This window comes from Acinetobacter sp. AR_0276 (genome assembly GCF_003000705.1).
GTDB classification, from domain to species: domain Bacteria; phylum Pseudomonadota; class Gammaproteobacteria; order Pseudomonadales; family Moraxellaceae; genus Acinetobacter; species Acinetobacter nosocomialis.
On the sequence record NZ_PSQO01000004.1, the window covers coordinates 3571585 to 3629255 of the forward strand.

The window sequence follows — 57671 nt, forward strand, 5'->3', positions numbered from 1 at the left end:
GGCTTCTATTGGCTCTTTCACGAAAGCCACCTTTATTAATGAGTTGGGTGTGTGACATGGATTGGCCTAGAAAATGAACTATTCATGTATTTTAACAAATTCAGCAAAATATCAAAATAAGAAAAATAGTATAGAAAAAATAATATTTAATTTATCTCATTGTATAAACTAAAGTTTTTAAAAATGAACGCATTGTTCATTCAGATTGAATTCTCTTTTCATTTCACATAGGATAAATATAAAGGATGTATAAATTAAAAATTGTAGCAAACCTATTAAAACAACAACGGTTGAAGTGAGGGAAGGAGGGTTACCTATGCTATATCAATATCATTGTGCGTGTTGTGACAAAGTTGTGGCATCAACTGACAAATCATGTCCATATTGTGGTTCACATCATATTCGTAGTCCTTATGGGTTATGGATGTTTTGTGTGATGGCTTGTTTGGCAGTAGTTGTTGTATTCAAAGTTGTCCATATTTATATACAAAATCATCAGGATACACCTACCCAATCGACTTTATTAGATGTACTAAATGAAGGTGATAAAACTACGAAACAGTAGTAGTGCTTAATTTGCTACATACTTTTAAATAATGTGTGTTGGAAAGTTTATTGCTTAATTTTAACAAAATATAAAAAATAATAAAAAAGCCCGCATTAAGCGGGCTTTTAATATATAGGGCCTAAAGGCCCGCAGCATCTTTAAGTACTTCAACTTTGTCAGTTTTTTCCCATGTGAATGCAGAATCTGAACCTTCACGACCAAAATGACCGTAAGCAGCTGTCTGTTTATACATTGGTTGAATTAAGTTAAGCATACGAGTAATACCAAATGGACGTAAATCAAAATGCTCACGTACTAATTGGATAATTAACTCATCAGAAACTTTTGCAGTACCAAAAGTATTGATTGAAATAGAAGTTGGTTCTGCAACACCAATTGCATAACTCACCTGAATTTCACATTTGTCAGCAAGACCAGCCGCAACAATATTTTTAGCAACATAACGACCAGCGTAAGCAGCTGAACGGTCTACTTTAGATGGATCTTTACCAGAGAATGCACCACCGCCGTGACGAGCCATACCACCATAAGTATCAACAATGATTTTACGACCTGTTAAACCACAGTCACCTACAGGGCCACCGATAACAAACATACCAGTCGGGTTAATATGGAATTTAGTGGCTGCATGGAACATTTCAGCAGGGATGATCGGTTTGATAATTTCTTCAATTACAGCTTCTTTAAGCTGAGTTTGAGTAATTTCAGGATCATGTTGAGTAGAAAGTACTACTGCGTCTAAACGTACAGGCTTGCCATTTTCATACGCAAAAGTAACCTGACTTTTTGCATCTGGACGTAACCATGGTAATGCACCTGAACGACGGAGCTCAGCTTGACGCTCCATTAAACGGTGAGCATAAGAAATAGGAGCTGGCATAAGCACGTCAGTTTCGCGACTTGCATAACCAAACATTAAACCTTGGTCACCAGCACCTTGATCTTCAGGTTTTTGGCGATCTACACCTTGTGCAATCTCAGGTGATTGTTTACCAATCATGTTGATTACGGCACAAGTTGATCCATCAAAGCCTAGATCTGAATGGTGATAGCCGATACCGTTAACAGTTTGGCGAACTACAGCTTCTACATCAATATTCGCAGTTGTTGTGATTTCACCTGCAAGTACAACAGCGCCTGTTTTTACCAGTGTTTCACAAGCAACACGTGCGTATGGGTCTTCTTTTAAGATTGCATCCAAAATAGCGTCGCTAATTTGGTCGGCCATTTTATCGGGATGACCTTCGCTTACAGATTCCGAGGTAAAAACAGCGTACTCGCGCATGAAAGTCCTATCTTGGTTATTTCAAAAAGACATAATATGTTACATCGACTTGAGCTTGAGGACCAGTTCATACTGACTAAAAAGCATGAATTTCTTTCATTTCTACTATGTTTTAATTGATAAGAGTATCAGGGAAATTGATATAGCTAGATGAAAATTAATTATTTTTATATAAAAAATTTAAAAAAATGTCTAAATTTTAAACATTTGATTTTATTAAATATTAACCAAAAAATTTCGACTATGAAGCGAAAGACTATAATTAAACAGAATAGACCTCTTGCGAAAGTAAAAACCACCTCAATCTAAATTTCATGAGATATCAGAAATTAAATCGTTTTTCAGATTCTGAATTCCAGCGCTTGGTTGGTGTACCTCGACCAGTTTTTAGTGAAATGATCGAAGTTTTAAAAGAAGTAGAATCACTTAAAAAGAAATCTGGGCGTCCTCATACTTTAGCTATAGAGGATCAATTATTATTAACACTCAATTACTTACGGAATTACAGCACTCAATTGGAGTTGGCTGCAAATTACCATATCGCTGAAAGTAATGTGAATCGAACCATTAAAAAGGTTGAAGATGCATTGATGAAATCAAGACGGTTTACTCTGCCAAAACGAAGCATTACCACAGCAGACGAACAGTTTAACTGGGTCATTATTGATGCGACAGAATGTTCAATAGAACGTCCGAAAAAAAAATCAGAGTAAGTTCTACAGTGGTAAAAAGAAGAAACATACGCTAAAAGCACAAGTGATCTATCATCCGAACAGCAAACAAATCATAGGGCTAGATATATCGAATGGCAGTCAGCATGACATTAAATTGGCAAGAAGAACGGTTAAAAAATTCAAACATTGTAAATATGTTATGACCGATTTAGGGTACTACGGATTAGAGCAAGATGGCTTTAAATTATTGATGCCAATAAAGAAAAAGAAGAATTTACCCTTATTTGATGTTGAGAAAAAGTACAATAAAATGATTGGAAAAATACGAGTTGTGATCGAACATATTAATAGTCAATTGAAAACATTTAGAATATTAAGTGAACGCTATCGAAATAGACGGAAAAGATTCGGTTTACGCATTAACTTAATCGCTGCACTGGTAAATCGGATGAACTTGCAATAACGACTTTCGCAAGAGGTCTAATAAATATAACTTTATATGCTGATCAAAGGGGGGTATCTCGACAAATGTTGAGGATAGAACTACCCATAAATAGTATTGTTTTACACAGCTTAAGAAGCTAAATGTTTTTTGAGTAACCAAGAAAAGGTTAAAAATAAAGAAATATACCGTGTTGGGGTTTACCCCTAGGCGTTTTTTTAAGACAATATAGCGGCATTGAATGGTTATTCATCATCTTCTTTTCATCAATCTATTAAAATTGGATTCTGATCTATGACGACCCCTTTAAACGAACGTCGTATTGCAAACGCAATTCGTGTATTGGCAATGGATGCTGTGCAACAGGCAAACTCAGGGCATCCAGGTGCTCCAATGGGGATGGCAGATATTGCTGATGTCGTCTGGCGCGAGTTTTTAAATCACAACCCAACTAATCCACAATGGGCAAACCGTGACCGTTTTGTTTTGTCAAATGGTCATGGTTCAATGTTGCAATATGCTTTGCTTCATTTAACAGGTTATGATCTTTCAATTGAAGATTTAAAACAATTCCGTCAATTGCATTCAAAAACTCCTGGTCACCCTGAATATGGTTATGCACCAGGCATCGAAACAACGACTGGTCCTTTAGGTCAAGGTATTGCAAATGCTGTTGGCTTTGCATTGGCTGAAAAAACTTTAGCTGCTCAATTCAATAAAGATGATTTAAAAGTAGTTGATCACTTCACTTATTGTTTCTTGGGTGACGGCTGTTTGATGGAAGGTATTTCTCACGAAGTATGTTCATTGGCAGGTACTTTACAGCTTGGTAAATTGATTGCTTATTATGATGACAACGGCATTTCGATTGATGGTGAAGTAGAAGGCTGGTTTAGTGATGATACTGAAGAGCGTTTCAAAGCTTATGGCTGGCAAGTTCTTCGTGTAGATGGCCATGATGCTGATGCTATTCGTCAAGCAACAGTTGAAGCTAAAGCTGAAACTCAAAAACCAACGATTATTATTTGTAAAACAATTATTGGTTTAGGTTCTCCAAACAAACAAGGTAAAGAAGATTGTCACGGTGCGCCGTTAGGTAAAGATGAAATTACCTTAACTCGTGAAGCTTTAGGTTGGACTGAAGAAGCATTTGTTATTCCTGCTGATGTATATGCTGCATGGGATGCTAAAGCAAAAGGTAATGAAGCTGAAGCAGCTTGGAATGAAGTATTTGCTCAATACCAAGCAAAATATCCTACAGAAGCAGCTGAGTTACTTCGTCGTATTAACGGTGATTTACCAGCAGAGTTTTCAGCTCAAGCAGATGCGTTTATTCGTGAGACAAATGCTAAAGCTGAAACTGTAGCAACTCGTAAAGCAAGTCAAAATACATTACAAGCATTTGGTCCTTTATTACCTGAATTATTAGGTGGTTCTGCGGACTTGGCTGGTTCTAACTTAACACTTTGGAAAGGTTGCCAAGGTGTTCAAGAAAACCCAGCTGGTAACTACGTGTACTATGGTGTACGTGAGTTTGGTATGACTGCAATTGCAAATGGTGTTGCATTACATGGCGGTTTCATTCCTTACGTGGCAACATTCTTAATGTTTATGGAATATGCACGTAACGCAGTGCGTATGTCTGCATTGATGAAACAACGTGTAATTCATGTTTATACACATGACTCAATTGGTTTAGGTGAAGATGGTCCAACACACCAACCAATTGAACAAATTGCTTCTTTACGTGGTACACCAAACTTAAATACTTGGCGTCCTGCTGATACTGTTGAAACAGCAATTGCATGGAAATCTGCTTTAGAGCGTAAAGATGGCCCTACAGCACTTATTTTCTCTCGTCAAAACTTGCCATTCCAAACGCGTACTGAAGAACAAATTCAGAATGCAGCAAAAGGTGGTTATGTTCTTGCTCAAGAGAAAGGCGAGTTGAAAGCAATTATTATTGCTACTGGTTCTGAAGTTTCTTTAGCAATGGAAGCTTATGCTCAGCTTGAAGGTGTGCGTGTAGTTTCTATGCCATGTGCAGAAGAGTTTATGAAACAAGACGCTGCATATCGTGCAGCTGTATTACCAGCTCATATCCGTGCACGTGTTGCGGTTGAAGCAGCTCATGTTGACTACTGGTGGAAGTTTGTTGGTCTTGATGGCAAAGTAATTGGTATGTCAACTTATGGTGAGTCAGCACCAGCGAAAGATTTGTTCCAATTCTTTGGTATTACAACTGAAGCTGTAGTAGCTGCAGTAAAAGAATTGACTGCTTAATGAATTAACTAAGCAGAAGAAAAAAGCGTCCCGATTGGGGCGCTTTTTTTATAAATTTTAAATATTAAGTTCAGTTTGAATCGAAATATTCGAAGTCAATAACTTATGAATTGGGCAGCTTTCAGCAACTTTTAAAAGACGTTTATGTTGATCTTCAGTAAATTCACCCTTTAGCGTAATTTTACGTTCAATATTATTTTGACCGGCTTCCGGATCACTATTTGGATTTAAAGCTAAATCGACTTGTACATGCTCAAGCTTAATCCCTTTGTGATTTGCATACATTTCTAGTGTAATTGTAGTGCACGCGCCTAAAGCTGATAGTAAAAGCTGAACTGGATTTGGAGCTGTATCTCGTCCACCTTTATCAGTTGGTTCGTCTGCAAACCATTGATGACCTGACGGATCGGTCAGTGTCACTCGGTACGGAGTAGAAGTGCTTTGTGCTTGAACAGTGTTAGCCATGTTTTACCTTGTTATTTATCAATAAAATCGAAGTAAAAACCAATAAATCTGAAGGTTTCGGATAGAAAAATATCTATACTTTATAATATGGGTTTTGAATAACAACTGTAACGCTTTTATTGTTGCATGGATGAAACATATCGTTTTATAAAGAATAGTGAATTAAATTACTTGATGTATACACTAACGACTATATCAATAAAGGATACGAAAAATGCATCTTAAAACATTAAGCTTCGGTTTAGCAGTAGCATTGGCAAGTACAGTTACATTAGCTGCACCAGTGGATTATAAAATTGACCCAACACATACAGCGACTGTTTTCTCATGGAATCACTTTGGTTTTTCAACTCCAAGCGCTAACTTCTCGGACATCCAAGGTGTAATTAAAGTTGATAATGCTAAACCAGCAAATTCTTCTGTAAATGTGACAATTCCTTTAAGCAGTGTAAATACAAACGTGCCTGCTTTAGATAAAGAATTCCAACAAGAAGCTTGGTTTAATGCAGCAAAATATCCAAATATCACTTTCAAAAGTACGAAAGTAGAAACTAAAGATAAAAAACACTTCAAAATTACTGGTGACCTAACTGTTAAAGGTGTCACTAAGCCAGTTGTACTTGATGCTGTTTTAAACAAACAGGGTGAACATCCAATGGCAAAAGTTCCAGCGATTGGTTTCAATGCGACAACTTCATTCAATCGTTCTGATTTCGGTCTAGGCAACTATGTGCCTAATGTAGGTGATAAGATCACTGTAAACATTACGACTGAAGCAACGGCAGCTAGTGCAGCTAAAAAATAAGTTGTAAGTTTTCTAAAAAAGTCCTCAATCATGAGGACTTTTTTAATTATTAGATTGGTTCTTTTTTATCGGGTTCTATAAAAACTAAGGGTTGAGAAGGATCTACATTTCTTTTTTCGGCTTTTTCTCTTAAAAATTGATAAGTTGGAACTTTCATTTTTGCCTGATCACGTAATTTCTTTTTAATATAAAGAACAAGAGCAAAGCAGGTCGTTGCTACGGTCAGCATCATGCCATTCATATAACTCATGATCGAACTTACGTAACCAATGGTGGTTAAGCGATGCATCATACGCTCAACTTGAGTACTAGTTTCAATACCAGTGATTGCCCAACTGCATAAATGTTCACAATTATTAATAATTAAATGATAGTGGTTTTCGTGCATGCGTGAGCGCATACGTCGAACAACCACTTTTCCTTTGTAGCGTGGCGCATCATAAGAACGCACATGAATTTTTTTGCCATGAGAAAAGGCATCTAATGAAGTAATTTCAATGGGTCGTTTTTTGATGAAATGTGCTAGGCCTGAATAATGAATAACTCGACCTCTCCCAGCGTAAATACCATGATGGCTATAGCCGAGATGTTTTACAATAAGATGAGCCCCTAAAGGGTAGCGTTTATTTGTTTGTTGCATTTTCACGCTGATCCAATAAAGTTTTGATCACTTTTATTAAAAGCTGTTCACTATTATAACGAATATAGTTGTGCTCTAGTGTATTGTTTAGGTGGAATAAGCGCCTTTCGGGTATATATCACATCAAAGCATTTTATTTAATAAAGTATTGCTATGAACAGAAAATGACATATGAGGTTTGCCATTAATGAAAATACTCATGCTGTGTATTATTAATTTTATGGTCTTTGGGCAATCTGCTTTAGCAGAAGAGTATAGCCAAATGCAAAATGCTACCGATGATCAATTTGAAGTCATTGAAATTTCAAATTTAAATCAATTGCGCTTATTTTTGCAAAATCCAGAAACGAATCAATATTATAAAAGTTTCGATAATATTCAGCGCCAACTCAAATCATGCGAACAGCTTACTTTTGCAATGAATGCAGGTATGTTTCATTCTGGCTTCTCTCCAGTTGGGCTATATATTGAAAATGGGCGAGAGAGTCAACCTTTAAATGAAGATAATGGATGGGGTAACTTCTTTTTGCAGCCTAATGGAGTTCTAGCATGGAATGACAAACAAGCTATTATACTGACAACTGAACAATATAAAGCAAAAGCTTTTCAACCCGAATATGCAACTCAATCAGGCCCTATGTTGCTGATTAATGGCAAAATAAATCCCTTATTTCTAGCAAATAGCGATTCAAAGAAAATACGTAATGGGGTAGGTATAAAAAATAATAAACTTTATTTTGTGATCTCTAAAAATAGAGTGAATTTTTATAATTTTGCTGAATTTTTCCAAAAAGGTCTTAACGTAGAGCAGGCATTATACCTAGATGGTTCTATCTCTAGTTTGTATTTGCCTAAGAATAACCGTAATGATAGAAAATTTTATATGGGACCTATTATTGGTTTAGTCAGCCATACAAATTGTGAAATCAAATAAAATACAAAAAAGCCAGTACATGACTGGCTTTATAATTAATGAATAGATGGTTTTTGAATGAGTTCATTTAACTCTTTACGGCTATACCCACGGGAAATAAGAACTTTTTTTATTCCCATAATGACATCTTCATCTGTTGCTTGTGCAAGCGCACTTAGAAGTTGTTCATTAGTTTTACATGAGCAGTCATTTTCAACACAAGCAGTTTGATTCTTATGCTCGTTATGCTGTTGATCTGCTAAGAACAGCTTTTGCCAAAAACTCATAGAGCCTTCATATATAACCTAACATAGATCGAAATATAGCCAAATTAAATTAAAATACAAGTCTCTATAAGTGATAAATCCACCAGTTGAACTAGAGAATTTTCGATAGTAATGGTTGAGTTAAACGAAATTATGACGAATAGATGACTTGATATTTTTTTTAAATTTAAATACTTAATTAAAAGGTGTTGAAAAATAAGGAGATATTTAATCTCCTTATAAAATAGAGTTACATTGAAAAATTTTGTTTAAATCTTCTCGAGTAATACACCTGACTCAACATGATGTGTATAAGGAAACTGATCGAACAAAGCAAACTTAGTCACTCGATGAGTTTTTGTGAGTGTTTTTAAATTTTCATATAAAGTGTCGGGATTACATGAAATGTAGATAATACGCTCAAAACCTTGCAAAAGTTTTAAAGTTTCATCATCAATTCCCGCACGCGGAGGATCTACAAATACGGTATCAAAGTCATAACTTCGAATATCAATATTTGCTTCTTGTAGACGGCGGAATTCACGCTCACCTTGATAAGCTTGAGTAAACTCTTCAGCTGATAGGCGTGCTACCTGAATATTATCAATCTGGTTTTGTTCAATATTCCATTGAGCAGCATAAACTGATGATTTTGCAAGTTCGGTAGCAAGTACGCGTTCGAATTTTAGTGATAATGGAAGGGTAAAGTTACCATTACCACAATAAAGTTCTAGTAAGTGTTTTTTCGAACCCTCAGCTGCATCACATGCCCATTGCAGCATTTTTTTGCAAACTTGTGCGTTCGGCTGGGTAAAGCTACTTTCAATTTGTTTGTACTTGAATGTACGGTTTGAAAGTTCAAATTCTTCTACAACAAAGTCATCGCCAATAACAACTTTCTGCCCTCGGCTACGACCCATAATTTTAATATTTAATTTTTCAGCAAGTGCTTTAGCTGATTGTTCCCACTCCTGATTAAGTTTACGGTGATAAATCAGGGTAACTAGCATTTCTCCACTAAGTGTTGCGAGAAAATCAACTTCAAACAAACGCTGTGAAAGTAAAGGCTCAGCTTTGAGTTCTGCTAAAAGGCTAGGCATTAAATCGTTAATACTTTTGTCTGCAATAGGAAACTCATCTATGCGGACAACTGTTTTTTGCTTGTCTTCATCGTTACGTTCAAACATGGCATAGAACATATCACTTTCTGTATGCCAGATCCGAAATTCAGCACGCATACGGAAATGTTGTTCAGGTGATTCAAACACTTCTAATGTAGGCGGTGTAAATTCAGAAAATTGAGTAGTAATGCGATCAATTTTAGCTTGAAGTTGTTGACGATAAGAAGAGGTCATAGACAAAGAAAATTTAGACAGAATCAAATAGTGAATGGTATCAAAAAAATCGAGCTTGCAGGAGTCAATTTTAGTCAGATATTCATAAAGAAATAGGGTACTTAAATTAAAGATGATTTAAGACGCGGTTAATAAAATCTGATTTTATTGCTCTATATTGATCGGGATCTAAATGGCTACACTGTAATTTTAATTGATTATATTCATGCACCAACCGCGGTGAATCTATAAGCTTATTTCTAAATGTTAAGAAAAACGTAAATACTGAATCGGCTACTACAATTTGAAATGCAACTTCATCATCGTTCATTGATTCAAGCATGCAAAGCTCATGTGTCCTAAGGGTATTTTGTTTTTCTATAAAATTAAGTGTTTTTAATTGTTCTATTGCGAATTCAAATTGATCAGACATCACTTCAATATAAATATCTAGATCACCTTTTGAAATCGTATTTGGGATTGCAGACGAACCAATATGCTCAATTTTGGCAAATGGTAAAAGGGAGGAGATATTCTTTTTGTATGAGTTGAAAAGATCAATACAATTTTGTTGATATTGTTCTGGTTCTAAAAAGATCATTATGAAATTCGCTAATCGATAACATTTATATATTTAAAAAGAGATTACTCGATTAAACAAAAAAGCCCAAATACTGAAATTTGGGCTTTTCGATAAATTATCTGTTAATCCGACATAGTCATTAAGCTTGCATTGCCACCAGCCGCAGCTGTATTCACACTAATTGCACGCTCAATTACTAAACGTTCAAGTGGAATTGACTCGTTTGATTCAACATGTGTAATGCCTACAATTGCACCAGAGCGGCTTGCAATTTCTTGCTGTAATGAGAGAACCTCTTCACGGCTACCATGGTGCAAAACAGCATCAAAATCATCTGTAGTGATGTTTTTGATAGTCGTAATTGCATCAAGTACATCTTTTGGCAACGTTTGTTTATGTTTTGCCAACAATGGACTATTTGGCATTACAGCAGCTTGACTACCCACTGCAAAAATTGCGAGCAATTGATGTAATTGATTTTGTTCAGTGTCGGCAATTGAAAGTACACGGTGACGCGGCAAAATAATATATTGGTTACTTTCCCCAGTAGGGCCTTGTAACTCATAAAACTTGCCTACACCAAATGGTTCAATTTCACGACTTGCTTGTGGTAAATGTTGTTTCGCCCAGTTTTGTAAGCTTTGATAAACTTCACGGTTAAAGCCTTCAAAAATGGTTTGCTCATTTTTTACCGCAAATGGAGTTGCTAATACTTTGTTTGAACAATCCTGCATTAAGCGATACATGTAAAGAGGGCCACCCGCTTTAGGACCTGTACCAGATAAACCTTCACCACCGAATGGTTGAACGCCAACAACGGCCCCAACAATATTACGGTTGATATAAAGGTTACCAACTTCAGCATGTTGAATTACGGTTTGGATGGTTTCATCAATACGAGTATGTAGACCCATTGTTAAGCCATAACCTTTAGCATTAATGCGTGAGATGAGTTGTTCAAGCTCACCATACTTATAGGTAATGATATGTAAAACCGGACCAAAAACTTCACGCTGTAAGTCATCGAGGTTAGGTAACTCAATTGCTGTTGGTACAACAAAAGTTCCTTTATCTAATTCAGTTTGGCTTGTCGCTCCAAACATCAATTGATGTACTGGATAGCCCTTAGACTTCATTTTTTGGATGTGCTGGTCAATCGTCTGTTTTGCTTCGTCATCAATAACTGGACCAATGTCAGTTTTTAAAATAGCAGGGTTGCCTACAATTAACTGTTGCATTGCACCTTTAAGCATTTTAATAACGGTTGCAGCACTATCTTCTTGTACACATAAAATACGCAAAGCAGAGCAACGTTGACCTGCGCTATCAAATGCAGAACTTACAACATCAAGTACAACTTGTTCAGTTAATGCAGATGAGTCCACAATCATTGCATTTTGGCCACCAGTTTCTGCAATGAGAGGAATAGATTGACCATTAGCAGCTAAACGTTTTGCAACTGTCTTCTGCAAAATTTTTGCAACTTCAGTTGAACCGGTAAACATGATGCCATCAATACGTCGATCTTGGCTAAGCTGAGCACCTACTGTTTCACCACGACCTGGTAATAACTGTACAGCACTATGTGGAATACCCGCTTCCCATAAAATTTGCACTGCTTGAGCTGCGATTAAAGGTGTTTGCTCGGCAGGTTTTGCAATAACGCAGTTACCACTAACTAGTGCTGCAGCAATTTGACCAGAGAAAATCGCAAGAGGGAAGTTCCAAGGGCTAATACAAAGTACAGTACCAAGTGGCTGAATGGTTGTATTATTAGGAAGATTTTCAACCTGAGTTGCATAGTAACGTAAGAAATCTACAGCCTCACGAACTTCTGCAATGGCATTCGCATAAGTTTTACCACTTTCGCGGCAAAGTAATACCATTAACTCTTGGATACGGCTTTCCATAAGGTCAGCTGCACGTTTTAAATATTGAGCGCGTTGATCTTTAGGTGTATTTGCCCACTCAATTTGTATTTGTTCAGCTGCATTAAGTGCAATTTCTACATCATTAAGATCAGCTTCTTGTACATAACCAACAATTTCATCATTTTGTGCTGGGTTTGTAATTGCAATAGAATGACCTTGTTTCGATAAATCGCTATTTCCTAATAATGGATGACTCTGCCAAATACGGTTACGTAACTGTTGAGCTGTGTTATCTAAAGCTGCAAGCGGAGCGTCGTTTGCTAAATCATATCCTTTAGAATTTTTACGAAGTGTTCCATACATATCTAAAGGAAGAGGAATTGATGGGTGTTTTAAACCAACTGAACCTTCAAGCTTAGCTGCATTACGAATATCATAAATTGGAGACTGGATAAGATCTTCAACTTTAAGTGTTTTATCGGCAATACGGTTAACAAATGAAGTATTCGCACCATTTTCGAGTAAACGACGAACCAGATAAGCTAACAAAGTTTCATGGTTACCAACCGGAGCATAAATACGGCATGGCACGCCTAATTTATTTTGCTCACGTGGACCAACAACTTGTTCATAAAGTGGTTCACCCATGCCATGTAAGCATTGGAATTCATATTGACCAGCATAATACTTGCTTGGATCAGCTAAATGATAAATTGTTGCTAGTGTTTGAGCATTGTGAGTCGCAAATTGTGGATAGATGAACTCAGGCGCTGCAAGTAATTTTTTAGCACAAGCAATATAAGACAGATCTGTATGCACTTTACGTGTGAAGACAGGGTAGTCATCCATACCTTCGATTTGTGCTTTCTTGATTTCGCTATCCCAATATGCACCTTTTACAAGGCGAATCATGAGACGCTTTTGGCTGCGTTTAGCAAGATCAATAATATAATCAACTACGAAGAAACAGCGTTTTTGGTAAGCTTGAATAACGAATCCAATACCTTTCCAGTTCTCAAGTTCTGGCTCAAAACAAAGACGCTCAAGTAACTCAAGAGAAATTTCTAAACGTTCAGATTCTTCTGCATCGATATTTAAACCAATGTTGTACTGTTTAGCTAAACGAGCGAGCTCAAATACTTTGCCGTAGAGTTCTTTGTGAACACGTTCAATTTGCGCACGTTGGTAACGTGGATGTAAAGCAGAAAGCTTAATTGAGATACCAGGGCCATCATAAACGCCTTTACCATTAGACGCTTTACCAATTGCATGAATGGCTTGTGTGTAATCGTTAAAGTAGCGTTCAGCATCATGTTCGGTTAAGGCAGCTTCACCTAACATGTCATAAGAATAGCGGAAACCTTTATCTTCAAGTACTTTTGCGTGGTCGACAGCTTCTTCGATGGTTTCACCAGTTACAAACTGTTCACCCATCATGCGCATTGCTACATCAACTGCTTTACGAATAATGCCACGACCACTACGGGCTAACAGGCCAGTAAGTACACTTGAAAGACTGGTTTGCTTTGGTGTCTCCATAAGCTTACCGGTTAACATGAGGCCCCATGCTGCAGCATTTACAAACATTAAGCTACTTTGGCCAACGTGTTCTTTCCAGTTACCTTGATTGATTTTATCGCGAATGAGCAAATCACGTGTTGCTGTGTCTGGTATACGAAGCAAAGCTTCAGCAAGACACATCAAAGCCACGCCTTCTTGTGAAGACAGAGAGAATTCTTGTAATAACCCTTGAACAATACCCGCTTTACCCGAAGAGGTCTTACGTTCACGTAAATTATGGGCAAGGTTAAATGCAAGGTCATAAATTTTATGATCTAAATCATCAGATACCGCAGCAGCTTGTAATAGCTCTTCTACAGCTTCAGGTTCGGCACGACGCCAAGCTGTATTAATGCGTTGTTCAAACTCACTTTTATCGTTGAATTCGGTGATATAGCCTTGGTGAGATTTATCCATTTGATGAAAAGTATCCATTGTGTTCATATCTATTTCCGCTAACCAGCTCTCGTAAACTCATCTTGAGTAGAGAGGTTTAGATAATTTATCATTACAGAAGAAACACCGAATAACTCACTATATTTTGCCCATTTTTTAGAGGAAAATTCAGATGAATGGCCCCTTATTAAGCCTTGATCGTACAGATTTAAAAATTTTGGATATTCTTCAAACAGATGGGCGTATTTCCAACAGTAGATTGGCTGAACTTGTAAACCTATCTCCAACTGCAGTTATGGCCCGGGTGCAGAAGCTGACGAAGGATGAATTTATCTTGGGTTATGAAGCTAAATTAAATCCAGTTAAGTTAAATGCAAATTTTTTGGTTTTTGTTGAAGTCTTACTCGATAAAACAACACCCAATGTTTTAGATGAGTTTATTGACGCAGTAGTGCATTATCCAGAGATCGTTGAATGCCATATGGTTAGTGGCGGATTTGATTTTTTAATTAAATTACGAAGTGGCAGTATGGAAGAGTTTAGACGTATTGCTGGGCAGGTACTATGGCAATTACCAGGTGTGAAAGAAACGCGTAGCTACCCTGTGATGCAAGTTGTAAAAGATAGTTCAAAAATTAAAATCAAAACTAAAAATAAATAAAAAGGGGCCGAAGCCCCTTTTTATTTTATTCATTTTTATACACTTTCTTTATAAAGTTTATCAGCTTGTTCGAAGCGGTCAGTTACATCAGTATTTGGAGTTTTGCTAATCAAGCTCACTACGATGATGCTGATAAATGCACAGATAAAGCCAGGAATAATTTCGTAAACACCGGTGCTTGCGAAAAGATTTTTCCAACCAATTACGACAACTGCACCTACGATCATACCTGCTAAAGCACCTTCTAAAGTCATACGTTTCCAGAACAATGACAAGATGATGAGTGGTCCAAATGCGGCACCAAAACCAGCCCACGCATAAGCAACAAGACCAAGAACTTTACTGTCAGGATTACCAGCGAGTACAATTGCCAGAACAGCAATTGCAAGTACCATGATACGGCCAACCCATACAAGCTCTTTTTGAGAAGCATTTTTACGGATGAAGCCTTTGTACAAATCTTCAGTTAGCGCACTTGAACATACCAACAGTTGACAGCTTAATGTACTCATAACCGCAGCTAAAATAGCAGCTAGAATGATACCGACAATCCATGGATTGAATAAAATTTTAGTCAATTCCATAAATACAGTTTCAGGGTTTTTACTTACAACACCTGCAAGTTCAGGATGTTGCTGGAAATACGCAATACCAAAGAAACCGGCACCGACTGCACCAACTAAACATAAAATCATCCAAGTCATGCCAATACGGCGAGCAGCAGGAATTGATTTTACAGAGTCAGCAGCCATGAAACGTACAAGAATATGTGGTTGGCCAAAATAGCCTAAACCCCAAGCCATTGAAGATAAAACGGCCACCACACTTAAATCTGAAACGATGTTAAATGCATGTGGTCGAGCAGTTTCAATAAGCGTTACAAACTGAGTTGTGTCGCCAATTGCAAGGTAAGTTACGATTGGGGTGAGCAAAAGGGCAAAAATCATTAAGCCAGCTTGGAAAGTATCAGTCCAGCTAATTGCCAAAAATCCACCAATACAAACATAACTGATTGTTGCAATAGCACTTAACCAGATTGCGGTGGTATACGACATACCAAATAAATTTTCAAATAAACGAGCGCCAGCTACCATACCTGAGGCACAGTAAATTGCGAAGAAAACCAAGATAATAACGGCAGAGAAAATACGAAGAATCTTTTTCTTGTCATCAAATCGACTTGTAAAATAGTCGGGCAGAGTGAGTGCATTATTTTGGATTTCAGTATGAACGCGTAATCGACCAGCAACCAGTAACCAGTTAAGCCAAGCACCGATAATTAGACCAATTGCAATCCACGCTTCAGATAAACCAGAAAGATAAATCGCTCCTGGTAAGCCCATGAGTAACCAACCACTCATGTCTGATGCGCCTGCGGATAATGCAGTAACGAAACTGCCTAAACTACGACCACCAAGAATATAATCAGAGAAGTCGCTTGTAGCACGGTAGGCAAATAAGCCGATAAGTACCATTGCTACGATGTACACCATAAACATGATGAGGGTGGGATCAAAATAACTCATAATGGATGTGTGTCCTTATATCCATAATCCGTGATTGTAACCTAATCCAGGTCGCTGTTTTCTTGTACGGCATTTCAAGAGGTTGAGATTCAACCACAAAAGAAATTTTTTGCTCTGTTATCTTTGTGATGTGTTTTGTGTATTTTTATGTAAACTAATGTAATTTGAATTACAATTAAAATTAAAGTAAATTTAATCAATAGCTTAGATAGTATGAATAATTCATTTATTGTTTAGAAAATTATAAAAATAGTAAATTTAGAAAATAGATCAGCATGTTTGGTTACAAAATTAGCAATGACAGTATATGACTCTAGAATAAATTTGACATGAGTTGAGTGTTTTCGAATCAATTTCATGTGAAGAGACAACTTTAGAGGTGAAATTTGTAATAAAAATGAAAGAAATATTAGTTCGTCAATTGATGAAATAGCTCTTTCATACCTTCTGTGGCTGTCATATTTAATAGTTTATATTGAGATGGAACACGAGAATGATCTGCTTTGGGATCTATATAGTAGGCGTCAGTGTAGTTAGGAATTTCATGAACTAAAGCAGCGACAGGGTAAACACTTAAGGTTGAACCAATAACAATGAAAATATCTGCTTCTTGCACTTGCTTTATGGCTTCTTCAAATGCTGGAACTGCTTCACCAAACCAAACCACATGAGGGCGAAGTGGATAGCCATTTGGACAAAAGTCATGCTCTAGATCTAATTTCCACCCATTAATTTCATAAAATTCATTTGTATATTGGGCATTTGGTCCAGAGCTTTTCGCTAATCGAATATTACCATGTAGATGCAACACATTCTGGCTACCAGCACGTTCATGTAAATCATCAATATTTTGTGTAATGACTTGTACATCGAAATGGTTTTGTAATTTAGCAATATATTGATGAGCTTCATTTGGCTGAGCTTCTAAAATATTTTTACGGCGTTCGTTATAAAACCGTTGGACTAACGCAGGGTCTTTATCCCAAGCTTCCGGAGTAGCAACTTGCTGTATATCATAATTTTCCCATAGGCCATTACTGTCACGAAAAGTACTAATTCCACTTTCTGCACTCATACCTGCACCAGAAAATACAACAAGTCTTGTCATGTTATTGATCCTACATATCCAGTTTTATAGCTATTTTATACATATATAAAAAAACCAGTTTAAAAGTAAACTGGTTTTTATCAAATATTGAAAGCAATGCTAAATTTTATAAGCCAGCTTCATATTCTTCATTTGTTAAAAGTTTTTCAACGTCTGCCATGTTGTCTGGCTTAATTTTATAAATCCAGCCTTTCCCGTATGGATCTTCATTTACAAAATCTGGATCATCTTCAAGGTTTGTATTTACTTCCACTACTGTACCAGAAACAGGAGCGTGGATGTCAGAAGCAGTTTTAACTGATTCAACTACTCCAGCTTGTTCGCCAGCTGTTACTTGGCTGCCCACTTCCGGAGTTTCAACATAGACCAAGTCTCCAAGCTCATCTTGTGCATGGTCGGTAATCCCAGTAATAACAAGATCACCTTCAATTTTTACCCACTCATGTGTACGTGCATACTTCAATTCTGAAGGGTGATTCATGACATCTCCTTAAGCTTGTGTCCAATATTTTAATAACATTATAAATAGGGGTCTTTGCGCCAGTTACTAGGACTACGACCACTCCAGCGTTTAAATGCTCGGCTGAAATTTGCGACATCAGAATAACCCAGTTCATCCGCAATTTGTTCAAGACTATAATCTGTACGTGAAAGTAAAGAAGTCGCATGACGATAGCGGACTTCATCTACTAATGTTGAAAATGAAGTTCCTTCCGCTGCCAACTGTCGCTTTAATGTGCGATCTGACATGTGTAAGTATTCTGCTACATTTTCTATGCTTAAGTAATGTTGTTCCGAATTACTTAAAATATCACGTACACGCATTGCTAAACGGCGGCGTTCACCTAAAGCAGAGAGTTCAGCCTCACATTGGTTAATAGCAATTTGACTGGCGATTGGATCTGAATTAATTAATTTAAGACCTAAATATTTTTTATCAAAACTAGAAATTAAATGAGGCTGATTAAACCGAATAGTACTGCTTAGTTTGCTCTTATATTTATCAAAGCCTGCTGGTTCTGGAAAATCTAGGTCGACATCGCCCGCTAAATCTTCAATACCTGTCATAGCTTTTGCCATTGTCATGATGCCAATAGTTAAGCCTAAAACAATTTCGGTGCGAAGTGGTTCTAACTCAATATCACATTGTAGTTGTAATGTGGCTTTTGGGCCGAAGGTAGAAAAATAGAGTTGTAAAAAAGGTAAGCGTAACTGGATAAAACGAGCAGCGAGAGCAATTGCCTCAGTAATATCTTTTGCTGTCATTATTGCGTAGCCAATAAATCCATGAATTGAAATACGCATTTGAGTGCCAATATGGTAACCCAATGTACTTTCTCCAGTGAGATTTAAGGCATGTTTAACCAGTTCATTTGCTACAGGTGTTGAAATACGATATTCAGGGTCAGCCAATTGTTCACTTGTAAGATGAAAAGGGGCAAATAATGTCTCATCGTTGTATCCCCAACGTGAAACAACATCTAATAGCAATAAGCCATAGACTCCTGGAATACCTTGATCTTGACGAGCTGAGGTAATTTTCATATGCGTTCCGTTGCTCTCATCAATTTTCTACGTGCATTTCTTACACATCTTGTCATGAAATATAATTTGAGTTTATAAAAACTGTTAGACAATCATATCAAGGATTCGTTAAATATTCTTTTTAAAGACAACGATTTTTGTCGTTGAAATAAGTAAAACATCTCCATGTTGATTTAAAGCTTGCGTAACGTAGCTTACAATACCACGATCCAATTTTGTTTTGGATGGTGTAATTGCTGAAATCTCAGCTTCAACATGTATACGGTCACCAGGTCGAGTCGGGCGAGGCCAACGTAAACTAGACTCTGAACCCACGAGCCCCCCATGAATAGGCATACATTCTGTCCATAAGCGCATAGTAATTGCCGAGGTATGCCATCCACTGGCAGCAATACCTTTAAAGATTGGATCTTCTTTAGCTAATTCTTCATCTGTATGGAAAGGCTGAGGGTCGTAGTGGCTTGCAAATTGTTTAATCTCATCTAGTGTAATTTCATATTCACGACTGATAAAACGATCACCAATTTTTAAATCTTCTAAATAAAGCATTAATCCTGACCCTGTACTACTTTTTGCTCAATAAGAAAGCCGCCAGTTTGGCGTTTCCATAATTGTGCATATATACCATTTTTAGCAATTAATTCTTCATGGGTACCTTGCTCTGCAATTCTACCTTCATCAAGAACAATTAAACGGTCCATTTGAGCAATGGTAGACAAACGGTGAGCAATTGCAATAACTGTTTTATCTACCATCAGGTCATTTAAACTAGACTGAATAGCTGCCTCAACTTCCGAGTCTAATGCGCTTGTTGCTTCATCTAATATTAAAATTGGTGCATCTTTTAAGAAAACACGTGCAATAGCGATACGTTGTCTCTGACCGCCTGAAAGTTTAACACCGCGTTCACCAACCTGTGCTTCATAGCCAGAACGGCCTTTTAAGTCGACAAGTTGAGGAATAAATTCAGCTGCTTTTGCCTTATGCACTGCACTTTGCATGTCCAGATCGGTTGCATCCGGACGGCCATATTTAATATTTTCAGCAACTGAACGATGGAGTAGAGAAGTATCTTGAGTAACTAAAGCAATATTCGCTCTCAAACTATCTTGTGTAACATCTTCAATATTCTGCCCATCAATTAAAATTGCACCTTCTTTAAGATGGTAGAAATGTAAAAGTAATTGGATGAGAGTGGATTTTCCTGCACCTGAACGGCCAACGATACCAATCTTTTCGCCCGCTGTAATGTGTAAATTAAAGTGATCGATGACATTTTTATTGTTATAGGCAAAGGTCACATCTTTAAATACGATTTCACCTTGCTTTACTGTAAGTGGTTTTGCATCTGGTTTGTCTTGAATATTGATTTTCTTACCAAGAGTTTGCATACCATCTTGAATGGTACCCACATTTTCAAATAAGGCTGACATATGCCACATCATAAACTCAGCCATGCTATTAAGCTTTAAAATCATGGCGGTCGTTGCTGCAATTACACCTAGTGCTGCTAGGCCTTGTGTCCATAGCCAGACTGCTGTTCCAATCACGCCTACAAATAAAACAGCAGAAAGTAAATTAATGCTGACTTCAAAAAGAGTACCTAATCGCATTTGTGCATAGACAGTTGTCATAAACTCTTTCATTGAAGCTTTTGCATACTGGCTCTCACGACCAGCATGGGCAAATAATTTAACCGTTTGAATATTTGTGTAGGCATCTGTTACACGTCCAGTCATTACTGCACGAGCATCAGCTTGTTGCTGTGATACTTTGCTTAAACGGGGAATAAAGAACCAAGCGCTTAATAAGAATAAACCCAACCAAACCATAAGTGGAATGAGTAAAGTTGGTGAAATTGCACCAAGAACGATACTAACGGTAATAAAATAAATGCTGACATAAGCCAACATATCGCCCAAAATAATCCAAAATTCACGGATAGCTAGTGCTGTTTGCATGACTTTTGCTGAAAGGCGACCCGCAAAATCATTATGGAAAAAATCTAGACTTTGCTTTAACAAAAGATTATGAAAACGCCACCGTAAGCGCATTGGAAAAGTACTATATAAAATTTGGTGTTTTATAATAGATTGAATATTAACAAATAAAATATTAGCAAATAAAACGCTAATAAGAATGAGTATATTGGAAGCGTGTTGGCTTAAAAAGCTTTCTGGTTGACTGTTACTCAGCCAGTCGACAAGTTGCCCAATTTTTGAAAAGAGTAGAGCTTCAAAGCTGGCTGCACCCGCTGTACATATAATGAGTAATAATAAGTACGGACGAACACCTTCAGTAGCTTGCCAAACAAATGGGAAAAAGCGAGTTGGTAAGGGCTCATCCAGACCTTTGGTTGGATAAGGATCTACAAGTTTTTCAAACCACTTCAGCATGAATGACTACCTTTATACATCAGCTACTTTATTAAAATTTCGCAATTTAATTTGCAATAAAGTCAGTTAGATCAAACTCGATATAGATGTTGATCTGTTGGGTGTGTGGATACACGTCAAAGTCTATGTTGTATATCTTTAGCTAAAACTGACAAGATTTAGTCAAGATATAAATTTGGAAACGGGAAAAGCCTAAAAGGCATGGTAAAGACAAAAAATGTTTTATTCATTATATCGATAATAATAGATGAAGTGGTGAATGAATTTGATGTGAATGTAATTTTTATAAGTTTTTTTAATAAATGATAAAATACTGATATTTAGCCTAAGCAGCATGAGCCTTTATCTAAATATTCATAAAGGCTCATAATAATTACCACATTAAGTCATCTGGAATAACATATGCTGCATACGGATCTTCTTCGTCAGTAGTTTGTTCATTTTTCTCTGCATTATTAATTAAAATAAAGCCTTGCATTTTTTGATCAATTTTTTCGGCCAAAGCTTTTGGAAGATAAGCGTATTGATCTTGATCTTTAGCAATTACTAAACTACCTGTAACAAGGGCATTGTAGACTTGTTGAGATAGATATACCTTTTTAATCTTATTCTCGTCAATAAATTGATAAGCCACATCTCCGGCAAAATCTACAATTTTGTGTTGTTTAATCATTTGAATAATAGAAGCTTTTAATGCTTTTTCTTCGAGTTGTTGCTGTTTTTCTAGATTTAAAGCTTGGTCTTTAGCTAGTTTTTCTTGTTGAGCTTTTTCAATATTTGCTTTGATTTCTGCTTCATTGCTTTGACCAGTACGCTGCTCATGCTGAGCTTGTTTGGTGAGTTTTTTTGCTTTTTTATTGTCAACTAAACCTGCTTTGAGTAACTGAGCTTGTAAGGCATTTTTAACCATGACTTAATCCGAATCTGAAGAGGAAGAACGATGAAAATAAACAGCCCAATATGAAATACTGAGTGTTAAGCTTAAAATTGCTGGTAGCAAAAATGATTGCAATTTTAAGTAGGGGTGAACTGAAGCAGCAATTATACCACCAATAAGAAAACCTGAAAAAATAAGTAGATGTAAAATAATACGACGGTTTTCTACTTTTAAACCTCGTGCTATGTAACCAAGTGCAAGGCCAAGATCTGTTAAGACACCCGATAAGTGAGTTGTCCTAATAATGGTCCCTTTATAATGGCTGACCATGGCATTTTGTAAACCCATGGCGACACAAGCCCATAATAATCCATATTTGGGAAAATATGGCAGTAATAACCAGCAAAGAAAAATAAAGAGGGCAACTAAGCTTAAAGGGAGGCCATATCGACGGCCTAATTTGAAATGGCTATTGCCTAAAATAAAACCACTGTAAAATGATCCACATACATAACATAGTATAACAAGTATCAAATATATGACGTGATCAAAGTGCCAGTTTACCAAACTCATGGCTAGCATACTGACATTACCAGTCATATGCGACACCGATTGATGTAAAAGGGTGATAAGCCCTAATACATTAATCATTCCGGCATTCATTGCCAGTAAAAAGGCACCAATTTGGAACCAGTTTGGTAAACGTTGAAATGGCATGTTCTCTAAGAGTTTTGTCTTGAGCGAATATCAACAGCGGCAGTAAATAAAACATCAGTTGATGAGTTAAGAGCTGTTTCGGTTGAATCTTGTAATACACTAATAATCATACCAACTGCAACAACTTGCATCGCAATTTCTGATGAAATACCAAATAAACTACAAGCGACTGGAATTAAAAGTAACGAACCACCAGCGACACCAGACGCACCACATGCTGAAACTGTAGCGACTACCGACAAAATAATCATAGTTGCCAAATCAACATGAATCCCTAATGTATGCACAGTTGCTAAAGTAAGCACAGTGATTGTAACAGCTGCTCCAGCCATATTAACTGTAGCACCTAAAGGAATAGAAACACTTGCAGTAGATGGATTAACACCTAAACGTTCAGCTAAATCAAGGTTAACTGGGATGTTAGCTGCTGAGCTGCGTGTGAAGAATGCAGTAATACCACTTTCTTTTAAGCATTTAAAAACAAGTGGGTATGGATTGCCACGAATTGTTAAACCTACCAAAATTGGGTTAACTACAAGAGCAACAAAAAGCATTGTTCCTAATAGAACAGCTAATAATTGCGCATAACTTTCAAGCGTTGCTAAACCAGCATCGGCAAAGGTTACTGCAACTAAACCGAAAATGCCTACAGGTGCAAATGCGATGACTTTGTGAATAATCGCACTCACAGCATGTGAAACATCATGCATCACTTGTTTAGTCGTATCTGAACTATGACGCATTGCTAAACCTAGACCAATTGCCCATGCCAGAATGCCAATAAAGTTCGCTTCACTAATTGCTTGAACAGGGTTTGCAATAAAACTTAAAAGCAAATTTTTTAATATATCAGCGAGGCTACCAGGCGCTTGTAGGTTGTTATGTGAAACAGTATTAAGATAAAGAGTACTTGGAAAAGACAAGCTCGCAACAACGGCACTAAACGCAGCTAATAGCATACCCACTACATATAATAGTAAGACTGGTCGTAAATTTGCACTATGACCAACCTGAAAGTTAGCAATAGATGAGAGAACCAGTACGAAAACTAAAATAGGAGCAACCGATTTCAATGCTTTAATGAACAGCTCACCAAACAAGCTTAAGTAAGGTGTAACGGTTGGAAATAATAGTGCAACACCTATTCCTAAAATAATGGCGATAATAATTTTGGTGACTAAGCTTAATCGAGAAAAGAATTCAAGCATATAAAGGCCTTATTAACCTATTCATGGCTAAAGGTTGAACAAGCGGAGTATTTTATACTTAAGTGATGTGAATCTTAAGCTTTTTTATATCAAGTAATTAGATTAATAAAAAAAGGTAATATTAAGTATTTGTTTTTAAAATAGTAAAATTAAATTATTAAATTAATTAAAAAGATATTCTGCTTATATAACAGTCAATAAAAAATTAACTGTGGGGTCTAAAAACCTATTGAAAAATAGTGGAGGGAGAGACAGAAAGAAATAAGAGAGTGTATTGTTGTTTTCAATAGCTTTAGATACTTGAAAAACTACGCGAATTTTCAATCCTCTTTGCTCGGTTTATTACTAGCTACCAAGTTGAAAAATCGCATATTTCAGGAATACATTAATAGACCTCTTGCGAAAGTAAAAACCACCTCAATCTAAATTTCATGAGATATCAGAAATTAAATCGTTTTTCAGATTCTGAATTCCAGCGCTTGGTTGGTGTACCTCGACCAGTTTTTAGTGAAATGATCGAAGTTTTAAAAGAAGTAGAATCACTTAAAAAGAAATCTGGGCGTCCTCATACTTTAGCTATAGAGGATCAATTATTATTAACACTCAATTACTTACGGAATTACAGCACTCAATTGGAGTTGGCTGCAAATTACCATATCGCTGAAAGTAATGTGAATCGAACCATTAAAAAGGTTGAAGATGCATTGATGAAATCAAGACGGTTTACTCTGCCAAAACGAAGCATTACCACAGCAGACGAACAGTTTAACTGGGTCATTATTGATGCGACAGAATGTTCAATAGAACGTCCGAAAAAAAAATCAGAGTAAGTTCTACAGTGGTAAAAAGAAGAAACATACGCTAAAAGCACAAGTGATCTATCATCCGAACAGCAAACAAATCATAGGGCTAGATATATCGAATGGCAGTCAGCATGACATTAAATTGGCAAGAAGAACGGTTAAAAAATTCAAACATTGTAAATATGTTATGACCGATTTAGGGTACTACGGATTAGAGCAAGATGGCTTTAAATTATTGATGCCAATAAAGAAAAAGAAGAATTTACCCTTATTTGATGTTGAGAAAAAGTACAATAAAATGATTGGAAAAATACGAGTTGTGATCGAACATATTAATAGTCAATTGAAAACATTTAGAATATTAAGTGAACGCTATCGAAATAGACGGAAAAGATTCGGTTTACGCATTAACTTAATCGCTGCACTGGTAAATCGGATGAACTTGCAATAACGACTTTCGCAAGAGGTCTAATATTATTATAATTTTATAAATTCAGCGCAGTTATTCTATACAGTATAACTGATAAAGCGTATTCAAAATTGAGTGCATCTTGTCATCCTTTATAGAATAGAAAATTTGTTTGCCATCACGACGTGTTGAAACGACATCACTTTTACGTAACATCATCAATTGTTGTGAAAGAGTGGGTTGGGTGATTTGGGTTTTCTCTTCGATTTGAGAGACATTTAACTCCTCATGAGCTAAGTGACATAAAATTAATAAACGGTCAGGGTTAGCTAAAGACTTTAATGTGCCTACGACTGAATCAGCCGCATTTTTCATTTCTTCAATTTGGAGTCCATCTTTCATACTTTATACCTATATCAATATGGCCGGCATAGTATAGATTGATCTTAAGAAAATGAATGTAGCAAAACTAATCAATCCAATTGTTTTTGTTGAAAAGGTTTATAAGTGTAATTGATAAATATATAACATTATTAAGGTATAACAATAATTTGTAGTTGTTTTGTGTCAAAAGTGTTGCATTGTGTGAGAAGCGTAATTGTTAAGTATAAATGAAACAAAGTCAAAGGAAAAAAATCTTATTTTAAGTTCTATCTATAGTTAATTCTGATTTATCTATGAAAGGGTAATAAAAAAAGATTGAGTTTTTACTTTTTAAAGATATAATTGATTCTGTACAGACAGGTCTGTATATTCTAGTTTGGGATGATAGTCCAAAAAAAACGTCTAACTCTAGGCTAGAATGACTTTCAGACGCAGCGTGATGAATAAGAAGAAGATTCAACAATATAAGAAGAATAATATCACGCTTTATTTTTTACTGTGCAACTTTTTCAAACTCAATAAGCTTCTCTACACGTTTCCAGTAGTCATTAATTTTTACTGAGCCGTGCTCAACCTGAGCTTGAATGGTCATACCTTCTAAAATATTGACTAACAGTAATGCTAAAGGACGAGATTCCTCAATTTCATGTTGAACAAGAAGATCCTGCATTAACTGAGTCAACCATATTTTGTATAAAGTCGCAGGTTGGTGAGTTGAAGGGTATTGCTTTAATACTTCTTCTAAGGCTTTTTGAAACATACAGCCATTAAAATCTTCGCTATTAAACCAATCTGCATACCATAAAAAGATTGCCTTAATACGGGCTAATGGATCATTTTCGTCTTGTTTAGATATAGCAGCAGTAAGAGAATTTTGTAAAAGTGAGTTTCTTAGTAATAAACACTCTTCAATTAGTTTCTCTTTGGAAGGGAAGTATTTGTAAAATGTCATTTTTGCTACACCAGACTCACTGATGATACGATCAACCCCTATAGAGTTATAACTATATGAGTTAAAAAGTCTTAATGCAGTGGTAATAATGTCATCTTTTTTTGACATATTTTAGTAGCCTCACACAAAAAATTTGCTCTTAGCCTAAATGGTCGAGTGTATAAATAAAAAGCAAGAACGCACAATTTTACATTGTATTGATTGTTATTGATAGAAAAAAATAGGTTTTTTAAAAACAATAGAAGGGCAAAGCATAATGCTCTAGGTATATATTTTATATTTGCTGAAAAAATTTCTATGTCTTAATTAGACGTATTTACTAGATAATTTTTTAATTTAGAAAATAATTTTAAACCATAGAAATGTAACCGCAAAATAGATTTATAGATTGGTATATTTAAACATTTATTTATAAAAGAAAAAAGGAGAAATTTTAGAATTTTCTCCTTTTAACCTATTTAGTCAATATTATTCTGCCGGTGGCAATAACATAAGAATTGAATCATTCAATAATTGAACAATGTTTTCTAAAATCTCTACATTGCTTAGCTGGTTATTAAATGGAATACTTTCTCCATCTGCTATTGTTTTGAGTTGAGTGGCAAAAGATTCCACTATCGTTAAATCTTCTCCATTGCCCCAAAACTTTAAAACTCCATTTTGTTCTGTATAAAGTAGGCGAGAGGCTGGTTCTAGCAATAATTCATAACCTTCTGTCAAAATAGCATTGAGGTCTTCAACTTCTATCTCGTCTGGTTCAGGAATATTATCTGGATATTTAGGTTCAGTCATATATGCCATGATGGCAGCATCAAGTACTGATGAATTTTGCAATTGAGCTAAAACCAACCCTCTTAAATACGCTAATTCTTCTGTATTAATTTCACCAACTTGAGAAATACTCTTTCGGTCAATATCTATGACAGGGTTTTGTAGTAATTCATCGGTAGCAAATTGGTCACTAATTCTGTCAATCATGCCAGAAATATTAGGCATACGGAAACCAAACGAGAAAGTTAAGCAATCATCTTCAGCAACACCATAATGTGCTAAGCCAGGTGGAACATATAATAAGTCACCAGGAGCTAAAACTTCGTCAAAATGAACATCTATGTCTGGCAATAATTTTAATGGTTGATTTGGAACAAATTCAGTGGTTGCATCACACATTTGGCCTAATTGCCAACGGCGGTGTCCATGTCCTTGAACAAGAAATACATCATAAAAGTCAAAATGTTTTCCAACTGAGCCGCCTTTAGGTGCATAAGAAACCATAATGTCATCACGACGCCATTGAGGAATAAAAGGAAATTTCTTCCATAATTCCGCTAAATCGAATGAGTAATGATCAACTGCTTGTACTAACAGTGTCCATAGCTTTGGTAATTTTTGAAAGTCACCTTTAGTTAGAGGAGAAGACTTTACGTGCCACTCATTTGGATTTTTGTCTTTTTGACGAATAAGACGTGCGCTAACATGATCTTCTAAAGCGAATTCTTTCACATCATTTGGCTCTAACACGCCAATGATTTCAGGCATGGCATTACGCACAAGTAATGGTTTTTTCTGCCAGTATTCTGATAAAAACTGTTCAGCAGTAATGCCGCCTAAAACGGTTAAAGGTTCTGTCATGGAGATAACCTATAAATAAACTAATAAATATTAAGGAATTTGAAGTTCAAGCTGTCTTAAAATCTGACAAAGCTGAATCATGGGTAAGCCCATTAGGGTGGTTTGATCTTGGCCTATCATTTTCTCAAATAAACTAATGCCAAGACTTTCACACTTAAAACTTCCCGCACAATGAAGGGGTTGATCTAAATCGATATATCTTTCAATTTCTGAGTCGCTTAAATTGCGAAATTTAACTTGATAATGTTCAACTAGAGTGTGTTCAAAGCTTTTTTCAAGACATTGAACACTTAAGGCTGTACTAAAAAAGACTGTTCTGGCTGAGTTTGCTTTTAACTGAGCTTTAGCATTTTCAATAGTCAAAGGTTTGCCAATAAAATCATGAGGTGCATGTTCTCGCCATGCAACCTGATCTGATCCAATTACAATTGCTTCCGGATTTTTCTGAGCAATAACCTGAGCTTTAGTAAAAGCCAGTCTTTTAGCTAAATCATCAGCATGAGTCTCGCCACGAGAACTTTCATCAATATCTGGACTGATACAGATATATTCGATGCCCAAATGATTCATCAAATCCTTACGCGTTTGACTACTCGATGCCAAAATAATTTGGGGGTGTTTCATTACACTGCGTATTCCATTAATACATCTAATGGGACATAACTTAATACTGCTTGATGGCAGGCATGAAGTTTGACAGGTGGAGCTTGACCAGCTTGATATGCTTCTACCCAACGAGTTACACAAATGCACCAGAAGTCACCTGGCTGCAGGCCAGGGAAGCCAGCTTCAGGTAAAGGAGTAATGAGATCGTTGCCAACTTTTTGCGAAAAATTTAAAAAGTCAGACGTCATTTGAGCGCATACAGTGTGTTGCCCAAGATCTGTTACTGCTGTATGGCAAAAACCATTTCGAAAATATCCGGTAATAGGATCAAAACAACAGCTCGCTAAAGGCTCACCTAAAACATTTAAACGATTGATTTGTGGATCGGGATGAATAGACATAATCGATGAAATATTAAATTACTACCTCTATCATAATCAAAACTTTGGCTTTCTACAGCTTTTATGCAAAAAAACTAACCTTTTTTGATGTAATCATTTAAAATTGGCGCGTTTTTAAAATCATAAAGAGAGCTTTACATGAATTTTCAGCGCATGACTGACCTTAACTTAGCAGGTAAACGTGTACTTATTCGTGAAGATTTAAACGTTCCTGTTAAAAATGGTGTGATTACCAGCGATGCTCGTTTACGTGCGGCACTTCCAACAATAAAAGCTGCTTTAGAAAAAGGCGCTGCTGTAATGGTATTTTCGCATTTAGGTCGTCCTGTTGAAGGTGAACCAAAGCCTGAACAATCACTTGCACCAGTTGCAGCATATTTAACTGAAGCATTAGGCCAAGAAGTTAAATTATTTACTGATTATCTTGATGGTGTAGAGGTTCAGGCTGGACAAGTTGTTTTGCTTGAAAATGTTCGTTTTAACGTTGGTGAAAAGAAAAATAATCCTGAGCTTGCACAAAAGTATGCTGCTTTATGTGATGTATTTGTGATGGATGCATTCGGTACTGCTCACCGTGCAGAAGCTTCTACTGAGGGCGTAGCACGTTTTGCTCCAGTTGCAGCTGCTGGTCCTTTATTGGCTGCTGAATTAGATGCGCTTGGCCGTGCAATGCAAACACCTGAAAAACCAATGGTTGCTATTGTTGCTGGCTCTAAAGTTTCAACAAAACTTGATGTTTTAAACTCATTGTCTACTATTTGTGATCAACTTATTGTTGGTGGTGGTATCGCAAATACTTTCTTAGCGGCCGCTGGTTACAACGTTGGAAAATCTCTATACGAAGCTGACTTGGTAGAAACAGCAAAACAAATTGCTGCTAAAGTAAGCGTTCCACTTCCTACAGATGTTGTTGTAGCGGATGCATCTCAAATTAACTTTGAAGATTTCTTGGGTTCTTTAGCGGCTGCACAAGCAGTTGTTAAAAAAGTTGAGGATGTAACTGCAAACGATATGATTTTAGATGTTGGTCCTGAAACAGCTAAAGCATTTGCAAATATTTTAACAACATCAAAAACGATTCTTTGGAATGGTCCCGTTGGTGTGTTTGAAGTTGATCAATTTGGTGAAGGTACTAAGGCACTTTCTCTTGCAGTTGCTCAATCTGATGCATTCTCGATCGCTGGTGGCGGTGATACTTTAGCTGCGATTGATAAATATAATGTTGCTGACCAAATTGGTTATATTTCAACTGGTGGTGGTGCGTTCCTTGAATTTGTTGAAGGTAAAACTTTGCCAGCAGTGGCTGTTTTATTAGAACGTGCATAATACATATATGTAAAAATAAGAAGGGGTTGGGTTCAACCCCTTTTTCATTGATAAGTCATTAAATTGTCATATTACTGAAATAAAATAATGAGCACTAAATCACCAATTGTGGAAAATAGTGATGAATTTAAAACTTACCTTAGCTGCTTTATTAATTGTTCCAGTGATGTTGACTGCTTGTGCGAAAAAAGAAGAGTCTTCTAAAGCAGGACAAGATGCAGCATCTACAGCAGTTTCTGATAAAGTAACTCCTGAACAGCAAGCTACAATTGATTCGCTTGATAAGCCAGTTTTAGATGAAAAGAATACAGATGTGGTTGAAGGTAGTGCGTCTAGCGAGGCGGCTGCTTCAGAAACTCATTAATTTGTTGTTTTTTGTTAAAAAGTCCCTGCAAATGCAGGGATTTTTTTTGAAATACTGTGATTTGTTGCTGAATTGAAATAAATGACAAGGTAGAATAAGCCGCACTACCTGGGAGGATATTATGGCACTCATTTCAATGCGCCAGCTCTTGGATCACGCTGCGGAACATAACTACGGCGTACCAGCATTTAACGTAAATAACTTAGAACAAATGCGTGCAATTATGCTTGCCGCAGATGCAACCAATTCACCTGTAATTGTTCAGGCATCAGCTGGAGCTCGCAAATATGCAGGCGCTCCATTCTTACGCCATCTTATTTTGGCTGCAATCGAAGAGTGGCCGCACATTCCAGTGGTAATGCACCAAGACCATGGTACTAGCCCTGATGTATGCCAACGCTCTATTCAACTTGGTTTTAGCTCAGTGATGATGGATGGTTCATTAGGTGCTGATGGTAAAACCCCTACAACTTACGATTACAACGTAGATGTAACTCGTCAAGTCGTAGCAATGGCTCATGCTTGTGGCGTGTCTGTTGAAGGCGAAATCGGTTGCTTAGGTAGCCTTGAGACAGGTATGGCTGGAGAAGAGGATGGTGTTGGTGCAGAAGGTGTACTCGATCATTCTCAACTTTTAACTTCTGTTGATGAAGCGAAGCAATTCGTTGCTGACACGAATGTTGATGCCTTAGCAATTGCTGTAGGTACTTCACATGGTGCTTATAAATTTACACGTCCACCTACAGGTGACATTTTAGCAATTGATCGCATTAAAGAAATTCATGCGGCATTACCAAATACTCATCTTGTAATGCACGGTTCAAGCTCTGTACCACAAGAATGGTTAAAAGTAATTAATGAGTTTGGCGGCAATATCGGTGAGACTTATGGTGTGCCAGTTGAGCAGCTTGTAGAAGCAATTAAACATGGTGTACGTAAAATCAATATTGATACTGACTTACGCTTAGCTTCAACAGGTGCAATTCGTCGTTTCATGGCGGAGAATCCAGCTGAATTTGATCCACGTAAGTACTTTGCTAAAACTGTCGATTCAATGAAGCAAATTTGTATCGATCGTTATGAAGCCTTTGGTACAGCAGGTAATGCTGACAAGATCCGTCCAATTTCATTAGAGAAAATGGTGGATCGTTATAAATAATTCCCGATAGGGTTTGATTTATGGAAACCGGTTATTTATGTAACCGGTTTTTTTATTATCTAAATCTTATCCATAAAAAAACCTGTGATAAACACAGGTTTTAATTAAATAAAAATTAACTTACTTTTGCAGATTCTTTTTGTCGAGACTTGGATCTTTAATCTCTACATAAGCATTTGCACGTACTTCACGTAACCAGCTATCAATTTCAGTATTGAATTGACGTTCACCTAAAATTTGACGTGCCATACGCTCTTGATATTCGTGAGTCATATCTTTTTCGCGTTTGTCTGTCACTTGTAGAATATGCCAGCCAAATTGAGTTTGGAAAGGTTCACTAATTTGACCTACAGGAATTTCCTGCATTTTTTTATCAAACTCAGGTACCATCATTCCTGGATTAACCCAGCCTAAACTACCACCGTCACGCGCGGAACCTGTATCGTTTGAATAAGTTGCCGCAAGAGTGGCGAAATCTTCACCTGCCTTCAATCGCTTGTAAATGCTATCAATGATTTGTTTTGCATTTTCAGGACTTACTACTTCGGAAGGCTGAATAAGAATATGGCGTGTTTGATACTGTGGTACCAAGGCTTTTTGTTCATTTTGCTTGCGTTCTAAGAGTTTTAGAACATGTACACCATCTCGTACAGAAATTAGATCAGTGGTTTGACCATCTTGTAGGGGAGTAATACGGGCAGCGAGTTCAGCCGGAATATCAGAAAGGGGACGGAATCCCATGTCTGCACCTTCAACTTTTACTGTTGCAGTTGAAAGTTTTTTGAGAGCATTTAAATCATTGCTTTGAGCCAGCTTTGAACGAACTTCTTTAGCTACACTTTGAACTTCTTGAGGATTGTCTCCAGAAATTCGCATATGGATCACATGTGCCTGATTGCCTAGAGCAGCTTGACCCTGTGGTGATTTTAAGAAATTGTCAACATCTTGATCACTAATCTTAATACGTGACATCACTTGCTGTTGGCGTAGACGATTAATTGCTAAATCTTCAGCAATACGGCCACGTAAATTTTCATACGTTCCTGGAGCAATCGCATCTAATTTTTGTTGAAATGCTTCTAAACTTTTACTGCCAGATTGACTCGCTACTTTAAGTACTGCCTCGTTTAGGCTTTTCTCATCAGGTTTAATACCATAACGTTTTACTTGTTCAAGTTGAGCTTGACGCAAGATGAGTTGGTCTAAAACTTGAAATTGTAAGTATTGTTGAGGTGGTACTTCTTTTTTTTGTGACTGTAACTCGTGAGTGGCTTCTGCCATTCCCTGTTCAAGGTCACTTTTTAAAATTACGCTATTGTCCACAATTGCCACAACTTCATCAGTGGGTTGGGCAAAACTATGCATTGATGAAGATATTAATACAGCAAGGGTTGTTGCTTTAAAAAACTGTTTAAGATGCTTTGCCTTCATTAACGTTGTGTCCAAGATTGATTAATTTTGTTAAAACCTAAAACGCGATTTTCAAGTATAGATGCAAGTTTGTTATTTAAACCACCTAAACCTTTAAGTGTGACTTCAGCCATAATCGCGCGTTTCTCGTTAACATTAGGAGATTTTGGATCATCTAGGTCGTTATAGTAAGAACGACCGTAGACTGAGATACCCCAGCAACATGATTCATAGTTAACACCTAATAACAGCTCACGAGCCACATCATTGTCCATGTCATATTGAACAAGACCCATAATACGCCAGTTGTCTTTAATTGGTTGTATAAACGATGCAACAACTTGGTCATAGTTATCTTGGCGACCAGGGATATCTTTACGATAGAAGTAGCCTAAGTTATATAGGTTGCCTTTGTCACCCGTGTAGTAAACTTGGAAATCACGCTGTGCGTTATCGCCGTTTGACATCCAAGCTGAATTTGCTGCAATCGTAAAGTTCTGGTTAAGTTGGCTTGTTAAGCTTACAACTGGTCCTGTATTGCGTTCGGTATCAAATGTATCAGGTTGATTTTGTAGAGTTACACGTCGATCTTCAAAATAATAGCTTTGACCTACACTTGCACGTAAACGTTCTAAACCTACTGTATCAAAAAGGCTATAACTTACGCCAAGTGATAAGAAATTGTTGTCTTCAAGGCGGTCATGCCCATAGAAGCGGTAAGGGTTAAAGAGTTGATCGTAGTTAACTGAAGCAGAGGTTGAATCGAAGTTTGGATAACCATTCTGATCTTTATAAGGGGCATAGGCATAAAATGCACGTGGAGTAATTGTTTGAAGATATTTACCATCACGTTCAAAAGTAAGACCAGTATCTAAAGTAAACTGAGGTACGACGACTGATTTAGACTCTGAACTGGCATCTAAACCTTGTGAGGCAATGCTATCTTTGTCATAAAAAGTCTGGATAGAACGTACAGAAACTTCAGGAATAACAAAAGCTGCTGGTGTACGATAGTTATAACGTGTTGCAAACTGGTTATAAATACGTGTACCGCTACTTTCCTGAGCAGAACCATCATTAATTGATTTTTTAAAGTATGCAGTATCGTTATTAAATTCGTACTGTAGACCTTGTGGATTACCAGTTACGTAGTTTAATAAGAACTGTGGTAAACGGGCATAAGGTTTATTCGCATCCAAAACTGAAGGATCTAGCGTCTGGAAGTCTTCAACTTTAAGCTGAGCTTTTAAACCCGGAATACCATGTTGATAGTTCAGTTCCCAAGCTCTTCGTAGATTTACATCGGTTTTAGAGTTTGGACTGCTGTCTAAGTCTGCAAAATAGTCTTTATCAGATGCATAGTGATATTCAAGGTTAGTAGACCATTGATCATTAATATTCCAGTTGTGGAGGAAATTAAAATCTTTACGGTCTTTATCGTTATATTCTTTATCAGATGGAAGAATACCGCCTGATATTACCCCTGCACCGAAGCCATCCGTTAAATAGCGAAATTCACCTTTGAGCATAGCTCCACGTTCTGATAGATATCGTGGAGTAATCGTTGCATCATAATTAGGTGCAAGATTTAAATAAATTGGAACAGAAAGTTCACCGCCACCACCACTATTTGAGAAACCTGAAAAACCAAACTGTGGGTTAAGCATACCCGTAGTTCGACGGTCATCAATTGGGAAGTTAAAGTATGGAACTGCTATAACTGGCACATCTTTAACATAGATTTTTGCATTACGAGTGACGCCTCGACCAGTTTCCTGATTTAGCTCAATTTTATTAGCCTGAATTTTCCAAGCAGGCTTTTGGCCTGGTGGACAAGTGGTATAGCTTGCATCATTAAGAACCATTACATTTGGAGAGGTTCTTTCGATTTTTCCAGCGTGACCATGTGCATGCTGCTGTTCAGAAATATAAAAACTATTATTTAAATCACCAGTTTGAGTCTTTAAATTGTAATTAATTTCATCACTTTGAGAGAGTAAGCCGCCTTGGGCTAACTGCACTCGACCTTGTGCATGAGCAAATGTTTGAGTTTTATCGATGGTAACTTTATCGGCACGTACAGTACGACCTTCTTGATCTATTACTACGTTTCCTTCTAGCTCAGAATCGCCAGCAGGGTTGTAATGACCATAATCCGCCGTTACAACCGATGTAGCCTTATCTGCATCTAATGCTTTAGTTTCAGGATTAATCGGTGTAATCCAAGTTCCTTGGCAAAATGCCGAACTCAAATATTTATTATTGCGCAACTGCGCTTCAGGTGCAGATTTATCAACATAATATTGTTGAAAGAATTCCTGCCCAGGATAGGCTTCCTTAATACTCGCCTTAAGTTGATTATTGTCTATGTTGGAGACAACACCAGCTGACTCAGCATAACTTGATTGTATGGAGCCACATAAGAGCGTAAAAATAGCGGTCGCTAAAGGATTAAATTTAAACTGATGCTTCATTGTCTCATTAACCAAGTATGCTAATTCACAATTAATTATTGTCGCATCATAGAGAAAAAGTTTATAAGTGGCTACACTTAACCCTTCAAAAATCTCAGCTTGTTTTAGATTTTATTGCAAATGAATACACAACGTGAACAATTGATACATACATGGCTTACATCTGTTCTTGAAAATGATCAATTTCAGATCGCTTATTTAGCAGGGGATGCCAGCTTTCGCCGTTATGCTCGCATCCAGTTACAAAATAAAACTTATATGCTTATGGATGCGCCTCCTGAAAAAGAAGACTGTGTTCCGTTTGTAACCATTGACGAATTTTTTGCAGGGCATGGGGTTCGAGTGCCTCAAATTGTTGCAAAGGATTTAACACAAGGTTTTCTATTGCTAGAAGATTTTGGTGATGTGCTGTTGTCGACATTATTAAATGATGCAACAGTTGATCAATATTACGAACAAAGCTTTAAACAGCTCACTCATTTGCAATCAATTAATGGTATTGATCATTTCCCAGCTTATTCTTATGAAAAGCTTATGTCTGAAATGCAGCTGCTAACAGATTGGATGTTGCCATCACTTGGGATTCATCCAACGGCTGAGCAAAAGAAAACTATTGATGACGCATTTGATTTCTTAGCTCATGCTGCATTGGCACAACCGCAAGTTATTGTGCATCGTGATTTTCATAGTCGTAATTTAATGAAAATTAGTAATGAAGAAGAATTGGGGGTAATCGACTTTCAAGATGCGGTTATTGGTGCCGACACTTATGATTTAATCTCGATTACACGTGATGCGTATGTACAGTGGAATGCTGAGCGTGTTTATCAATGGTTTAAAGTTTTCTATGAGCTTTTACCAGCATCTGCTAAACAAAACCGAACTTTTGAGCAATTTAAACGTGATGCCGATTTAATGGCAATTCAACGTCATATCAAGATTTTGGGCATTTTTGTTCGTCTGTTTGAGCGAGATGGTAAGTCTGGATATTTAAAAGACTTGCCGCGAGTCATGTGGTATTTAATTGAAGAGAGTCGTGGTTATCATGAGCTTGATGACTTCATGACGTTTATTCGTAACTCAGTCATGCCTAAGTTTATAGAAAAATATGGCCCCTATGAGGTAGCAGCATAATGAAAGCAATGATTCTTGCTGCTGGCTTGGGCAATCGTATGCGTCCACTTACGCTATATACACCAAAGCCTCTGCTTGAGGTGGGGGGTAAGCCACTTATTGTGTGGCATATCGAAAAGCTTAAGAAAATTGGTGTGACTGAAATAGTCATCAATTCTGCCTGGTTGGCTGATAAGCTCATCAGTAGCTTAGGTGATGGTTCTCAATTTGGTGTGGACATCCGTTGGACACGAGAAGAAGAAGGGCTGGAAACAGCTGGTGGAATTATTAATGCTTTGCCACTGCTTGGAACAGATCCATTTATTCTAGTGAATGGTGATGTATGGACCACAATGGGTTTTGAAGCGCTACGCGATATTAAGCTAAATGATGATTTAGCTCATCTTGTGTTGGTTGATAATCCTAAACAACATCCTGAAGGCGACTTTACATTATTGGATGGACGTGCTTTTGCATTCGATCAAGATGTGAAGGGCGAGAATCTCACTTTTAGTGGGGTATCTGTTATCAATCCTAAGCTCTTTGATGGATTGGAGCCTGGTAAACGTCCGTTAGCACCATTGTTGAAGCAAGCGATGCAGAATCAAAGAATATCTGCTGAAAAGCTTAAGGGTGCATGGGTGGATGTGGGAACGCCTGAACGTTTAATGGAGCTAGATTTGCAAATTCGTGAAGGCTTCTACGATTAACTGCGTAATCCCTAATCGTTAAATAGTGTTCCACGATGCATAAATGGGTATACTTTGTTTTAAATTTTACTTAGATGTTATTTGTTTATGCATCCATTTTTTCAAGAGTTACAACAGGGTAGTCAAAAATTAGGTTTGTCGCTTAGCGATGAAGCTTTGACATTATTGTTAAAGTATCAAGATGCTTTGGTACTTTGGAACAAAGCTTATAATCTAACAGCGATTCGTGATCCGAAAGAGATGTTAGTGAAGCATTTGTTAGATAGCCTAAGTATTTTGAAAGATTTACCACCAGGTCGATTGCTTGATGTTGGTACTGGTGGTGGTATGCCAGGCATGATCATTGCTTTATGTCAACCAGAGCGCTCTTGTGTATTGCTTGACTCAAATGGTAAGAAAATTCGTTTTTTGAAACAGTTTATTGCTGACCTTAAGCTTAAAAACGTAGTAGCTGTGCAAACGCGTGTTGAAAATCAAGATACAATTGATGAGCTTGGTCAATTTGATGTGATCACAAGTCGTGCATTTGCATCTTTAACTGATTTTGTTGAGGCTGCACGTCCATATTTACATGAGCATAGTATAATTGCTGCGATGAAAGGATTGATTCCAGTTGAAGAAATGGAAGAGCTTAAGCAGGAATTTTCATGTAAAGTGATTGAACTGCATGTACCAAGACTTGATGAACAACGTCATTTACTTTTACTTCAACGAATTTAAATAAAAAGTATTAGGGTTACCATGGCTCAAATTATTGCGATTGCAAACCAAAAAGGTGGTGTTGGTAAAACAACGACTGCAGTAAATCTTGCAGCATCACTTGCTGTATTGAAAAAACGTGTATTACTTGTTGATATAGATTCACAAGGTAATGCTACGATGGGGTCTGGTATTCAAAAGAATGATCTACTTTACTCAATCACTGATGTGTTATTGGGTGAAGTGCCAATTGAAACTGCAATTCAAAAGGCAGAGGTTGGATATAAAGTTTTGGGTTCAAACCGTGAGCTTTCAGGTGTTGAACTGGCAATTGCCGAACAAGAAGGTCGTGAGTTCATTTTAAAGAATGCTCTGAACGAAATTAGAAATTCTTTTGACTATATTATTGTTGACTGTGCCCCTAGCTTAAGTTTAATTACGGTAAATGCCTTGGCTGCCGTAGATAGTGTAATCATTCCTATGCAATGTGAGTACTATGCATTGGAAGGTTTGGCTGATTTAACCCAAACAATCGATCGTATTCAAAAAGCATTAAATCCTGATTTAGAAATTATCGGTGTTTTACGTACGATGTACGACGCACGTAATGCCTTAACTCGCGATGTATCAGCTGAGTTGGAGCAGTATTTTGGTAAGAAACTTTATGACACTGTGATTCCACGTAATGTTCGTTTGGCCGAAGCGCCAGCGCATGGTTTGCCAGTGATTTATTTTGAAAAGAGTTCAAAGGGTGCAGTTGCATACTTAAATCTTGCAGCTGAGATGTTAAAGAAAAGTAAAGTAAAGAAAGGAAGTAAAGTATGAGCATCAAAAAACGCGGATTGGCGAAAGGGCGTGGTTTAGATGCATTACTTGGTTCAATTCAAAAAGAAAAATTACAATTAGAAGCTCAAGCACTTGATCATGGTCAGTTAAAGCAAATTGATGTGAATTTGTTGAAGCGAGGTGAATATCAGCCACGTCGTTTTATCCATGAACATGATTTACAAGAATTGGCATCCTCTATTGAAAAACATGGGGTAATGCAACCAATTGTTATCCGTCCTGTAGATGATGAAGCTCATCCTTACGAAATTATTGCAGGTGAGCGTCGTTGGCGTGCAGCACAAATTGCCGGTTTAACTGAAATTCCAGCAATTGTTCGTGATTTAAATGATCAGGTCGCGATAGCTTTAGCACTTATTGAGAATATTCAACGTCAAGATTTAAATCCAATTGATCAAGCCTTGGCATTACAACGTTTTCATGATGAATTTGGTTTGAGTCATCAGGAAATTGCCGATACTGTAGGTAAAGCGAGAACAACGGTCAGTAACTTGTTGCGTCTATTGAGTTTGGCTGATGACATTAAAGAATTTATGCAACAAGGCCAGCTTGATATGGGCCATGCTCGTGCCATCTTGACTTTAAAAGGTAAAGAGCAACTTGAAGTAGCTAAAATTGTCATTGAAAAGGGATTATCCGTTCGTCAAACTGAGCAATTAGTACGTGATTGGAACGAACCTAAACAGGAAAAGGAAAAAACTCCTGTTGCACCAGACATTGAGCAATTAACTCAGAAATTATCGGAACGTTTTGGTGCCAATGTTAAAATTGATCATAACCAGAAAGGTAAAGGGAAACTTGTTATTCATTATCATTCACTCGATGAGTTAGATGGTATTTTGAATATTTGTTTGCCAGATTAATTCTAAGTTAGGTCATATATTTCTAATTTATATTCTTGGGGAAGAAAATATGTGGGAACTTGTGAAAGCGGGCGGCTGGTTAATGCTGCCTTTAATTTTGTGTTCAATTTTAACGGTCGCTATTAGTATTGAACGTTTTATACGTTTGAGACGTTCACAAGTTTTGCCTAAAGCACTGATGAGTGATGGTAGTGCAGATATTTCTCATATCATTACAAATTTGGAGCAAGATACTGATGCCTCAAGTACAGCATTAGGAAATATTCTAAAAGCTGGTTTTGAGCATCAGGAGCATGGAGAGCAATTTGCTCGGGCTCAAATGGAAGCAATGGCTTCTCAAGAAATTTCTTATTTAGAAAAAAATATTAACTTCTTGGGAACTTTAAGTGCTATAGCACCTTTGCTTGGGTTACTTGGAACAGTTGTAGGGATTATTGAGTCTTTTCTCGTGATTGATTTTGGTTCGGCAGGTAGTCCAAGTTTAATGATTCCTGGTATTTCAAAGGCCTTGATCACGACAGCGGTTGGAATGCTCATTGCAATTCCTGCACTTATTTCTTATCGTTATTTTCAGAGAGTGGTACAAAATTACATTGCGGAGTTAGAGCAACAATCTACACTCTTTCATGCATCATTGTTTTATAAACGTTCTTCTGTTGTGCAAGAACATCGCCGTGTTGGTTGATGGGTAGGTAGCAATATGAAGTTTAAACGTTCTCAAGTTGAAGACATTCATATCAATCTAACGCCCATGATTGATTGTTTATTGTTCATTCTGGTGTTTTTATTGTTATCTACCACTTTTAATCAGCCAAGTCGCATCAATCTAACTTTACCAGATGCCCAAGGCGTCCCACCAAAACAGTACGATCATAAAATTGAAGTCGTGGTAGACTCTAGCGGTCATTACGCTGTCAATGGTCAAGCATTGTCTACCAAGGAAGTCGCTGATTTGAGCACTGCAATTAAGCAAATTGCTCAAGAGCGCCGTGATTTTATGTTTATCATCGCTGCAGATGCAAAAGCGTCTCATCAGGATGTTATTCGTGTTATGGATGTAGCAGGACAACTCGGTTTTGTTAACATCAATATTAGTACCAAAGTTCCTTCTAGAGGTTTTTCTGAGTGAATCAAGATTTTAAGGTTTATTTGCGTCTCATATCCTATTTAAAACCTTATTGGGGCGTGGCCTTATTAGTTCTTATCGGATTCGGTATGAACTCAGCAACAGAGGTTTCTGTTGCTAAGCTCATTAAATTTATTATTGATGCCATTCAAAATGCGAGTAGAGCGGATCTAGACTGGTTCCCTTTATTAATCATTTTATTAGTATTTTTCCGTGGCTTAGGCCTATTTATGGGCGGCTACTATACTGCTGTTATCTCCCGTAGTTTAGTTTTTAGTATTCGCCAAGAAGTTTATGCAAAGCTTTTAAGACTGCCGGCTCAATATTATCTCGATAACTCTTCGGGACATATTACAGCTAAAATTATGTATAACGTTGAGCAACTCACAGCTGCTTCATCTGAATCATTAAAAACTATTGTTCGTGATGGTATGATTACATTGGGGCTACTAGGTTATTTGTTTTATACAAATTGGCGTCTGACCCTTTGTATTATGGTGTTCTTACCTATTATTGGGGTTTTGGTGCGCAAAGCATCAAAAAGAATGCGTAAACTTTCACTGCAAGTTCAGGACACTATGGGCGATGTTAACCATGTCGTACAAGAAAGTATTAGTGGTAATGCAGTTGTTAAAAGTTTCGCTGGTGAAGACTCAGAACAAGAGCGTTTTTATAAGTCGTCTGAAGAGAATCTAAAACGCGGTTTAAAAATGGTGATTGTACAAAACCTAAATAGTCCTGTTGTTCAAGTTGTAATGGCTTGTGCAATGGCTCTTATTGTATGGTTAGCCTTAAGACCACAAATTTTAGGAAATACCAGTGCTGGTGAGTTTGTTGCGTATATTACAGCAGCAGGACTTCTTTCTAAACCTGTTAAAAACTTAACTGACATTAATGAAAAGTTGCAGCGTGGTTTAGCGGCAGCACATTCAGTTTTCGAATTATTAGATTTACCTGAAGAAGAAAATACCGGTCAACTTAAACCTCAATTGCAAGGTGCAATTCGTTTTGATCATGTTGTGCTTAACTATGCTGATGGTACTCAGGCGATTAAAGACTTTTCTTTAAATATTCGCCCAGGTGAGACAGTTGCATTGGTAGGGCGCTCGGGTGCTGGTAAAACTTCATTAGTGAATATGTTGGTACGTTTTCAAGAAGTCTCAAGTGGTCAAATTTATTTAGATGACTTACCAATACGTGATATAGAACTTTCAAGTTTGCGCACACAAATTGCAATGGTTAATCAGCAAGTTGTTTTGTTTAACCGGACTGTACGTGAAAACATCGCTTATGGTCAGTTACATAATGCAAGTGATGAAGAGGTTATCGCAGCAGCAAAAGCTGCTTACGCCCATGACTTTATTATGAACTTACCAAATGGTTACGATACTGTTTTAGGTGCACAAGGTCTAAACTTATCTGGTGGTCAACGTCAACGTATAGCAATTGCTCGTGCAATTTTGAAAAATGCACCAATTCTTATTTTAGATGAAGCGACAAGTGCGCTTGATAATGAATCTGAACATTTTATTCAGCAAGCATTTGATGAGGCGATGCAAGACCGTACAACGATTGTGATTGCTCATCGTTTATCTACAATTGAAAATGCAGATCGTATTGTTGTATTAGATCGTGGACAAATTGTTGAGCAAGGCACTCATCAAGAATTACTTGCTAAGCATGGTGCTTATTATCAATTACATCAGCGTAATTTTGAGGACAACTAAGCATGTCTTTGGCCCAGCTAATACAAAACGCATGGAATAAGCAATCAAGTTGGTTGATTGTTTTGCGTCCGTTGTCATGTTTGTATCGTGCTGGGTTTTTATTGAATCGTTATTTTTATAATTCAGGTTTAAAAAAAACCTATAGTGCACCTCTACCAGTCATGGTAATTGGCAATATTACAGTAGGTGGTAGTGGCAAAACTCCATTATTAATAGAACTAGTCAATTACTTAAAACAGCATAATGTAAAAGTAGGCGTAATTAGTCGCGGTTATGGTGGAGCTGGTCCTTTTCCTATGTTGGTAACATCGGCCAGTCAGGCAGCTGAAGCAGGGGATGAGCCTGCTTTGATTGTACAGTCAACTGGTGTGCCTATGGCAGTAGGACCGAATAGACAGGCTGCAATCGAGTTATTATTAGCATCCACAAAACTAGATTTAATTATTAGTGATGATGGATTACAACACTGGGCTTTAGGTCGTCAAATAGAATGGATTGTGCTTGATCAAAATCGTGGACTTGGAAATAGAAAGTTATTACCAGAAGGCTATTTGCGTGAACCTGCTGAACGTTTAAAAACGGGTACAGTAATCGAACATACATTTGCCCCTTCAACAGCAATGTATATGCATCTAGAAGCGGGGCATCCTTACTTATTGAATCCTTCTTCAGCAATTGAATTATCATTCAATACACAAAATAATTACCATGCAGTAGTGGGTATTGGTTTTCCTCAGCGCTTTTACCAAACACTTAAAGGTTTAGGTGTAAATCAATTTCAAGAGCATGCATTTCGTGATCATCATGATTACGTTATTGATGACCTTGTATTTAATGATGATCAGCCTATCATTACGACTGAAAAAGATGCGGTTAAGTTGTTACCTTTACTTGAAAAGTATCCAGAATTTAAACGGCCTATTTGGGTCGTACCTGTTAAAGCAGTTTTGTCTGCAGAGTGCTATCAGGTTTTAAATCAGCAATTGCAAAAGCTTGATATTCAAATATCTTAGGAAGAAAAAATGAAACACATCGTTATTCCAGCACGCTTCTCAAGTTCGCGTTTGCCAGGTAAGCCATTGTTACTTATTCATGATCGTCCTATGATTTTACGTGTCGTAGATCAGGCAAAGAAAGTTGAAGGCTTCGATGATTTATGTGTAGCAACTGACGACGAGCGTATTGCTGAAATATGCCGTGCAGAGGGTGTTGATGTTGTTTTAACAAGTGCTGACCATCCATCGGGGACAGATCGTTTAAGCGAAGTTGCTCGTATTAAAGGATGGAATGCTGATGACATTATTGTAAATGTACAAGGTGACGAGCCTTTACTACCAGCTCAACTTGTTCAACAGGTTGCCAAGCTTCTGGTTGACAAACCAAATTGCTCAATGTCTACATTATGTGAGCCTATTCATGCATTGGATGAATTTCAGCGTGATAGCATTGTGAAAGTGGTTATGTCTAATCAAAATGAAGCTTTATATTTTAGTCGTGCAACTATTCCTTATGATCGAGATGGTGCTAAACAAGCTGAACCAACTTTACATACCCAAGCATTTCGTCATTTAGGTTTATATGCTTATCGTGTGAACTTGTTACAAGAATATGTTACATGGGACATGGGTAAACTTGAAAAGTTGGAAAGTCTTGAGCAATTACGTGTTTTAGAAAACGGGCACCGTATTGCTATTGCTGTAGCAGAAGCAAATTTACCGCCGGGTGTTGATACCCAAGCCGATCTTGACCGTCTAAATAATTTGCCTGTTGAGTCTTTTGAGTAAGTGTTAATTTAATGAATCAGAATGTGACTTCTAAGGTTTATCCGTGGCAACAGACAATGTGGGAAACGTTAACAACACGTTTTCCTAATATTGGGCATGGCTTATTATTTTATGGTAAACAAGGTTGTGGTAAGCATGCTTTTGCCAAGCATTTTTTAGCATGGGTCCTTTGTTTAAATAAACAGCCTCAGGGGGCTTGTGGTGAGTGTAGTAGCTGTCAATGGTTAAAATCAGACACGCACCCGAACTATGTTCATATCACGACTGATGAAGAAAATAAAAAACAGAATGCAAAAATTAAAATAGAAAAAATTCGAGATCTATTGCCATTTGTCCAGCAAACTGGTGAAGGATGGCGTGTTATTGTTATTGAACCAGCCGAAGCTTTAAATCTTGCATCATCAAATGCGCTGTTAAAAACTTTAGAAGAACCCGGTGAGCGTGTTGTTTTAATTTTGTTGGCTGATCACTATTTGAAATTACCAGCCACCATTCGAAGTCGCTTACAGCATTTTGCTTTAGACCGTATTTCATATGAGCAGGCAACATCTTATCTAAATGAGCATTTGGCTGAAATTGCGTCAGTGCCACCTGAATTATTGTTAGGTCTTTCTAATGATATGCCTTTACAAGCAGTTGAAATTGCCACGAGTGATTGGTTTGCGAAAAGACAGTCCTTTTTAGAAGACTGGACTAAGGTAGTTAATCAAAAAAACATGCCTTTATTTTATTCGGTTAAATGGCAAAAAGAGCTTAACTTTAGTGATTTTATGATGCTTCTTGAATACTTGTTAGGAGATTTAATTTGTGTCAAGCTCAATCAACCACAGAAAAATATAGATTTACAGTACGTTCAATTGGCGCAAAACTATAATTTAGAGAGCTTATTCAGTCTTTATGAGGAATTGCAGCAATCTAAAAGATTAGTTGAACAAAATGTACAAACACAACTCATCATAGATCAACTTTTTATAAAATTAATGAACGTTTAAGGGGAAATTATAATGCAACCACAAATGGGTGGAATTATTCAGGTCAATATTCCTGATAGAGCAACCTTACAAGCAAGCTATATGGGGTACGTACAAGGTGGGGGCTTATTTGTGCCATCGAAGCAAAAGGTGAAGATGGGGCAAGAAATTTTTATTTTAGCTACGTTACCAGAACAATCACAAAAAATCCCTTTAACTGGTAAAGTAGTGTGGATTTCACATAAGCAAAGTGGTTTTAAGCCTCAAGGCTTCGCAATCCAATTAAGTGGTGATAAAGGCATTTACTATAAAGCTGAGGCTGAACGGATTTTAGCTGGTAGTATGTCTTTAGATCGTCCAAGTTATACTATGTAAGCAGATAGGAAAGAACAGTGTTTGTTGATACCCATTGCCATTTAACAATGTTAGATTTAACACCTTATAATGGTGATTTAGATCTTGCCCTTGCTGCTGCGCGAGCAGAAGGTGTCTCTAAGTTTATGGCAATTTCAGTTGACCTTGATGATCATATTGCTTTAGCTGAAATCGCAAAGCGTCATGAAGACGTTGGGTATACCGTTGGTGTGCATCCTTGTGAGGATGTAGACATCATGGCCCGAGCAACGACTGAGTATCTGACTGAGTTAGCTCAATCAGAAAAAGTGTGGGCTTTAGGTGAGACAGGCCTAGATTATTACCATAGCACTGATTTTATTAATGAGCAAAAGGCTTGTTTTGCTCGACATATTCAAGCTTCTAAAAGTGTAAGAAAGCCAGTAGTTGTTCATACGCGTTCAGCAAAACATGATACGGTAGATATTATTCGAGCTGAACAATCTACGCATGGTATTTTGCACTGTTTTACTGAAGACTGGGAAACAGCAAAAGCTGTATTAGATTGCGGGTACTATATTTCTTTTTCAGGTATTGTTTCATTTAAAAATGCTCAAGATTTACGAGATGTTGCCAAGCAAGTGCCTTTAGATCGACTTTTAATTGAAACAGATAGTCCTTATTTGGCTCCAGTGCCATATCGTGGTAAAACAAATGAACCAAAATACGTACCCTATGTAGCGAAAGCACTTAGTGAGGTATATGATAAATCGGTTGAGGAAATTGCAAGAATCACCTCGCAAAATTTCGAAAATTTACTCAAAGCGATTTAACTTATAGAAACTATACAAAGAGAGTAATTGCGTGAAGATGGACCGTCAAGCTCAGTTCCGAGCAAGAGAAGCGTTAATATTTCAAGTTGCGGAACAGTTGTTGTTAGAAAATGGCGAAGCCGGAATGACACTTGATGTGCTGGCTGCTGAGCTTGATTTGGCAAAAGGTACTTTGTACAAACATTTTCAAAGCAAAGATGAATTGTACATGTTGTTGATTATTCGTAATGAGCGCATGTTACTCGAAATGGTCCAAGACACTGAGAAAGCTTTTCCAGAGCATTTGGCTTTCTTTATGTTGCATCATTTGCACCACCCGGAACGAACAGTTTTGTTCCATCAAATTGAAGAAAAGCTTTCGATTACAGCACAAGGTGTGCATCATCTTTTTAATGAACTGTATCAAGTAAGAAAACAGCGCTTACGTATTATTATTCGTATGACTGATCATTATTTAGAATCAATCCAGAGTCATATGACTACGCGAGATTACTTGGCTTCAATTTGGTCCCTTACTCATGGAGCTGCGGCAATTCTGAATTCAAGTTTTTACCAGCGTTATTTGGGTTCAAGAGACACTTTGAGAGTAGCTTATATTGATCAGGCGTTGGCCTTACCGAAACAAGCAGTTGAACAATACGCTTAATAGGTCAATATGAAATTGAAATCATTTCAATCACAAAAAGGCTTTACCCTCATAGAGGTGATGGTAGTCATTGTGATTATGACAATTATGACTTCACTTGTTGTATTGAATATCGGTGGTATAGACCAAAAAAAGGCAATGCAGGCAAGAGAGTTATTTTTACTCGATTTACAGAAAATTAATAAAGAATCACTAGACCAATCACGTGTATTAGCTTTAGAAACTCATGGTGAGACAGATGTCTCACCATTTTCTTATGAATTATACGAATATCACGATCAAAGCACTTTACAAGTACAAGACTTAAAAAATCGCTGGCAGAAATATACCGAATTTAAAACACGACAACTTCCTGCGCATGTGTCTTTTTCAGTACAGCCTTTAGATGGTGAGAATTATTCTAAAGCTAAAAATACCGATTTGGTTGGTGGACAAACACCTCAGCTTATCTGGTTTGGCAATGGAGAAGCCAAGACCGTCAAAATACAATTTTATCTAGAGCAAAAACCGATTGGTTCAGAAATACAAATAGATCATTTGGGTAAAATAAATGAAATCTAAAGGCTTTACCCTCTTAGAAGTTATGGTTGCTTTGGCAATCTTTGCAGTAGCAGCTGTTGCTTTAACTAAAGTGGCAATGCAGTACACTCAGTCTACTTCTAATGCCATTTTAAGAACTAAAGCTCAATTTGTAGCTATGAATGAAATTGCTATGATGGAGATTAATCAAGAGTGGCTGCAGGGCACTCAAACTAAGCAAGTAACTTCTCAAGGAGAGACTTGGCAGATTTATAAATCAGCTGAATCAACTGTTAGCCCTAATGTTCAAAAAATTGATGTACAAGTTAGCTTATATGATCCGGATAAGGGAAAAGTACAAAACGGTATTACTCATATGGTCTTTTTTAATTATCCAGTGAAAGCAAAATAATGATAAAAAATAAGAATTTTCGAATTCAAAGCATTGCTTCTCATCTTAGAGCTCAGTCGGGTGTTATTCCGACTGACTACTCTGGGCATAGCTCTTCGTCTTACGCTCAGACAAAGCTTCGCTTTAGAGAGCCTCACACTCGAAACATGGTTTCTCGTCTTGCGGCGCGATCGAGCAATGCTCGATTAACTCGCGCCTTAGGATTTACGTTGGTTGAATTGTTAGTTGCGATTGCTATCTTTGCGGTCTTATCTTTATTGGGGTGGAAAATTTTCGATTACTTGCTTAAAGTTCGTGACCGTAATGCTGAACATGAAGTGCATTTGTTTGAGTTACAAGATGCTTATCAACAAATTCTTCGTGATAGTCTGCAAATTATTCCTTTATCTGCAAATCAAGGTGGCCAACTTCATCCAGCTTTAGAAATTGATAATCAAATTCTGCGTTTTAGCAAAGCAGGTGTAACGGATCCTTTAAAACAAGGTTTATCACCGTTTGAACGAATTGAATATCGTTATGATGCAGACCAAAAAAAATTATATCGTCTTAAATATACAAATTTGAATACTTCGAATAATGAGCAACCTTTATCGAGTACCTTGCTAAGTCAGGTTGACCAATATCAGATTATGGTTTTGACTCCGCAAGAGGTAACAAAGTGGCCTGAGGTTAATATTGATCCAACAAAGCCTAACGAATTGAAAAAATTACCGAAAGGAATAAAAATTCAACTTACTGTAGCAGGAGTAAGTTATGAATGGATCTATAGCTTAAATCAAAGTAATTTATCGCTTTCCCCACAAGGTGGCTCATAATGTTTAAAAATTATAAGCACCAACAGGGTGTCGCTTTACTGACAATACTTATTATGGTTGCCTTGGCTACAATTTTAGCTGCTTCTATTGCCAAACATCAAAATAATACTATGGAAAATACAGCTTATTTAATGCGTCAAAATCAATCTTTGCTCTATGCAAAAAGTGCAGAAGCTTTTTTTTCGGAGTTATTAATTCAAGATGCAAATAATGCGGGTGGAGTAGATCATTTAAAAGAGACATGGGCACAACCTATGCCACCGTTCCCAGTAGAAGATGGTTCTGTCTCAGGGCGTTTGCTTGATGAGTCCGGGAAATTTAACTTAAATAATTTGACCAATGGGGAAGGTATGGTAAATGAAGATGCTAAAAGTTGGTTTGAACGTTTGCTTGTGCGAGTAGGTTTACCTGCTGAGCTAAGTCAGGCTGTGATTGATTGGCAAGACCCAAATGATGAGCCAGCTGGACAAATGGGAGCAGAAAGTAGTTATTATCAAGGCTTAGATCCTAGCTATATGGCTGCGAATACTAAATTTCACCGTATTGAAGAGTTAAAGCTAGTTAGAGGCTTTGATGGGAAAAAATATGATTTGATCGCCCCATATATTTCTGCTTTGCCAGAAAATACGAAATTAAACATCAATACTGCTTCACCATTGGTTTTAGCAAGTATTGATGAAAAACTAGATGTTGGAGCGATCGAAAAAGAATTACAGGCGCGACAGCAAAATTTAAAGTTCTTCCAAAATGTTGATGAATTGTGGCAATTGAGTGCTTTTTCAGCGGTTGATAGTCAAAAGAAAAAGCAGGCAAGTGGTCTTATTGATGTTAAATCTAACTTCTTTCAAGCTCAAATTGAAGTTGTTCTAAACAATAGAAAGCGCCAATTTACTAGCGCATTAATGCGAAAAGATAAGCAAGTATATGTCTACTCAAGGAGTTTGGTTCCATTTAACTAAATAAATTTATTGATATTTTTCCTAAGTCTGTAATACTTGAAGCTTATTAATAAAAGGGATGAGGTCATATTTCTGTATAGACAATATTTAAAGTAAAAATCAATATCTTCAAAATTCCTTCACATCTCTTATCATACTTTTTGCTAATTGTTTCTATTTGAAAAGTGGTGCGAAGTTTTTATCTTTTGCTTTATAATAATGTTCTTAGAAGGAATGATCGATTTGGCACATGTTAATTCGTAAGTTATTTAAGTTTGAAAATGCACATGTAGTACGTAACTGTACATCAGATCGTTGTAAGCGATCGATTCATGGGCACAGTTATAAAGTCGAGTTATTACTTAAAGCTTCGAAATTAGATCATGGACAAATGGTATATGATTTTGGACTATTAAAAGGTGTGATTAAGGACCTTTTTGATAGTTTTGATCATGCGATTTGTTTCTGGGAAAAAGATGATCCACAATATATCGATGCTTGTAAAACTTTTAGTGCACGTTGGATTTCTTTACCAGTGTCTCCATCTGCCGAGCAATTTTCTCGTATTTTCTTCTATCTAGCTCAGCAAGTATTAAAATCAACCATTACCCAAAATGGGGAAGGTGATGTTGAAGTTTATTCAGTGATTGTTCATGAAACTGATACAGGGTATGCCCAAAGTTTTCTTGAAGATATTCAAAATGAACAAATGGGACTACTAAACCTTGAAGGTATTGTTTTCTCAGAACAAGTTCAATCTGAATGGACTGATCCACAAATGTATGAAAATTTAAAACAAGGGATTAAGTTTCAGAATCCATATGTTAACTTACAAGTAGAAGTGTAAGTTAACGTCCTTTTGTTTGTAGAAATGAAAATTGATCTAGGATGACATTAATGCAATTAACTGAGCAACAGCAAGACAAACTCAGTAAAGTTCAATTAGAAGAAAGCTGGAAAAGATCATTAACTCCATTTTTGCTGAGTCCTTACATGGATAGTTTGCGAGACTTCCTGTTTCAACAGAAGCAGGCCCAAAAAACAATATATCCACCAAGTAAACAAATTTTTAATGCGTTAAATATTACACCTTTAGATCATGTAAAAGTCGTGATTTTAGGGCAAGATCCATATCATGGACCGAATCAGGCAAATGGCTTAAGTTTCTCTGTACAAAGAGGGGTTGCATTACCTCCATCTTTACGTAATATTTTTCATGAATTAAATACAGATTTAGGTGTACCAATTTCGCGTCATGGTGATTTAACCAAATGGGCCGAGCAAGGTGTACTTTTATTAAACAGTGTACTTACTGTAGAAGCAGGACAGCCCACATCACACCAAAAACAAGGTTGGGAAGAGTTTACTGACGCAGTAATTGATGTCTTAAATGAACAACGCGAGCACATTGTTTTTATTTTATGGGGTGCTTATGCACAACGTAAAGGGCAACGTATAAATAGAGAAAAACACTTAGTTTTAACTGCTGCACATCCATCACCACTTGCGGCTAATCGTGGTGGTTTTTTTGGTTGCAAAGTGTTTTCAAAAACAAATCAATATTTGAAACAACATGGCATTGAGCCCATAGACTGGCAATTGGACGCATGATGAACTCTCCCAATGTAAATAGCTATCATCCGGATTTGGTAGTTGAAGAAGCGAAAAATGGTTGGCGTATAGTACGTTTGAATCGACCTAAATCATTACATGCTTTAGATGAATCAATCGTAACGGCTTTATTACGAGTATTTGAAGACTTCCGTGATGATGAGCGAGTGAAAGCAATTTGGTTGGACTCGACAACACCAAAAGCTTTTTGTGCAGGCGGAGATGTACGCAAATTACGTCAGCTGGTCATTAATCAAGAAGTAGAAACAGCAAATAAGTTTTTCCAGCAAGAATATGCTTTGGATTTACTTTTGCATAATTATGCAAAACCAGTTGTTGTATGGGGCGAAGGTTATGTAATGGGGGGCGGTTTAGGCTTGTTTATGGCTGCACCTTTCCGCTTAGTTACACCATATTCACGTTTGGCAATGCCTGAAATTAATATTGGCTTATACCCAGATGTAGGTGCAAGCCGTTTCCTTGCTGACCGTGGGCAAATTGGTTTATTTACTGGTTTGACGGGTTCTATCATGACTGCCGCTGGGGCCTACAGCATTGGTTGGGCGACGCATATTTGCGAAGCACAACGTGATAATGTTCTGCAAAAAGTACTGAATATTAATTGGGCTCACTATCCTGCAGGTGATTTCCGTGCGATTGACGATACTTTAAATAGCTTGCACCGTCCGGTTGCAGCAGGACCATTGCAAAATTCTTTAGACGTTATCCATAGCGTTTGTCGTGGTTCAAGTTTTGAACAAGACTATCAGGCGATTGTAAGCTTACGCGATGCAAGCAGTGATTGGTTGCGTCAAGCCAGTGAAAACTTACAAAAGGGTTCGCCAAGTACAGCAGCGATTACTTGGTTGTTATGGCAATGGGGTAAACAAGTTCATTCTTGGGACGAAGTTTTTGACCTGGAAGCGCAAATTTCTGAATGGAAAATTCGCCACCCTGACTTTGTGGAAGGTGTGCGTGCACGTTTAGTCGATAAAGATTTATCGCCAGAATGGAAAGCATGTGAAGACCTTACATTAAGAGGCATTTTGGCCGATGACCCACCAATTACGACTATTGATAGCTGGAATGCATTACTTAGACAGTATGGTGTAGTGTCATAATAAATAATGTCTAAATTTAGTGATGAGTATTGGATGCAGCTTGCTTACGAGCAAGCTGAATTAGCAGCCGAGCAGGGGGAAATTCCTGTTGGGGCTGTAATTGTAAGCCAAAATAAGTTAATTGGAGCTGGTTTCAATGCTCCAATTGGTTTATCTGATCCTACAGCGCATGCAGAGATTCAAGCTATTCGTTCGGCTTGCCAATTATTAAAAAATTATCGTTTACCAGAAGACGCGACTTTGTACGTTACGCTTGAGCCATGCACAATGTGTGTGGGAGCTTTAGTACATGCAAGAATTAAACACGTTGTATTTGGAACAGTAGAGCCTAAAGCGGGCTCACTAGTGAGTACACGTCAATTATTAGAAAATGGTTATTACAACCATAAATTTACTTTTGAGCAGGGATGTTTACATGAAAAATGTGCTCAGCAGTTAAGTCTTTTTTTTAAACAAAGACGTGAACAAAAGAAACAAGAGAAGCAACAAAAAACGTCCTTAAATGATTAAAAAATGTCATGTGGTTATGGCAAACTAACGCCGTTTCATTGACATGATTTATTTAAATAAGGAACTTTCATGCGTAATGTAATTACTATACAAAAAGAATTTAATGCTACTCTTAGTGATGTATTTAACCTGCTTTCTAAACATGCAACTTACAATAAGGCATTTGCTCCATTACAAGTTGTACGTGTAAAAGACTCAGTAGATCCTGAAAGACCCGATGGGGTTGGTTCTGTTCGTCGTATGGGGTTTGGTACGATTAAACCACTTAAAGAAGAAATCACTTATCTCGAAGAAAACAAGCGTATTGAATATAAATTGATTGATAATCCCTTAGTTAAGCACCATTTAGGTCGTATCGAGTTTTCTGAAATAACCCCATATATTACTTTGGTTACTTATCGTATCGAATTAACGGCAAAAGCTCCTGTTGTAAGTAAATTAATTCTTGCACAGCTAAAACTAGCGATTACACTAGGCTTTTCGAGATTAGCTAAAGCATTTGCTTCTTAGTGAGAGTTCAATGACAGTTCAAATTATTACTATTGATGGTCCGAGTGGTTCGGGTAAAGGAACACTAGCGGCAAAACTTGCTGCTTATTATCAATTTCATTTACTCGACTCTGGCGCCTTGTATCGTTTGTTAGGGTTGTCATTACATAAACATGATTTATTGGAAAAATTAGATAGCCATTTAGATGAGTGTGTGAAATATGCTCGTCAGCTTAATATCAAGTTTGAAACTTCAGCAGAGGGAACATTGGTTTTCCTTGATGGAGAAGATGTATCACAAACTATCCGTACAGAGCGAGTTGGAGAATATGCTTCTAAAGTTGCAGCAATACCAGAGCTTAGACAAGCACTTTTTGAGCGTCAAAGAGCCTTTGCGCAAACTCCAGGTTTAGTGGCAGATGGCCGAGATATGGCAACATCAATTTTCCCTGAAGCGAATGCAAAAATTTACCTGACAGCTTCGGCAGAGTCTCGTGCTGAGCGAAGAGTAAAACAGTTGCAGGGCATGGGTCTAGATGCTAAAATAAACGACATTTTAGCTAATATACAAGCGCGTGACAAAAGAGACATGGAGCGGGAAGTAGCTCCTCTCAAGCCAGCCGCAGATGCTTATATCATTGATAGTTCGGAATTAACGATCGATCAAGTATTTAAGTTAATGGTTGATTATGTCAATAGCCGTACTATTAGCAACTAAGATTATCAGTTGACGCATAGCTTGATCAGTCTATAAAGACTATGTTGATACTTAACTAAACCGGCCTTGTCTGATCCAAGACCGCTGACTTTATCAGGTATATCATGACCGAATCTTTTGCAGCCCTCTTTGAAGAAAGTGAATTAAACCTCAACGTTGAAAAGGGTGCAGTCATCCAAGGTGTTGTTGTAAACATCGATAGCGACTGGGTTACTGTTGACACTGGCCTTAAATCAGAAGGCATTGTTGACCGTGCTGAATTTTTAAATGAACAACGTGAACTTGAAGTTCAGGTTGGTGACACTGTTGACGTAGTTGTTGAAGCTCTTGACAACGGTATGGGTCAAACAGTTTTATCACGTGAAAAAGCTAAACGTGCTGAAACTTGGACTAAACTTGAAAAAATCTTTGAAGATGGCGAAATCGTTACTGGTGTTATCTCTGGTAAAGTTAAAGGCGGTTTCACTGTTGACATCGGTCCTGTTCGTGCGTTCTTACCAGGTTCATTAGTTGACACTCGTCCTATCCGTGACACTACTCACCTTGAAGGTAAAGAGTTAGAGTTTAAAGTAATCAAACTTGATGCTAAACGTAACAACGTTGTTGTATCTCGTCGTGCTGTTATGGAAGCTGAATCTTCTGCTGACCGTGAAGCATTACTTGCTCAACTTGAAGAAGGTCAAACAGTTACAGGTACTATCAAGAACCTTACTGATTACGGTGCATTCGTTGATCTTGGCGGTATTGATGGTCTTCTTCATATCACAGATATGGCTTGGAAGCGTATCAAGCACCCTTCAGAAGTTGTTGAAGTTGGTCAAGAAGTTACTGTTAAAGTACTTAAATTTGACCGTGAACGTAACCGCGTATCTTTAGGCCTTAAACAATTAGGCGAAGATCCATGGTTAGCGATCATGAGCCGTTACCCTAAAGGTTCTATCGTTAAAGCACGTGTTACTAACTTAACTGACTACGGTTGTTTCGCTGAAATCGCTGAAGGCGTTGAAGGTTTAGTACACGTTTCTGAAATGGACCACACTAACAAAAACATCCACCCATCTAAAGTTGTTCAGATCGGTGACGAAGTTGATGTTATGGTTCTTGAAGTTGACGAAGAACGTCGTCGTATCAGCCTTGGTATCAAACAAACTCGTGCTAACCCATGGGAAGAGTTTGCTAAGTCTCATGAGAAAGGCGAAAAAGTTTCAGGCACAATCAAGTCTATCACTGACTTTGGTATCTTCATTGGTTTAAATGGCGGTATCGACGGTCTAGTTCACTTGTCTGATATTTCTTGGAACGAACAAGGCGAAGAAGCTATCCGTCGTTACAAGAAAGGTGACACTGTTGAAGCAGTTATCTTGTCTGTAGACGCTGAAGGTAACCGTATCAGCCTTGGTATCAAGCAATTGAACAGCGATCCGTTCAATGATTTCTTAGCTGCTAACGAACGTGGTGCTTTAGTTAAAGGTACTGTGACTGCAGTTGATGCTCGTGGCGCAACTGTTAAGTTAGCTGACGAAGTAGAAGCTACTCTTAAAGCTTCTGAAATCAACCGTGACCGCGTTGAAGATGCAACTAAATTCTTAGAAGTTGGTCAAGAAGTTGAAGCTAAAATCATCAACGTTGATCGTAAATCTCGCTCTATCAACTTGTCTATCAAAGCGAAAGACGAAGCTGAAGAGAAAGAAGCAGTAGCTAACTTACGTACAGCATCAGCTTCTCAAGAAAATGGTCCTAAGACTATTGGTGACTTGATCAAAGCGCAAATGAAGTAATAAGTTAACAAAGTACAGTTTCATGTAACGAAATTGTACTTTTTATACAAATTACTGTAAACGGTAGCGTAGTATTCAACATACTGCGCTACCGTTTTGTATTTAAACAGGTTATTATCAAACGACTTAGAGTAGTAATAAATAACGAGGTCGTAGATGACTACTGAAGCTCTTAATAAGTCTGATTTGATTGAACGCATTGCGCTAAAAAATCCACACTTGGCTGAACCATTGGTGGAAGAAGCGGTTAAAATCATGATTGATCAAATGATCGAAGCTCTTTCGACTGACAATCGTATTGAAATCCGTGGTTTTGGTAGCTTTGCTTTACACCACCGTGAACCTAGAGTTGGCCGCAACCCAAAAACAGGTAAGTCAGTAGATGTTGCAGCGAAGGCTGTTCCACATTTTAAACCAGGTAAAGCACTCCGTGATGCAGTGAATGAATCTGGAAAATAAATAAAACTCATAAGTGGGGTGCCTATGCGTTATATTCTAATTGCATTACTCATTATTGTATTTGGCTATTCTTTAGCACTTGTTTTGCAGAACCCAACAGAACTTCCTGTTGATTTATTATTTACTCAAGTTCCTGCAATGCGTTTAGGTTTATTATTGTTGCTTACCTTGGCGCTTGGAATTGTAGTTGGACTTTTATTAGGTGTACAAGTTTTCCGAGTTTTCCAAAAAGGTTGGGAAATTAAACGCCTTAGAAAAGATATTGACCATTTGAGAAAAGAACAAATTCAAAGTGCTCAATTGGCAGCAGCAGAAGCAGCTGCAAATGTAAGACATGAAAAAACTGTGGTAGATGTTTATCCTCAAGATAAAAACTCTACTCCTTTATAATTATTCGTAATACTACTCTTTATCTGGTTATAAAGAGTAGTATTTCCTCCCTATATTTCTCTTCATTCATTAAATTCAAAATCAATATTTTTTTATTCAAAAACTTGTCTTCATAGTTTTCTTTATTAGTAGCTGACTTGTCTATTATAATAGCGCTGATTTTATATGATGGAAGAAAGTCTCTTGAGTATCATTGTTGCGTTAGATGCTAAAAGCC

General features: G+C 37.3%; 62 protein-coding genes (2 of these 62 only partly in view). 38 read left to right on the forward strand and 24 right to left on the reverse strand.

The window, feature by feature from the left end; translation table 11 throughout:
* Positions 1 to 58: the 5' portion of a hypothetical protein gene (locus CSB87_RS18060; protein ID WP_002050045.1), read on the reverse strand. It extends 131 nt beyond the left edge of the window; the window shows 58 of its 189 coding nt (coding positions 1–58); the start codon lies at positions 56 to 58; the stop codon falls past the left edge of the window.
* A gap of 258 nt (positions 59 to 316) precedes the next feature.
* On the opposite strand from CSB87_RS18060, the gene CSB87_RS19975 reads away from it, so the two are divergent.
* Positions 317 to 565 carry a hypothetical protein gene (locus tag CSB87_RS19975; protein ID WP_004702072.1) on the forward strand — a complete coding sequence of 83 codons (249 nt, stop codon included), beginning with the start codon at positions 317 to 319 and terminating at the stop codon, positions 563 to 565.
* Positions 566 to 686: 121 nt separating this feature from the next.
* Here CSB87_RS19975 and metK read toward each other — a convergent pair whose 3' ends face one another.
* Positions 687 to 1853: a methionine adenosyltransferase gene (gene metK, locus CSB87_RS18070; protein ID WP_002049844.1), complete on the reverse strand. Its 1167-nt coding sequence runs from the start codon at positions 1851 to 1853 to the stop codon at positions 687 to 689.
* Between the two features lie 314 nt (positions 1854 to 2167).
* Here metK and CSB87_RS18075 point away from each other — a divergent pair.
* Positions 2168 to 2990 (forward strand): IS5-like element ISAba27 family transposase gene (locus CSB87_RS18075; protein ID WP_076611894.1). Its coding sequence is split into 2 segments (ribosomal slippage): positions 2168 to 2548 and positions 2550 to 2990, totalling 822 coding nucleotides; the frame shifts between segments, so codons are not numbered across the junction.
* Positions 2991 to 3263: 273 nt separating this feature from the next.
* Positions 3264 to 5252 (forward strand): transketolase, encoded by a 1989-nt coding sequence (tkt, locus tag CSB87_RS18080; RefSeq protein ID WP_004887520.1) that lies wholly within the window; start codon positions 3264 to 3266, stop codon positions 5250 to 5252.
* Between the two features lie 57 nt (positions 5253 to 5309).
* Here tkt and CSB87_RS18085 read toward each other — a convergent pair whose 3' ends face one another.
* Positions 5310 to 5717 (reverse strand): OsmC family protein, encoded by a 408-nt coding sequence (locus CSB87_RS18085; protein ID WP_004887518.1) that lies wholly within the window; start codon positions 5715 to 5717, stop codon positions 5310 to 5312.
* Between the two features lie 214 nt (positions 5718 to 5931).
* On the opposite strand from CSB87_RS18085, the gene CSB87_RS18090 reads away from it, so the two are divergent.
* On the forward strand, positions 5932 to 6522 hold the full coding sequence (locus CSB87_RS18090; RefSeq protein WP_004709169.1) for a YceI family protein: 591 nt from the start codon (positions 5932 to 5934) through the stop codon (positions 6520 to 6522).
* A gap of 49 nt (positions 6523 to 6571) precedes the next feature.
* On the opposite strand, the gene CSB87_RS18095 is transcribed toward CSB87_RS18090, so the two are convergent.
* Positions 6572 to 7162 (reverse strand): lecithin retinol acyltransferase family protein, encoded by a 591-nt coding sequence (locus CSB87_RS18095; protein WP_002050195.1) that lies wholly within the window; start codon positions 7160 to 7162, stop codon positions 6572 to 6574.
* A 187-nt stretch (positions 7163 to 7349) separates the two neighbouring features.
* Between CSB87_RS18095 and CSB87_RS18100 the strand changes: the two genes are divergently transcribed.
* Positions 7350 to 8096: a phosphodiester glycosidase family protein gene (locus CSB87_RS18100; protein ID WP_004887516.1), complete on the forward strand. Its 747-nt coding sequence runs from the start codon at positions 7350 to 7352 to the stop codon at positions 8094 to 8096.
* A 35-nt stretch (positions 8097 to 8131) separates the two neighbouring features.
* On the opposite strand, the gene CSB87_RS18105 is transcribed toward CSB87_RS18100, so the two are convergent.
* The 4 genes from CSB87_RS18105 to putA all read right to left on the reverse strand — a co-directional run bounded on the left by CSB87_RS18105 (position 8132) and on the right by putA (position 14133).
* Complete coding sequence (locus CSB87_RS18105) at positions 8132 to 8362, reverse strand: hypothetical protein (protein ID WP_002050077.1); 231 nt, start codon at positions 8360 to 8362, stop codon at positions 8132 to 8134.
* Between the two features lie 248 nt (positions 8363 to 8610).
* Entirely contained in the window at positions 8611 to 9696 is a 1086-nt protein-coding gene (trmA, locus tag CSB87_RS18110) for a tRNA (uridine(54)-C5)-methyltransferase TrmA (protein WP_004887514.1), read from the reverse strand.
* Positions 9697 to 9802: 106 nt separating this feature from the next.
* Positions 9803 to 10276 carry a GrpB family protein gene (locus tag CSB87_RS18115; protein ID WP_004887513.1) on the reverse strand — a complete coding sequence of 158 codons (474 nt, stop codon included), beginning with the start codon at positions 10274 to 10276 and terminating at the stop codon, positions 9803 to 9805.
* A 104-nt stretch (positions 10277 to 10380) separates the two neighbouring features.
* Entirely contained in the window at positions 10381 to 14133 is a 3753-nt protein-coding gene (gene putA / locus CSB87_RS18120) for a trifunctional transcriptional regulator/proline dehydrogenase/L-glutamate gamma-semialdehyde dehydrogenase (RefSeq protein WP_004887510.1), read from the reverse strand.
* Positions 14134 to 14257: 124 nt separating this feature from the next.
* On the opposite strand from putA, the gene CSB87_RS18125 reads away from it, so the two are divergent.
* Positions 14258 to 14746, forward strand: coding sequence for an Lrp/AsnC ligand binding domain-containing protein (locus CSB87_RS18125; protein ID WP_001014235.1), 489 nt, complete (start codon positions 14258 to 14260; stop codon positions 14744 to 14746).
* A 35-nt stretch (positions 14747 to 14781) separates the two neighbouring features.
* Here the strand turns inward: CSB87_RS18125 and putP are convergent, their stop codons facing one another.
* The 9 genes from putP to sstT form a co-directional block, all read right to left on the reverse strand.
* Positions 14782 to 16272, reverse strand: a complete 1491-nt coding sequence (gene putP, locus CSB87_RS18130) for a sodium/proline symporter PutP (RefSeq protein ID WP_004709158.1) — start codon at positions 16270 to 16272, stop codon at positions 14782 to 14784.
* A gap of 409 nt (positions 16273 to 16681) precedes the next feature.
* Complete coding sequence (locus CSB87_RS18135; protein ID WP_079377024.1) at positions 16682 to 17389, reverse strand: SIR2 family NAD-dependent protein deacylase; 708 nt, start codon at positions 17387 to 17389, stop codon at positions 16682 to 16684.
* Between the two features lie 97 nt (positions 17390 to 17486).
* Entirely contained in the window at positions 17487 to 17861 is a 375-nt protein-coding gene (gene gcvH / locus CSB87_RS18140) for a glycine cleavage system protein GcvH (protein ID WP_002049861.1), read from the reverse strand.
* 38 nt (positions 17862 to 17899) lie between these two features.
* Entirely contained in the window at positions 17900 to 18925 is a 1026-nt protein-coding gene (locus CSB87_RS18145; protein ID WP_000705529.1) for an AraC family transcriptional regulator, read from the reverse strand.
* Positions 18926 to 19033: 108 nt separating this feature from the next.
* Positions 19034 to 19474, reverse strand: a complete 441-nt coding sequence (locus CSB87_RS18150) for a MaoC family dehydratase (protein WP_002050041.1) — start codon at positions 19472 to 19474, stop codon at positions 19034 to 19036.
* Positions 19474 to 21321 carry an ABC transporter ATP-binding protein gene (locus tag CSB87_RS18155; protein WP_002050158.1) on the reverse strand — a complete coding sequence of 616 codons (1848 nt, stop codon included), beginning with the start codon at positions 21319 to 21321 and terminating at the stop codon, positions 19474 to 19476. The genes CSB87_RS18150 and CSB87_RS18155 overlap by 1 nt, the downstream gene beginning before the upstream one ends.
* Positions 21322 to 21694: 373 nt before the next feature.
* On the reverse strand, positions 21695 to 22231 hold the full coding sequence (locus CSB87_RS18160; protein ID WP_002050144.1) for a DUF2058 domain-containing protein: 537 nt from the start codon (positions 22229 to 22231) through the stop codon (positions 21695 to 21697).
* Between the two features lie 3 nt (positions 22232 to 22234).
* Positions 22235 to 22915, reverse strand: a complete 681-nt coding sequence (locus CSB87_RS18165) for a YoaK family protein (RefSeq protein ID WP_004887507.1) — start codon at positions 22913 to 22915, stop codon at positions 22235 to 22237.
* 5 nt (positions 22916 to 22920) lie between these two features.
* Positions 22921 to 24123: a serine/threonine transporter SstT gene (gene sstT / locus CSB87_RS18170; RefSeq protein WP_002050031.1), complete on the reverse strand. Its 1203-nt coding sequence runs from the start codon at positions 24121 to 24123 to the stop codon at positions 22921 to 22923.
* 431 nt (positions 24124 to 24554) lie between these two features.
* On the opposite strand from sstT, the gene CSB87_RS18175 reads away from it, so the two are divergent.
* Positions 24555 to 25377 (forward strand): IS5-like element ISAba27 family transposase gene (locus tag CSB87_RS18175; RefSeq protein ID WP_076611894.1). Its coding sequence is split into 2 segments (ribosomal slippage): positions 24555 to 24935 and positions 24937 to 25377, totalling 822 coding nucleotides; the frame shifts between segments, so codons are not numbered across the junction.
* A 51-nt stretch (positions 25378 to 25428) separates the two neighbouring features.
* Here the strand turns inward: CSB87_RS18175 and CSB87_RS18180 are convergent.
* From CSB87_RS18180 to CSB87_RS18200, 5 genes are all read right to left on the reverse strand, one after another.
* On the reverse strand, positions 25429 to 25737 hold the full coding sequence (locus CSB87_RS18180; RefSeq protein WP_002050127.1) for an ArsR/SmtB family transcription factor: 309 nt from the start codon (positions 25735 to 25737) through the stop codon (positions 25429 to 25431).
* A gap of 475 nt (positions 25738 to 26212) precedes the next feature.
* Positions 26213 to 26779 carry a TetR/AcrR family transcriptional regulator gene (locus tag CSB87_RS18185; protein ID WP_004709146.1) on the reverse strand — a complete coding sequence of 189 codons (567 nt, stop codon included), beginning with the start codon at positions 26777 to 26779 and terminating at the stop codon, positions 26213 to 26215.
* Positions 26780 to 27139: 360 nt separating this feature from the next.
* Complete coding sequence (locus CSB87_RS18190; RefSeq protein ID WP_004887505.1) at positions 27140 to 28303, reverse strand: cupin domain-containing protein; 1164 nt, start codon at positions 28301 to 28303, stop codon at positions 27140 to 27142.
* Between the two features lie 30 nt (positions 28304 to 28333).
* On the reverse strand, positions 28334 to 28927 hold the full coding sequence (locus CSB87_RS18195; RefSeq protein ID WP_006581996.1) for a Maf family protein: 594 nt from the start codon (positions 28925 to 28927) through the stop codon (positions 28334 to 28336).
* Entirely contained in the window at positions 28927 to 29310 is a 384-nt protein-coding gene (locus CSB87_RS18200; protein WP_002050020.1) for a DUF2237 family protein, read from the reverse strand. Before CSB87_RS18200 ends, CSB87_RS18195 begins: the two co-directional genes overlap by 1 nt.
* Before the next feature lie 138 nt (positions 29311 to 29448).
* Between CSB87_RS18200 and CSB87_RS18205 the strand changes: the two genes are divergently transcribed.
* From CSB87_RS18205 to fba, 3 genes are all read left to right on the forward strand, one after another.
* Positions 29449 to 30636, forward strand: a complete 1188-nt coding sequence (locus tag CSB87_RS18205) for a phosphoglycerate kinase (protein WP_004887501.1) — start codon at positions 29449 to 29451, stop codon at positions 30634 to 30636.
* A gap of 121 nt (positions 30637 to 30757) precedes the next feature.
* Complete coding sequence (locus tag CSB87_RS18210) at positions 30758 to 31000, forward strand: hypothetical protein (RefSeq protein WP_004887500.1); 243 nt, start codon at positions 30758 to 30760, stop codon at positions 30998 to 31000.
* A gap of 121 nt (positions 31001 to 31121) precedes the next feature.
* On the forward strand, positions 31122 to 32159 hold the full coding sequence (fba, locus tag CSB87_RS18215) for a class II fructose-bisphosphate aldolase (RefSeq protein WP_002049840.1): 1038 nt from the start codon (positions 31122 to 31124) through the stop codon (positions 32157 to 32159).
* A 120-nt stretch (positions 32160 to 32279) separates the two neighbouring features.
* Here fba and CSB87_RS18220 read toward each other — a convergent pair whose 3' ends face one another.
* Complete coding sequence (locus CSB87_RS18220; RefSeq protein ID WP_004887497.1) at positions 32280 to 33590, reverse strand: peptidylprolyl isomerase; 1311 nt, start codon at positions 33588 to 33590, stop codon at positions 32280 to 32282.
* Positions 33590 to 36043 (reverse strand): LPS-assembly protein LptD, encoded by a 2454-nt coding sequence (locus CSB87_RS18225; protein WP_031959419.1) that lies wholly within the window; start codon positions 36041 to 36043, stop codon positions 33590 to 33592. The genes CSB87_RS18220 and CSB87_RS18225 overlap by 1 nt, the downstream gene beginning before the upstream one ends.
* Positions 36044 to 36163: 120 nt before the next feature.
* On the opposite strand from CSB87_RS18225, the gene CSB87_RS18230 reads away from it, so the two are divergent.
* The 28 genes from CSB87_RS18230 to pyrF all read left to right on the forward strand — a co-directional run.
* The gene (locus tag CSB87_RS18230; RefSeq protein ID WP_004887496.1) at positions 36164 to 37177 is read left to right on the forward strand and encodes an aminoglycoside phosphotransferase family protein; all 1014 of its coding nucleotides are present in this window, start codon (positions 36164 to 36166) and stop codon (positions 37175 to 37177) included.
* On the forward strand, positions 37177 to 37866 hold the full coding sequence (gene murU / locus CSB87_RS18235; RefSeq protein WP_002049766.1) for an N-acetylmuramate alpha-1-phosphate uridylyltransferase MurU: 690 nt from the start codon (positions 37177 to 37179) through the stop codon (positions 37864 to 37866). Before CSB87_RS18230 ends, murU begins: the two co-directional genes overlap by 1 nt.
* 87 nt (positions 37867 to 37953) lie before the next feature.
* Entirely contained in the window at positions 37954 to 38586 is a 633-nt protein-coding gene (gene rsmG, locus CSB87_RS18240) for a 16S rRNA (guanine(527)-N(7))-methyltransferase RsmG (RefSeq protein ID WP_002050181.1), read from the forward strand.
* A 21-nt stretch (positions 38587 to 38607) separates the two neighbouring features.
* On the forward strand, positions 38608 to 39390 hold the full coding sequence (locus tag CSB87_RS18245; protein ID WP_002050124.1) for a ParA family protein: 783 nt from the start codon (positions 38608 to 38610) through the stop codon (positions 39388 to 39390).
* Positions 39387 to 40274: a ParB/RepB/Spo0J family partition protein gene (locus tag CSB87_RS18250; RefSeq protein ID WP_004709129.1), complete on the forward strand. Its 888-nt coding sequence runs from the start codon at positions 39387 to 39389 to the stop codon at positions 40272 to 40274. The genes CSB87_RS18245 and CSB87_RS18250 overlap by 4 nt, the downstream gene beginning before the upstream one ends.
* Before the next feature lie 49 nt (positions 40275 to 40323).
* The gene (locus CSB87_RS18255) at positions 40324 to 40959 is read left to right on the forward strand and encodes a MotA/TolQ/ExbB proton channel family protein (protein WP_004887494.1); all 636 of its coding nucleotides are present in this window, start codon (positions 40324 to 40326) and stop codon (positions 40957 to 40959) included.
* A 15-nt stretch (positions 40960 to 40974) separates the two neighbouring features.
* Entirely contained in the window at positions 40975 to 41403 is a 429-nt protein-coding gene (locus tag CSB87_RS18260; RefSeq protein WP_004887492.1) for an ExbD/TolR family protein, read from the forward strand.
* A complete protein-coding gene (gene msbA / locus CSB87_RS18265; protein WP_006580783.1) occupies positions 41400 to 43127 on the forward strand; it encodes a lipid A export permease/ATP-binding protein MsbA in 1728 nt (575 codons plus the stop codon). The genes CSB87_RS18260 and msbA overlap by 4 nt, the downstream gene beginning before the upstream one ends.
* A gap of 2 nt (positions 43128 to 43129) precedes the next feature.
* Positions 43130 to 44140: a tetraacyldisaccharide 4'-kinase gene (gene lpxK, locus CSB87_RS18270; protein ID WP_004887486.1), complete on the forward strand. Its 1011-nt coding sequence runs from the start codon at positions 43130 to 43132 to the stop codon at positions 44138 to 44140.
* A 9-nt stretch (positions 44141 to 44149) separates the two neighbouring features.
* Positions 44150 to 44911 (forward strand): 3-deoxy-manno-octulosonate cytidylyltransferase, encoded by a 762-nt coding sequence (gene kdsB, locus CSB87_RS18275; RefSeq protein WP_004887485.1) that lies wholly within the window; start codon positions 44150 to 44152, stop codon positions 44909 to 44911.
* Between the two features lie 11 nt (positions 44912 to 44922).
* On the forward strand, positions 44923 to 45903 hold the full coding sequence (locus tag CSB87_RS18280; RefSeq protein WP_004887483.1) for a DNA polymerase III subunit delta': 981 nt from the start codon (positions 44923 to 44925) through the stop codon (positions 45901 to 45903).
* A gap of 12 nt (positions 45904 to 45915) precedes the next feature.
* Positions 45916 to 46257 carry a PilZ domain-containing protein gene (locus CSB87_RS18285; RefSeq protein WP_001183024.1) on the forward strand — a complete coding sequence of 114 codons (342 nt, stop codon included), beginning with the start codon at positions 45916 to 45918 and terminating at the stop codon, positions 46255 to 46257.
* Positions 46258 to 46274: 17 nt separating this feature from the next.
* Positions 46275 to 47048 (forward strand): TatD family hydrolase, encoded by a 774-nt coding sequence (locus CSB87_RS18290; protein ID WP_004887481.1) that lies wholly within the window; start codon positions 46275 to 46277, stop codon positions 47046 to 47048.
* A 37-nt stretch (positions 47049 to 47085) separates the two neighbouring features.
* Positions 47086 to 47694 carry a TetR/AcrR family transcriptional regulator gene (locus CSB87_RS18295; protein ID WP_000375838.1) on the forward strand — a complete coding sequence of 203 codons (609 nt, stop codon included), beginning with the start codon at positions 47086 to 47088 and terminating at the stop codon, positions 47692 to 47694.
* Positions 47695 to 47703: 9 nt separating this feature from the next.
* Entirely contained in the window at positions 47704 to 48255 is a 552-nt protein-coding gene (locus CSB87_RS18300) for a type II secretion system protein (protein ID WP_002049902.1), read from the forward strand.
* Positions 48245 to 48625 carry a type II secretion system minor pseudopilin GspI gene (gene gspI, locus CSB87_RS18305; RefSeq protein WP_004887479.1) on the forward strand — a complete coding sequence of 127 codons (381 nt, stop codon included), beginning with the start codon at positions 48245 to 48247 and terminating at the stop codon, positions 48623 to 48625. Before CSB87_RS18300 ends, gspI begins: the two co-directional genes overlap by 11 nt.
* Positions 48625 to 49440: a type II secretion system minor pseudopilin GspJ gene (gene gspJ / locus CSB87_RS18310; RefSeq protein ID WP_004887477.1), complete on the forward strand. Its 816-nt coding sequence runs from the start codon at positions 48625 to 48627 to the stop codon at positions 49438 to 49440. Before gspI ends, gspJ begins: the two co-directional genes overlap by 1 nt.
* Entirely contained in the window at positions 49440 to 50399 is a 960-nt protein-coding gene (gene gspK / locus CSB87_RS18315) for a type II secretion system minor pseudopilin GspK (protein ID WP_004887476.1), read from the forward strand. The genes gspJ and gspK overlap by 1 nt, the downstream gene beginning before the upstream one ends.
* Positions 50400 to 50628: 229 nt before the next feature.
* Positions 50629 to 51225, forward strand: coding sequence for a 6-pyruvoyl trahydropterin synthase family protein (locus CSB87_RS18320; protein ID WP_004887474.1), 597 nt, complete (start codon positions 50629 to 50631; stop codon positions 51223 to 51225).
* A 50-nt stretch (positions 51226 to 51275) separates the two neighbouring features.
* Positions 51276 to 51989 (forward strand): uracil-DNA glycosylase, encoded by a 714-nt coding sequence (gene ung / locus CSB87_RS18325; RefSeq protein ID WP_002049829.1) that lies wholly within the window; start codon positions 51276 to 51278, stop codon positions 51987 to 51989.
* The gene (locus CSB87_RS18330; RefSeq protein ID WP_006580787.1) at positions 51986 to 53110 is read left to right on the forward strand and encodes an enoyl-CoA hydratase/isomerase family protein; all 1125 of its coding nucleotides are present in this window, start codon (positions 51986 to 51988) and stop codon (positions 53108 to 53110) included. The genes ung and CSB87_RS18330 overlap by 4 nt, the downstream gene beginning before the upstream one ends.
* Positions 53111 to 53116: 6 nt before the next feature.
* Positions 53117 to 53620, forward strand: a complete 504-nt coding sequence (tadA, locus tag CSB87_RS18335; protein WP_006580788.1) for a tRNA adenosine(34) deaminase TadA — start codon at positions 53117 to 53119, stop codon at positions 53618 to 53620.
* Between the two features lie 69 nt (positions 53621 to 53689).
* Complete coding sequence (locus CSB87_RS18340) at positions 53690 to 54130, forward strand: SRPBCC family protein (RefSeq protein ID WP_106105126.1); 441 nt, start codon at positions 53690 to 53692, stop codon at positions 54128 to 54130.
* Positions 54131 to 54140: 10 nt separating this feature from the next.
* The gene (gene cmk, locus CSB87_RS18345) at positions 54141 to 54827 is read left to right on the forward strand and encodes a (d)CMP kinase (protein ID WP_002049899.1); all 687 of its coding nucleotides are present in this window, start codon (positions 54141 to 54143) and stop codon (positions 54825 to 54827) included.
* A 104-nt stretch (positions 54828 to 54931) separates the two neighbouring features.
* Positions 54932 to 56605, forward strand: a complete 1674-nt coding sequence (gene rpsA / locus CSB87_RS18350) for a 30S ribosomal protein S1 (RefSeq protein ID WP_002050239.1) — start codon at positions 54932 to 54934, stop codon at positions 56603 to 56605.
* Between the two features lie 156 nt (positions 56606 to 56761).
* On the forward strand, positions 56762 to 57064 hold the full coding sequence (locus CSB87_RS18355; protein ID WP_002050043.1) for an integration host factor subunit beta: 303 nt from the start codon (positions 56762 to 56764) through the stop codon (positions 57062 to 57064).
* 24 nt (positions 57065 to 57088) lie between these two features.
* Positions 57089 to 57454, forward strand: coding sequence for a lipopolysaccharide assembly protein LapA domain-containing protein (locus CSB87_RS18360; RefSeq protein WP_002049904.1), 366 nt, complete (start codon positions 57089 to 57091; stop codon positions 57452 to 57454).
* 168 nt (positions 57455 to 57622) lie between these two features.
* A protein-coding gene (gene pyrF, locus CSB87_RS18365) for an orotidine-5'-phosphate decarboxylase (protein ID WP_006580789.1) crosses the window boundary here: on the forward strand, positions 57623 to 57671 show its start. It continues 650 nt past the right edge of the window; 49 of the gene's 699 nt are visible here — the first part of the coding sequence; it begins with the start codon at positions 57623 to 57625; its stop codon lies off the right edge, out of view.

Excerpts from the sequence above, each read along its gene's own strand:
- CSB87_RS19975 (WP_004702072.1), top strand. The coding sequence starts at position 317 with ATGCTATATCAATATCATTGTGCGTGTTGTGACAAAGTTGTGGCATCA.
- metK (WP_002049844.1), bottom strand. The coding sequence starts at position 1,853 with ATGCGCGAGTACGCTGTTTTTACCTCGGAATCTGTAAGCGAAGGTCAT.
- tkt (WP_004887520.1), top strand. The coding sequence starts at position 3,264 with ATGACGACCCCTTTAAACGAACGTCGTATTGCAAACGCAATTCGTGTA.
- CSB87_RS18085 (WP_004887518.1), bottom strand. The coding sequence starts at position 5,717 with ATGGCTAACACTGTTCAAGCACAAAGCACTTCTACTCCGTACCGAGTG.
- CSB87_RS18090 (WP_004709169.1), top strand. The coding sequence starts at position 5,932 with ATGCATCTTAAAACATTAAGCTTCGGTTTAGCAGTAGCATTGGCAAGT.
- CSB87_RS18095 (WP_002050195.1), bottom strand. The coding sequence starts at position 7,162 with ATGCAACAAACAAATAAACGCTACCCTTTAGGGGCTCATCTTATTGTA.
- CSB87_RS18100 (WP_004887516.1), top strand. The coding sequence starts at position 7,350 with ATGAAAATACTCATGCTGTGTATTATTAATTTTATGGTCTTTGGGCAA.
- CSB87_RS18105 (WP_002050077.1), bottom strand. The coding sequence starts at position 8,362 with ATGAGTTTTTGGCAAAAGCTGTTCTTAGCAGATCAACAGCATAACGAG.
- trmA (WP_004887514.1), bottom strand. The coding sequence starts at position 9,696 with ATGACCTCTTCTTATCGTCAACAACTTCAAGCTAAAATTGATCGCATT.
- CSB87_RS18115 (WP_004887513.1), bottom strand. The coding sequence starts at position 10,276 with ATGATCTTTTTAGAACCAGAACAATATCAACAAAATTGTATTGATCTT.
- putA (WP_004887510.1), bottom strand. The coding sequence starts at position 14,133 with ATGAACACAATGGATACTTTTCATCAAATGGATAAATCTCACCAAGGC.
- CSB87_RS18125 (WP_001014235.1), top strand. The coding sequence starts at position 14,258 with ATGAATGGCCCCTTATTAAGCCTTGATCGTACAGATTTAAAAATTTTG.
- putP (WP_004709158.1), bottom strand. The coding sequence starts at position 16,272 with ATGAGTTATTTTGATCCCACCCTCATCATGTTTATGGTGTACATCGTA.
- gcvH (WP_002049861.1), bottom strand. The coding sequence starts at position 17,861 with ATGAATCACCCTTCAGAATTGAAGTATGCACGTACACATGAGTGGGTA.
- CSB87_RS18145 (WP_000705529.1), bottom strand. The coding sequence starts at position 18,925 with ATGAAAATTACCTCAGCTCGTCAAGATCAAGGTATTCCAGGAGTCTAT.
- CSB87_RS18150 (WP_002050041.1), bottom strand. The coding sequence starts at position 19,474 with ATGCTTTATTTAGAAGATTTAAAAATTGGTGATCGTTTTATCAGTCGT.
- CSB87_RS18155 (WP_002050158.1), bottom strand. The coding sequence starts at position 21,321 with ATGCTGAAGTGGTTTGAAAAACTTGTAGATCCTTATCCAACCAAAGGT.
- CSB87_RS18160 (WP_002050144.1), bottom strand. The coding sequence starts at position 22,231 with ATGGTTAAAAATGCCTTACAAGCTCAGTTACTCAAAGCAGGTTTAGTT.
- CSB87_RS18165 (WP_004887507.1), bottom strand. The coding sequence starts at position 22,915 with ATGCCATTTCAACGTTTACCAAACTGGTTCCAAATTGGTGCCTTTTTA.
- sstT (WP_002050031.1), bottom strand. The coding sequence starts at position 24,123 with ATGCTTGAATTCTTTTCTCGATTAAGCTTAGTCACCAAAATTATTATC.
- CSB87_RS18180 (WP_002050127.1), bottom strand. The coding sequence starts at position 25,737 with ATGAAAGATGGACTCCAAATTGAAGAAATGAAAAATGCGGCTGATTCA.
- CSB87_RS18185 (WP_004709146.1), bottom strand. The coding sequence starts at position 26,779 with ATGTCAAAAAAAGATGACATTATTACCACTGCATTAAGACTTTTTAAC.
- CSB87_RS18190 (WP_004887505.1), bottom strand. The coding sequence starts at position 28,303 with ATGACAGAACCTTTAACCGTTTTAGGCGGCATTACTGCTGAACAGTTT.
- CSB87_RS18195 (WP_006581996.1), bottom strand. The coding sequence starts at position 28,927 with ATGAAACACCCCCAAATTATTTTGGCATCGAGTAGTCAAACGCGTAAG.
- CSB87_RS18200 (WP_002050020.1), bottom strand. The coding sequence starts at position 29,310 with ATGTCTATTCATCCCGATCCACAAATCAATCGTTTAAATGTTTTAGGT.
- CSB87_RS18205 (WP_004887501.1), top strand. The coding sequence starts at position 29,449 with ATGAATTTTCAGCGCATGACTGACCTTAACTTAGCAGGTAAACGTGTA.
- CSB87_RS18210 (WP_004887500.1), top strand. The coding sequence starts at position 30,758 with ATGAATTTAAAACTTACCTTAGCTGCTTTATTAATTGTTCCAGTGATG.
- fba (WP_002049840.1), top strand. The coding sequence starts at position 31,122 with ATGGCACTCATTTCAATGCGCCAGCTCTTGGATCACGCTGCGGAACAT.
- CSB87_RS18220 (WP_004887497.1), bottom strand. The coding sequence starts at position 33,590 with ATGAAGGCAAAGCATCTTAAACAGTTTTTTAAAGCAACAACCCTTGCT.
- CSB87_RS18225 (WP_031959419.1), bottom strand. The coding sequence starts at position 36,043 with ATGAAGCATCAGTTTAAATTTAATCCTTTAGCGACCGCTATTTTTACG.
- CSB87_RS18230 (WP_004887496.1), top strand. The coding sequence starts at position 36,164 with ATGAATACACAACGTGAACAATTGATACATACATGGCTTACATCTGTT.
- murU (WP_002049766.1), top strand. The coding sequence starts at position 37,177 with ATGAAAGCAATGATTCTTGCTGCTGGCTTGGGCAATCGTATGCGTCCA.
- rsmG (WP_002050181.1), top strand. The coding sequence starts at position 37,954 with ATGCATCCATTTTTTCAAGAGTTACAACAGGGTAGTCAAAAATTAGGT.
- CSB87_RS18245 (WP_002050124.1), top strand. The coding sequence starts at position 38,608 with ATGGCTCAAATTATTGCGATTGCAAACCAAAAAGGTGGTGTTGGTAAA.
- CSB87_RS18250 (WP_004709129.1), top strand. The coding sequence starts at position 39,387 with ATGAGCATCAAAAAACGCGGATTGGCGAAAGGGCGTGGTTTAGATGCA.
- CSB87_RS18255 (WP_004887494.1), top strand. The coding sequence starts at position 40,324 with ATGTGGGAACTTGTGAAAGCGGGCGGCTGGTTAATGCTGCCTTTAATT.
- CSB87_RS18260 (WP_004887492.1), top strand. The coding sequence starts at position 40,975 with ATGAAGTTTAAACGTTCTCAAGTTGAAGACATTCATATCAATCTAACG.
- lpxK (WP_004887486.1), top strand. The coding sequence starts at position 43,130 with ATGTCTTTGGCCCAGCTAATACAAAACGCATGGAATAAGCAATCAAGT.
- kdsB (WP_004887485.1), top strand. The coding sequence starts at position 44,150 with ATGAAACACATCGTTATTCCAGCACGCTTCTCAAGTTCGCGTTTGCCA.
- CSB87_RS18280 (WP_004887483.1), top strand. The coding sequence starts at position 44,923 with ATGAATCAGAATGTGACTTCTAAGGTTTATCCGTGGCAACAGACAATG.
- CSB87_RS18285 (WP_001183024.1), top strand. The coding sequence starts at position 45,916 with ATGCAACCACAAATGGGTGGAATTATTCAGGTCAATATTCCTGATAGA.
- CSB87_RS18295 (WP_000375838.1), top strand. The coding sequence starts at position 47,086 with ATGGACCGTCAAGCTCAGTTCCGAGCAAGAGAAGCGTTAATATTTCAA.
- CSB87_RS18300 (WP_002049902.1), top strand. The coding sequence starts at position 47,704 with ATGAAATTGAAATCATTTCAATCACAAAAAGGCTTTACCCTCATAGAG.
- gspI (WP_004887479.1), top strand. The coding sequence starts at position 48,245 with ATGAAATCTAAAGGCTTTACCCTCTTAGAAGTTATGGTTGCTTTGGCA.
- gspJ (WP_004887477.1), top strand. The coding sequence starts at position 48,625 with ATGATAAAAAATAAGAATTTTCGAATTCAAAGCATTGCTTCTCATCTT.
- gspK (WP_004887476.1), top strand. The coding sequence starts at position 49,440 with ATGTTTAAAAATTATAAGCACCAACAGGGTGTCGCTTTACTGACAATA.
- CSB87_RS18320 (WP_004887474.1), top strand. The coding sequence starts at position 50,629 with ATGTTAATTCGTAAGTTATTTAAGTTTGAAAATGCACATGTAGTACGT.
- ung (WP_002049829.1), top strand. The coding sequence starts at position 51,276 with ATGCAATTAACTGAGCAACAGCAAGACAAACTCAGTAAAGTTCAATTA.
- CSB87_RS18330 (WP_006580787.1), top strand. The coding sequence starts at position 51,986 with ATGATGAACTCTCCCAATGTAAATAGCTATCATCCGGATTTGGTAGTT.
- tadA (WP_006580788.1), top strand. The coding sequence starts at position 53,117 with ATGTCTAAATTTAGTGATGAGTATTGGATGCAGCTTGCTTACGAGCAA.
- CSB87_RS18340 (WP_106105126.1), top strand. The coding sequence starts at position 53,690 with ATGCGTAATGTAATTACTATACAAAAAGAATTTAATGCTACTCTTAGT.
- cmk (WP_002049899.1), top strand. The coding sequence starts at position 54,141 with ATGACAGTTCAAATTATTACTATTGATGGTCCGAGTGGTTCGGGTAAA.
- rpsA (WP_002050239.1), top strand. The coding sequence starts at position 54,932 with ATGACCGAATCTTTTGCAGCCCTCTTTGAAGAAAGTGAATTAAACCTC.
- CSB87_RS18355 (WP_002050043.1), top strand. The coding sequence starts at position 56,762 with ATGACTACTGAAGCTCTTAATAAGTCTGATTTGATTGAACGCATTGCG.
- CSB87_RS18360 (WP_002049904.1), top strand. The coding sequence starts at position 57,089 with ATGCGTTATATTCTAATTGCATTACTCATTATTGTATTTGGCTATTCT.